This is a genomic window from Shewanella sp. YLB-07 (assembly GCF_009377275.1).
The window spans coordinates 288,358-346,028 of sequence record NZ_VOQB01000006.1 but is presented as its reverse complement, the minus strand read 5'-3'; the positions used below and the strand labels follow the sequence as shown (position 1 = coordinate 346,028).

The following is a 57,671-nucleotide window of genomic DNA, read 5'->3' as shown; positions in this document are numbered from 1 at the left end:
TGTAGCGATTACATTTGGGGTTTGCCTGAGGTGGGACGCCGTTCCTGGCAAAATATCAGTAAAGCTCATATGCAGAAGATTGCCGATACCTTAGGTGATGCGGGTGGCTTAGATAAAGGCAAACTGCAGGCGGTGAAATCTGCACTGGAATCTGTATCGAATCGAGCCTCAGATTTCGTCTCACAGTCACAGCTGCAGCTGCAAAAAATCATGCAAACCTACAATGTGACAGTCAGCTTGCTAAACAGTATGCAGACCATGTTAGCCGAAATGAATAAGTCGATAGCCCAGAACATACGCTAAGGAGCCTAAGATGAAACAACAAGAATTTGAAGTACTTGAGCATTTTCTTCAGCGAGGCGGTTCCTTACGTATGTTGGCCGATGTGGAGCAGACTGATCTCAATATCTTATATCAATATGCATTGCAGCTGATGGCTTGCCGGGATCAACAAGGGGCAAAACGACTCTTCTATCTCCTGATGCGTATCGACCAGTGGAACTATGACTACTGTTTCTCACTGGGGATATGTTGCCAGCAGTTAGATGAACATGAAGAGGCCATCTTTTGTTTGGGACGAGCAGGCATGATCAAGGTCGATAATCCTTTGCCAGCCTACCATGCGGGATTGAGTTACCTCGCGCTAGGGAACAAAGGTTATGCCGTAAAAAGTTTCAATGCCAGTTTACGTTGGTGTCAGGGCCACCCAGAAAGTGGCGATATTGCCGCCAGTGCGCAGCAAGGTTTAGCGTCGATCACTGAGGAGAGTTCCCATGTCAATTAATAGTGTTGTCGAGCGAGGAAGCGAAAACCTTAACGGGAGTTACGGCGCGGCGCGAGCCCGGGATGTGGCAAAAGCCAGTTTACCCGATTGGTCCAGGCCTGTGATCTTAAATCAGACCGAACACACAGACTATCACCAAGGTCCAGTGACCATGAAAGAGGCGGAGAAAGCACTGCAACGTATCTTAACGCCTTTCTTCGACGGGAAAAAAAGTGAAGTGAGTGGCAATCACGGAACGGGGGGCTCCTTAGCTTCATTAGAAAAAGCCTCTATGGATGCCATGGTTCTGATGGCGGCGAATCTGAGCATATCTACTTTTGCCGATACGGCTAATTCAGCCATGAAAGCCAGCAAGATAATGACAGATACCCAAGAGTTTCTTCGTGATAAAAAAGTGAAGGAGTATCAGGAGCAGCTGGCGAAAGCGATAGAACAATCCGATAAGGCTCAGAAAGGCGGTGTTTTTGGTGCCATCTTCGATTGGATTGTGGGCGCTGTCGAAGCCATCTATGGAGCAATCAAATTAGTCGAAGGGGCATTGCGCTGCGCCGTGGGGGATGTTGCGGGTGGTGCTTTGGAAATAGCTGGCGGCGCCGCATACCTGGCTGCTGGGGTGGCGGGCATGGTTAAGGCCGCGGCGGAAACCGCCATCCTGTGCGGTGCGGACAAGGAGAAGTGCCAAAGTGTTATCGATGTTGCGGGTAAGGTGCAATTGGGCTGCGAAATGGTCGGTATGGCCTTAGACATCTTCCAGGCGGGTCGGGCTATTTCGGCAACACGTTCCATCGCCAAAGGAACCGAAACTGTGATGAAAGAGGCGGCACCTAAACTCGTGGAGGGCATAAGTAAAGGCTCATCTGAGGCCGTGACAAGTGTTGCAAAAGAGGTCGGTAAGCAGGTCGCCGAACAGGTAACAGATCAAGTGATAGCTAATTTAGGCAAGGGGCTTAAGGAAGCGGCCGAACAAGGAGGGCGTCAACTCGCTAGCGGGCTGATGGATGCCTTTAGTAAGCAGGCCATCGAGGAGCTGGTGACACGCTCAGTCGAAGCGGTGGGCAAACAAGCGATTAAGAAGGGTATCGCGGTGACCGCCGAAGAGATCACTAAACAGGTGGTTAAAGAGGTCAGTCACGAAGTGATAAAGACGGCTATCAAGGCCTGTATGTTCACCAGTCTCGATGTTATACGTGCGACGGCTGGAGCCGGAAAGGCCATTACCGAGGGCAGTATAGCCCTAGAAAAAGCCAAGCTACAGAAGCAGATTGAGGAGCTGATTTTGAAGCAAAACTTTGTCGAATTTTGTTATGACTGGTACGACAAAGCCAAGGAACAGCAGATGAAATCTGTGAAAGATCTTATTGATAAACAAGGTGATAGTTTAGATGGTGCCAGTAAGGTGATCAGCCAGACCGGTGCTATACAGGCAAGAATCGCAGGCTCAACAGTATAAGTGAGGTTTACCATGACAGACATGACAACTATTTCAGGTCAGAGTCCCATTACAGCGCCTAACACCACAGATAAACTTGATGAACTCAATGACAATTGTGGCAGTGACGGTATGGATGCTATCTCTCAGATCAACGACCTTATGTTGAAGTTAGCGGAGATGTTTAAGAAGCTGCGCAACATATTACAGGACTACAACGTCAAGCAACAAGAGTTGGGGTGGAATGTGCAAATCGCCTCGATGGATGATAAGCGCGCCGCGATAGATAAGGCCTGCGAATCTGCGATGTGGACTGGCGCCCTCGAGATTGCCGGTGGCGTGATCGGTATGGCGGGTGTCGGACTATCGAGTAAGTTTGGTGATGCGGCAACTCATATGAGTAACGCGTTTGGCAAAGGTCTGGAGGGGACTGGAAAACTTGTCGGCGCGGGGATCAGTAAGGAAGCCGAGTTGGAGCGTACTATTTCCGAGTTTAAGGCCAGTAATGCCCAGAGCTATCTTAAGGGGGCCAATGAACTTAGTGATAAGGCTAAGCAGATTTCAGAGCAAATGCGCGCCTTGATCAAAGATCTGGTGGATCTTCACGGCCGCATCAGTTCGGCCGTGCATAACTAGGTCTGCTGAGGTCAGTCCCATCATATCTGGCCTCAACTTTCGCGGCTCAGTGTGGATATTGACTCTAAGTAGTGAGTTAGTGGTTATTGATTAGTGAAACAATTAAGGAGTTCATTATGGATCCGGTCACACAATATTTAGCTCATCAGGGTATAGAGGTGAGCCCAGCTTACTTTGAAACCAGTCAATTTGAGTGGGGAAAACGTTGGGACAGTCAGCACTGGTCACTGGTTTATCGTGTCGATGATAGCACCCTCACCATTTGTGATTTTTCCAGTAAAGGCAACAATACCGGCATCAGTAGCGCCGTATCTCAGTTGATTGAACAACTCAAGGTCATACGTCGTAAGGTTCCGCAAATTAAACAGATTCGAGGCATGGTTATTTATGATGCTGGCTTACCTGTCCAGCGACTGACACGTAAGGCCCTGCATGATGTGTTGGTGCAGCAAGGCGCAAAAGAGGTCAATCAAGACGGTAACACCTGGTTGGTGTATTAGCCGAATAATCTTGGTGTTGTAAAGACAGAGAGGTAAGCATTAATGAACTTACTTCATTTCAAGTTGGGTCAAACTTACTTCCTTGATGGTCAAAATGGAAAAGTTTATGACCTGCAAAATCATGCAGATGTGATTCAACTCGACAGTCAATATAGTGCATATGGCCGGGATGTTGCGCCAGTGACAATACATACAACAGGTGCCTTGCCCCATTACCAATAATATTCATTTCATGCTGATATCCATCTCTTGATGGCTTCCTGAGTGGTGAGCCATCAGGGAATCGATCCTTAAGGAGAACATATGAATGCGCAAGTGATTAAATCAAATATAGATTTTGACAAGTTAGAGGCGAATCTACAATTGGCATTGGTGGACCAAATAACCTTAGCTGAAATGGCAGGACTCACCAGCCAAGATTTAGAAGCGATATATGACTCGGGCCAGAATAAATATCAAGCCGGTTTTCCAGCTCAAGCCATAGTGGATTTTACCTATTTAGTGATGCATCAGCCCTGGGATCGACGCTTCCACATGGCATTGGCATCGACATTACACTGGTTAGGCGAGTTTCAACATGCACTGACTTTCTATGGCTATGCCTTAGTCATGGATGCCTGTGATCCCGGTGCGTCTTTTCGGATCGCCCAATGCTTATTGAGTTTAGATGAGGAGTCGGCGGCAATAGAAGCACTACAAACCGCGATCACACAAAGTTTTAGCCATCCTGAACACCATGAGATAGGTGTACTGGCGCAGGAATTATTGACCAAGCTTAACCACTGATCTGGTCTCGGTGCCAGCATCACTCAATTTATTGTAATCAATGAGGTTTGTTATGAATGAGCTAGCTCAAGTATCCCTGTCTTCTTCTAGTTTAAGGGGGTTAGATCTCGTCAGCTCCTCTAAGGCTTTACCTAAGGGTGAACTTTCCAGATTTAATCCTCGCCAAGTGCCGTTACCTTCGGCTAATTCAGGGCTGACAGGAGACATTAGCACCAAGGCGCAACAGACTCGGGACGAGGCAACACTCGCCGACACCGAGGCTAAAAAGCTAGGTGTGGATATCGCCAAGTCTGGTTTTTTTGCAAAATTGGGCTCATTAGCCTTAACTGGGGTCGCTTTAGGGGTGTCGATTGCGGCGACCGTACTGACAGGCGGTGCAGGATTACCTCTGCTTATCGCCTCCGGTGTGGCATTTACCTTGGCAGTGGCGGACGCTGGCTGTGCATTTGCTGATTGGCGAAGTAAGGCGGGGGGCGGAGAAGGGCTAGCCATGGGGGGCGATGCTGTTGCCAATGGTGTCAATGCTCTCTTGGGTAAAATGGGGGTCGCCGATGACAAGGCGCAGTGGTGGGGCAAGGCCGTCTCTATCACCTCCCGTGTTGCGTTAACCGTAGGCACCCTGTGGAGTGCGATTATCACGCCTGCATCACTACCTGGAAGTATCGCCGGCACGGTTAGCATGGTAAACATGGCCCGTAAAAGTGCTGGGCCAGTGGTTACCGGTATCGCCGATTTAGCCAAAGAGGCACCGACGAACAAAGCCGCTAAGTTGAAATCTGAGTCACAGGAGAAAATCTTGTCGGCTAAGGGACTCGAGGCTAATGAACATCAATTTCAGGTCCAGCAAGGCAGGCAGGAGATAAGTGAACTGGGGTCACGCTTGAAAGAGAGTGAGGCCAATATCAAAGCCGCGCTGTTCGATGCCGAAATGCGGACCAAACAGAGTGAACAGCGACAAAGAAATAATAATGATCTCAGGAGTCAATTGGATAACAAAGACAACAAGATCACCGATATGGAAGCGCAACTTATGCAATTAACTGAACACTTCAGTCGTTCAAAGTCTGAGTTAAGCGATGTTATGCAGCAACTTAAAGCATTACAGCAGATATTACTTTATTAAAATAATTGTGATCTTAAATTTTAAATATAAGGAATAATATGATGAGACGTTTTAATTTATTAGTTCAAGAACTTAATAATGCTTATGGTATTGAAAATATGATCCATGATGAAGAAAATACCTGTTGGTTGACTTTTAATAGAAATATAACAATTAGATTACAATATGTTGATGAAGGTGAACAAGTAACCCTATTAGGGATAGTTGGGGAGTTGCCTGAAGAGTGTAATGAAAAAATAGCTCTTAATTTGTTACATGAAAATTTTAATTGGATGGGAACAGGTGGCGGTACCTTATCTGTTTCGCCAGATAACAGAAAAATATATTTTGGCTATATCGAAAATATTCAAACAATGGATTTTGTTCGTTTGCAAAGTTTACTTATAAATTTTGTCGGCAATTGTGAAAAATGGCAAAAGCATATCATGGAGATGATGAATGACGGCTATGCAGAGGTTGCAAATAAACAGTCAACTGAACAATTTATCACTTTGAGGGGCTAACATCATGTTTGGTATAGGTAATATAGGAAGTAGCAGTACAATAGGCCTAGCAGCTACACAGACAGCTGACAAGCACTCCCCAGCAATAAACACGGTGAGAAATGATCTTCTGCAATCGTCTTCATTGTTAACTGGAGTGGCAATGCTTGCTGGTGGTGTGATTGGTTTAGGTTTGTGTAGTGCCTTTAATGTCGAATCATCGAAGCTTACTGCTGTTGTGGCTGGCGGTGGGGCCATAATAGGAGCTGCATTAGGCAGTTTATACACAGGCGGTAGCGAAAATGAAAATACACATGTAGATCCGGCCACTCGTTCTAGAACTGATTCAAATACTAAAAATCTTGCACTGGAGCAAACATCGGCAGCAAGGGCGCTTTTAAGAGAGCCTGATTCAATAACTGAAAACCAGCTAAGTAAAACCGCCGAAGGTTTATACAATTTGGCAAATTCGTTGAATGTGGACGATAAGAGCGCTCTTTTCAACAGGCTTATTGGTGAAGAGGGGAGCTTGAAAGGCAAATCTTCAGATCAAGCTATGGAGGTGTTAAACAGAGTCAGGAGTAAATCACCAAATGTCACAGTAATGGATAGGACCGCAGTCATTGCACTTGCAGGTGACTTAGGCGCACTGTTTGCTGATACAGGTGCTACAACAGGGGTAGAAGGAAGAACAAGTGAGCAGGAAAAAACGATACGTAATGAAACATTAAAGCAGTTTCCAAACATGAAGACTGATATAGAGACAAGCAAGGCATTTGCTGACTCTAAGAATGTGGGACCTAATAAGAAACAAGAAAGATCACGTACAGATGCAAAACATGAAAGAACTGGTATACATGGTTATGGTAAAACTTCCGATAACAAAACGAAAATAAAAAATGCAAGTGAACCAGGGGAAAAGAATTATATCGCGCCTATGTCCCCTCAGAAAGCACTGATCTCAAACTCAAGGGTTAAAAATACCACAGAGCCGTTCATGGGACATATGTCTGGATCACCTCATGAAATTGTTACAACCATGAAGGTATTGAGCAAAGACGATAGTGCAGTGACGAGTAGAGCACAGGCGTCAAGGGTTGCATTATCCAATGCATTTTTGATCGGAAATGGCCTACATTCTGCGTTAGAAACACTCGAAGCAAGTATGAAATTGACAACGCCATTTTCTTACACAAAAGAGGGGCAGGAACAATATGATAAAGATAAATCTCAAGAAGGTCTTCAGCAAGGTAGTTTTTTTACCGACACCAGGAAAGGTATTAAACCTAATGATCCTCAGTCAGGTGATATGGGGGCGATAGCCTATGAAGATGCTGCGACAAAAATAGTGGTAGACGGCATGAAAGGCTTTACTAAAATCTAGCCAGTTTATTCATAGAAAATAGACTTTGGAATCCACAAGGTTGATGGGGGAGCTTATTAATTAGGTTATCTCCCTTCAACATTCCATCGAGTTTAAATTTGTCATCGATAATGATATAAGCCTGAATATAAGGTAAGTGACAACCAGTGTTTACTCTTCTTAAATAAAGCGAAAGAGCTTAGGAACTGTCTTGGTTGTATATCGACCAAATAATATCTGAATAAGACTCAGACATTGTCCATTAAGATTTATCCTCCCCTATTATCTAGTTGGAAAATAGACCCGTCGACAGAGCTAATAATACATAGAGACCTGAGTGTTTAATCCAGCTTTCATTATTGAGTTGTTAGTCTTCTAGGCGATCTCAGGTTAACACCTGATGCCAATGGACTTAGGCATGTTTCACAATGAATCATAGTTTGCAGTAAAAGGGTTATCCACATGAGTGAGATACAGATTGTTTTGTTTAGACAAGCAGGCAACATTAATTATCAAGGCAATACCTTAGCCATCGCAAGCGACCAACTTGTGGTGACCACAGGCGAAGCCAGAGTGTCTAAGGCTGATCGTGGCACTAGGCTCAATCTGTTTTGTTATCCCGGCGAATTACATGCTTTATATCACGAGGTGGTGGACTTGATCTGTCCCTGTGATGATACCAAGCCATTTAACATCATTCCCATCAAGGTTATGCCGGTATTTGCTGAGTTAAGTAATGTGATCGAGCAGCTTAACGGTAATCGCAGTCTCTTGATGAAGTTTATTTTTATCTATTGCCTGGGCATGGAAAACCAGTATTTTTCCGGGCTATTACGTTACTTCTTGGCTCATAACAACAAGATGCTCAGTTATCTGGAGAAGAATTTTATGCAGCCCTGGTCGGTGACCCGCTTCGCCGAAGACTTAGAGATTGAGGTGCGCAAACTTAATTTCTTTTTTTACAAGAATTACGGTGTTTCAGCTAAACAGTGGTTGTTGGAGCGGCGCTTGAATTATGCCCGTCAGCAGCTTTTAGAGACTGGGAAAAAAGTCATCGATATCGCCGTGGACAGTGGTTTCAGTAGTCATTCTCATTTTACCGAGTCATTCAAGAAGCGTTATCTGTGTAGCCCCAAGATAATGCGTTCTACATTGGCTTAAGGAGGTTGTTATGGACTTAAGCGCTATCGTCAATCAGCTATCTCAGCTATCAACACGTTCGGCTCAAGAGGTACAGGCCAAGATGTCTGCAGGAGATCTTAGCGATCCGGACAAGATGATAAAGGCACAATTTGCTATGCAGCAGTATTCCAATTTTGTGTCCTATGAGAGTGCGATGATCAAGGCTGTCAAGGACATGATCCAGGGCATAATTTCCAAAATTTAGCTCAATTTATACCCGGGAGAGCATCATGAAAAGTGAAGATAAGCAGTTACTCGTAGAGGCCGCTATTGCCGCATCTAACCATGGTCTGAATAAACAAGCCTATGCCTTGTTGGCCATCTTTCCACAATTAATTCAAGACGAAGAGGACAGGCGGATCTGTACTAGCGTGATCTATTTTGCCCTCAAGGAGCAAGCTAAGGCACTGCGTGAGCTTAAATCATGTCACAGCGAAGCGGCGCAAGGCTTGCGATTCTTATTCTCGGGTGCGGGACCTATCGATGGACGCAGTGAACTGATCTGCCAAATGTTAACCGGAGGCCAAGATGGACATTCAAAGTGTTAGTCAGCTCGCTAAGGCAGCTGCAGAGCAAGCCAGTAAGCCTGATGCGGTAGAAACCGATGCAGGCTTAGTCGATAAATTTTCTCAGTTGATGCAGCTTGGTACGCCGGCCATCAGCCAGGCGGCTAATCTAGTGACTCAAGTGGGCACGAGTGACCCTTTGATGAAGGCGGCGAATATGATGCACCAGACAGGGAAATCTCAGCCCTTAACTGGCGCTACAGACATGGGCGCAGCTCAGGGCATTAACCCCTCACCGGAGGCCATGCTTGCCAGTCAGATGTTGATGGGCAAAGCCATTGTTGAGGTAGATCTGGCGGCGAAAACCGCTGGTGCCTTGTCCCAATCCATTAATAAATTGGTGAATATGCAATGAAATATCTTAAGTGGTCTCTGTTATTGCTAGTGCTTATGCTCAGTGGGTGTCGGGTTGATCTGTTTCGGGATATTCCCCAGGATGAGGCTAATCAGATGGTGGCGCTCTTGATGCTAAATCATATAGATGCCGGTGCAGAAGCCGATCAAAAAACCGGTAATATCACCTTGAGGATAGAGAAAGATCAGTTTATCAACGCGGTGGAGTTGCTTCGGCAGAACGGTTTTCCTAAGCCACACTATTCCAATATTGAGGATCTGTTTCCTTCGGGCCAGTTAGTAACTTCACCGGCTCAAGAGGAGGCCAAAATGGGTTACCTCAAGGAGCAGCAACTCGAGCGAACGCTGTCGAGTATGGATGGGGTGATCAGTGCCCGAGTGTCTATAGCCGAACCTACGCCGGATACTAACAGGCAAGCACCTCAGGAAAAGTCGGCGTCGGTTTACATTAAATATTCGCCTCAGGCTAACTTATCTAATTCGGAAAATCAGATTAAGAGTCTGATCCAAAATTCGGTTCCGGGTTTAAGTTTCGAACATATTAGTGTCTATCTTCAGGCATCGAGTTATCGTTATCAGCCTATTGTTCAGCCAGCGAAACACGCAGGTTTAAGCCAGTTTTCGACCCAGCTAGAGCAGTATAAGTTACCCATAGTGATCAGTTTGTCAGGGATTTTTCTTATGAGCCTGGGCGGCATGTGGTGGATGAGGCGGAAATAACAGAGGCTGGCACAATGAGGAGTAAGCACTATGAGTCATCAGGTATCGACAATGAATGTGCCGCCGGAAACATCGATCACAGATAGGGTGAACGGCGGAATGATGAGCCAAGAGCTTAAGGCATTTAATCGACTCGTTTGGCAGCCGGTATCGAGCATGCACCCGAGTTGGTGGCAGACATTGTCTTTGAAGGGCTGGCAGGAAAAATATCAAGCCAATACAGAGCTGGCTAGGCGCATAGAGACCTTAGTCGTAAGGCGTTATGGATTGGCTGATAGGGTGTTGCCCACTCATTTGGATGTTCAGCAGCAAGCTGTGCTTGGAATGAGATTTAAAATCGAGGCCATAGTGACTGTTTTAGGTCTGTTTTATCTTAATGCTCCCGAGTATTTGTCGTTACGGATTTATCGTGATGTGCTCGCTTATGTGTTAACACCCGCTCAAATTCAACAGGCTTGGACCATCTGGCCTCAAAGGCCAACTCGGGAAATGAGGCTGCAGTCGTCTGCTATCTCCCCGGATAAGTTACTGGAACGAGCTCAAGCAGTCGGGGTGACTCTTATTGCGAAGCAATGGCAAGAGGATCCCCTCTGGTTAGCTTTGGCATTGATGTTGCCTTCTGCTCGTGTAGAGCTTTCAGACTTACAGGTCTATCAGCCAACTGGAGAGGTCGACATACCCAGATGGTTATCCAGATTGGAGCGATTATTATGAATCCATTTTTAATAAAAGTACAAACCTGCGGGCTTTCGAGGAAGGGTTCCAACTGGGTCAGTGACGCTGAGCTTGTTCGTGCCGCCTCGGTCACGACTCTGGAACAAGATGCACGACGCAGAATAGCTCAAATAATAAAAAAGGCCAGAAAACAAAGAGATGACGCACAAGAACGTGCAAAAGAGATACTAGAACAAGCCAGTGAACAGGCTGAGATGTTACGAGCTCAGTGGCAAAAAGAGGCCAAAGAGCAGGCCATAGCTGAAGCCATTGATTGGCATTTTGATGAGGCACAATTGACTCAAGCCGTGATGGATAAACTAAAAGCGAGTATAGCGGGACAGATTAAATCAGTGCTTAAAGCCTGGACTTTAGAGCAAGAGGCATCTCCCTTCTTGATCAAACGACTCTCAGATCAGGTCAGTGAACGGGTGGGACTGGAAGCGGTTTCCCTGCTGGTGGCAGCTGATGACTATGAGGCCATGGCGCAGGCCTTTGAGGGACGCATGAATGTGGAGGTATCTCCTGACTTATTGTCAGGGCAAGCCGAATTAAGCTCCACTTCCCTTACTGCCAGAGTCGATCTGGCTGAACACCTTGATCTCCTACTGGAGACATTTGTAGCCGAGTCCCGAATAAAGAGTGTCGGGACGTGAGTAAATACAGAGGATTGAGTCGATAAAAACAGGTTCTGATGAATGTTAGGAGTGAGATATGGTTAGAGTCGATGGTGCCAGCTCTGTGGATTTCCATCAACCACAGGAGTCCCATGGGATCCGTGCTCAGGTGAGCCCGGCGACGAATGTTATGGCGATGGCGGCGGCAGAGTTAGCCGAAGTTCGCGCCGAAGCGCTAGAGGAGACAATGGAAGGCTTGAGTCTGGGTCTGAGCAGCCACCTGAAAAAAATTAATCAGGGAAAAGAGCCGGAAGATCTAAGATTTGCCGCATTAGCTAACTTGATGCAGCAACTCGGTGATGAGCAATCCACCACAGTGAACAAATTAGTGGAGCAATTTGCCAGTCTGGGAGATGGTGAACGGATTTTATCGCAGCTGAAGCAATCCGGAATGGATAGCGGCAGTGTGATGTTACTCATGATGGCCTTAGTCATGTCGGGGAAACTCGGCGAGGCGGCACTCAAAAAACTTAAGCAAGCCCTGAAAGAGCTGCTGGCTCAAGAGGGGGCCGAAATTGCGTTATTTGCAGCCATGGAGGGCCTACCCCTAGATCATGCTGGTCTGAATGCCCTGACACAGATGTATCAGCAAGCTGCAAGAGGCAATGCAGGCCTGGCTAAGTGGTTTGATATGTTGAGACATCTGCCCGATCGTCGTCGAAAGATCCGTGTGTTATTGCGCGCCTTGTCGGAGCCTCTCAATGACCAGACAGCGGCTAGAAACATGGTCAAACTGGTTGCTGTGGTCGATGATCTGCGCCGTTTACTCATTTTTCTTACCTTAGAGGAACATTGCAATCTGTTGGGGCGAGCGACCCAGCTCGATGGTGATGAGGTGCTGAACATCAGCTTACAGCTTATCGAGCAAGCCTGGGTTTATCCTCAATGGCTCGAAGAGCGGATCCACCACTTACCTCTATTACCCGCCAGACGATTAGGATTTTTACGTAGATGGCGCGAATTATTGACCATAGTGCCGTTGGATTGCTTTAGGGATCCGGAACAGAAAGAGCATGTCGAAGAAGCCATGATGGGCCTGTTGGATAAGTGGTGCGATCAGGAATAGAGCAAAAAAAGCTCAGTTAAGGTGTATACCTGATATTCATTGAAGCCTAGAGGGAGCAAAATTCATACAAGTTTACCATGAACAGAGTGGGAGATAATGATGAATCAAGATGAACTGTTATTGAACCAAGTCGGTCAGTCCTTAGGCCTGCCTCTAACCTTTGACACCAACGAGCAATGCTTGTTGATGTTAGATAACAAATTAATGATTTCAATTCATTACCAGGATGAACTGTGGACCTTTTACTGCATGTTAGCCCAAGTTTCCAACCACGAGACGGCGCAATATTGGCGTTTGTGTCTGCAGCTCAACTTGGTTTTAGCGGAGCAGGGAATGGGGCGCATCAGCTATGACACAGATTCAGGATCCTTGTTGTATCTCATGAGTTTGCCCATGCCAGCAACGTCAGATTCGGTGACTGAGTTTATAGAACGCCTGGTTGATAGCTATGAAAGTGTGCAGGCAAGACTCAGTGAGTGAGCTCTTCGGTTAACATTGTGTAGGGGGAATAGAGTATGGCAATTGAAATGAATGCGTTTAACGAGGCGGCCAAATTAAATGGCCGTCTGGCACTTGCCGATAACTTAGGTGGTGCGCCGACGATTATATCCGCCAGAGAGGGGTTTAAGGAGAAGCTGCTTAGCATGCTTAATCATGTTCCTTTACTAAAAGATACCCGGGCGGTGAAAGAATATGTAAGTGGGCTATCTATCGACAACCGGCAATTGTTGGGTGTTTTTCTCCATGCGTTGGCGAGCCGTTATGGCAATGAAGTGGCGATGAATGTATCGGACAACTTAGACTTATCCGGTCATAGTCCACTGAATGCCAGGACCATTGAACGGGCCACCACAGAGGCGGATGGGCTACACTCTCTGATCAATGCTCGCCAAGCTAATCTGAGTGAGGAGTCGGGTGAATTAAGGGCGCTCGATGGCACAGATGCGTTGGTTCGTCGGCAAGTTAACTCTGGCGCTCGCACACTCTCTCATCTGGGAGAAGTGAGTCGGCCTTCAGTCATTGAACTGGATACAAACTCAGACATTCCCAAGCCTAATGTTTCGGCCTATAAACATGAATTTAGTGAGCCAGTATTAGCTGTATCCAAAGTGAATCAGTCCTTTAAATTTTTACAAACCAAAGAACTTGTAGAGCCACTTAAGCTGCCCAAGGGGCAAACTTGGTTAGCTTCTTGGGTGTACTCGGAAGCTGAGCCGATAAAGACGCTACAGCAAGAGGTGAAGGATTTTAATCGCCTTGTGAGCCGGATTAACCTGTCTGCGAGAGTCGATGAACTCAGCTTAGCTAAAGATATTCTCGCTGATCCAGTAGAGCTGTCTGTGCGTCAAAAAAGACTCGAAACTGACTTGAGTACATTGAATCAAACCTTAGTAGTTTTAAAGCAGTCGGGGTTAAATATGCCCCAGGAGTATCGGGAGCTGGTGGCCCCATTATTGGACTCAATTGACAAACAGAAGCAGGTTTGTGACGGACTGTTGGCAGCGACTAAAGCATTTTCAACAGCCTTATCGGACACGGCGGCGCTGCGTCAAGATATCGCTAAGTTTAATGCTCAGTTACCCATGAAGTTACAGGCTAAATTATCCTCATCTCAACAGCTTAGTTGTTATCAGATGTTCGCTCCTTTCATGGCTGATTCAGCCAAAGTTGGGGGAGAAAGCGACTCCCAGGTACTGGAGCTCTCTGCTGCCATGGGCAATCACCTGACTCTGTTTCTGTCCCAAGGGGGGGCAAAGCAAAGTGAAAGCTTGCCCGATGTAAAAACGTTAGTGCAATGCGTATTACTGATCCAGACACAATCGGCAACCTTATCCGCTTCTCTGACGACTTCTGAACAAGCTCATCAAGAGCTAAGCGATCTAGAGTCGGCGCAACAATTTGTTAGTAAGGTGTTAGTCGAAGCGAAGAGCCTAGATGACGCTAAGATGGGGAGTCTGGCACAAGAGCTTCAACTGGAACAAAAATCCCGAGATATGAATCAAAGTGCCGTTCAGTTCACCCGCTTGCTGCGTGAAGTTCAACTGATGGATCCTCAAATCGCCGAGGCCGAGGACAACACCTATGCTTCCCTGTTGTATTTGGGGGGCCTGGAGGTGTTAGCTAAAGGTAATGCTCTGGTTTTTGATGAGCCAGTGCTGATAGACGATCTGAATCTGGCCGAAGGCATAACAGCCGAAATTATCCAGAGTGCCAATCTCCCCCATGCATCTCAGCTTGCTATAGATGTGTTACAGGCCCAGCACAAGCTAGCGTGGCATAGAGGCATGAGCTCGGTGAGTCACAGCCCGAATAATCAACAAAATATCGATTTAGACCAAGATATTGCTCGTCTAAGATTGGCGTCAGAAATAACCCAAAACAAGGCTGCCTATCTGAGTTTTTTCGCTGAACGTCAACCTATGTGTGAGGCTTATCAAACAGCCTTAGTGAGTTTGATCTCATCACTACCAGAGGGTCAGGTGAGTGAGCAGTTAGTAGTGCAGTTAGCCACTGTTAAGCTGGAGCGGGATGCAAATGGCGCTCTATTCACAGCGATAGAGGCACAGCAAAAGGTGGAAGATACCTTAGTCATTGCTGGCAATCAAAACAAACGGCTATTAGCCATGAGCCAAGATCTCACGGTTTATGTTCAAGAGATGAAAGCTGAGAGGGCCAGGATAAATTTACAGGAGTATTTAGCTTTCCTACCAGATCTGCAATCGAATAATGCACAGGTTCGTGAGTTAACCGAGCAGAAACAGATACTGACTGAACGAGTTTCCACTCGTGAGAGCTATCTTAAGGATCTATACGGATCTGATTGGAAGACAGAATTAACCGATCCACAATTGAGCTCCCCTGAATTACGAGCCTATCTCAATGAGTCTGCTCAGTTAACTCAGGTGCAGAGCAAATTGTCCACATGTGATGAGAAGTATGAGGCCTGCTTACTCCAGCTTAAGCAGAGTGCTTTGCAAGCACAAAAGCAGGGCGGCTATCCGGATCAGGGGGTCTCGACCAGTGCCGAGGCTTGGCAGAGCTGGATTGTGCAAAAATTTGTAGGCTCTTGGTCGGGCCAATATCGCCCCAGCATGGAAGCGCTGATCCTCGAACGCCAATTGGCGAAGAATAACATGAGTAATATGGGGGAAGCCTATCTTGCATTAGCCAAAACGGTAAAAGGGTCTAGTCACTCGCTTAATCCTATGTCGGCCGTGGCATCTTTGGCTTCGCCTAAGGGAATGGCATCGGCCTTTGGCGATTTGCATAACTGGTCTATGTCACATCCCATTGAAGCCAGGGAATTGGCGGGAAACCTGACCCATGCTTATCACATTATCACGGCTAATCCCGGCACTTTCGGCCAGGAGCTAGTCAATACAGTGAAAACGGTATGGCAAACGGGAACAGTTAAAAGTCAGGTCCATGATATTTTAAATGGAACGCGTGAGGAGCTGCCTGATAAGGCTAATTTCTCCATGACTCCTGAGATGATAGCCCTATTACATATGGCTCAAATGGCACCTTATGTTGCTGGAGGAGCCAAAGGTGCGGCAAATGCCGGTATAGGCGGACCCGTATTAACCCGTGTATTTAGCATGATGCTCCCGGGTGCGGGCATCGCGGCGCCGGTTGTCGGCTTAGTGGGAGGCTTACTACAGACCTGGTCTGAGGGGCAATTAGCCAAGCAGATGAGTGGTTATCGCAGCACCGAAGTCATGGTTAACGCGCTGATAAAAGGGATGCAGGCCGATGGTGGGCTCGCTGCGCGGGGTAAAGCTGTGGCCGGTTATATGGTTCAGCGTCAGGCTTTGCTGGAGGTTGGCACATTAGCCCGTGATAGTTTTGAAGTGGGTAAACTGGGGGCCATGAAACGCTTCATCTCCGATGGACTCAATTGGTGGAAACATGCGACCCCGGGGGCGAAAGTCTTCGCTGTGGTCACTACCCTTGTGGCAACTGTGGGCCTATCTGCGGCGGCCGTAGCGGCGACGCTGTTGACCCTAGGTACTGGTGGGCTGGGCATAGTGGCCGCTGTGGGCCTGGGGACTTGCGGTGCTGCCCTAGGAGGGCTCTTAGCCAGAGGTTTTCGCTCAAGCCTATTGGACAGCAACTTCCTCGGGATGGGAGATACGGCGCGCCAAGTGGAGAGAGATATGACGAGTCAGAGGATAGAGCTGGCCTTGGCACGTCTGGGGAGAAATGCTCTAACGGACGATGCCGGCAGCAGCAAGACACTAGGCGACTTGCTGTCTCTAGAGTCATCAGAGCAACAAGCCCTCTTGCGTGAGCGCATAACCGACCAGCTTGTCGCGCTTGAACCTGCGGAGCAAGCCGAAATGTTCTCTCATCTGATGACAAATCATGCCCGGATAAAAGGGGCTGATTTGGACAATATACACACTCACCAGCGTGAAAATGTGATTGAAGCAGCGCAAACACACTTGCAAGGCTTGGGCGTATCTAAGGAGGAGTTGTTGTTGTGTATGGCTGAGGTCGATAATGCCTTAGGGTCTTAATATGGTGCAATTGAAGAAGGGGATTCAGGTGTTTACCTGATCCCATTTTTGGCTTTACTGGGCGATGATGATCCTGAGAGTTAATCGAGGGAGTCTGGTATGGATCTACAAGTTACGCGTAATCTTGAGCAATTTTTCAGGCTGCTGAATCGTTGGCCGGTTCATCTCGAAGATCGTATCGAATGTCATTGGACTCCCTATGGCATCTTGCTGGAATCCGTGGATGATCGCTTATTAATGACCTCTTGGCTGTTGGAAGCTAAGGTGACACAGCTGCAACCTTGGCTCTCACGTTGGCATCCTGAGGCCTTTATGGGATTACCCCAAAGGGTGTTTATGGTTAAAAGTCGTTTGATGATCAGCTGTCTGTGTCCATCGTTTAGTCAGGCACATGATTGGTATCACCTTTGTCAGATGCAGCAAAAATTCCTGAGTAAAGTCATCACAGGAGGTCAATTATGAACCTCATCGGTCGCTGGTTAAGTAAAGCCGCAGGCAGACACGATATCATTCTCAGTGCCATGTTGATGGTGGCTGTATTTATGATGATCTTGCCACTTCCCACCGCCTTAATCGATGTACTCATCGCCTTTAATTTATGCTTATCGATCGTGTTATTGATGATCGCCATCTATATCCGTGATCCCTTAGAGTTCTCTGTTTTCCCTTCATTATTGTTAATCACGACCTTGTATCGTTTGGCACTGACCATCAGCACCAGTAGGTTGATCTTATTGCAACATGACGCAGGAGATATCGTTTACACCTTCGGTAATTTTGTGGTTGGGGGGAACCTAGCGGTAGGGATAATCATATTTGCCATCATCACCATAGTGCAATTTATCGTGATCACCAAAGGCTCAGAACGGGTCGCCGAAGTGAGTGCCCGTTTCTCTCTCGATGCCATGCCGGGTAAACAGATGAGCATAGATGGCGACATGCGCGCCGGGATTATCGACGCTAAAGAAGCTAAACGTCAACGTGCACAGGTGCAAAAAGAGAGTCAGCTCTATGGTGCCATGGACGGGGCGATGAAGTTTGTTAAGGGAGATGCCATTGCCAGCATCATAGTCATCCTCACTAATATCTTAGGGGGGATAGCCGTGGGGGTGATGCAGCATAATATGTCGGCCTCGGAAGCCGTGAATACCTATGCGGTGTTATCGGTAGGTGATGGCCTGATTGCGCAAATACCTTCGCTGCTTATCTCTATTACTGCAGGGCTTATTGTCACTCGAGTGCCGGGTGAACAACGTCAAAATTTGGCTAACGAATTGGTCGCGCAGGTGGGACGCCAGCCTTCATCTTTGCAGATGGCCGGGGTGGTGATGTTTATCTTTGCGTTTATTCCCGGTTTTCCAATGCTGGTGTTTGGCCTGTTAGGCGCGGTCACCTTAGCTGCCTCCTGGTGGTTAGTTCGCAAGCAAAAGCAAGAAGGTGAGCAGGCTGAACATGCGCATTTCTCTGATAGTGCCAGTGTCAATGAGGGGGGGGATGACAATATGGCGCCGGGAGCCGTGCCCTTAATGCTCTATCTGGGGGCGGATGTACCCAGTCAAGGAGTGAAAGATGCATTGCAACGTCTGCGTTGGCAGCTGTTCGAACAGCTGGGGGTGCCTCTTCCTGAGATACAGCTGCAAATCGCGAAGAAGGGTCACTCAGCGCAGTGTGACGTACTCCTGTATCAGGAGCCGGTATTGCAGCTACAGCTCGACTTGGAAGAATCTCTCTTGGTCGAGCCCATAGTGACCTTGCCCAGTAGATCCGAGACTCTCCCTTTTAGTGGTGAAGAACTTCATTGGATTAAAGGCAATGTACTCGAGCAGGCCCGCGATCAAGGCTTATCTGTCTATGGCGCCGAACAGATCCCAGCTTACATAGTCGGTAAGGTGATCGGCAGATATGCAGGTGAGTTTATTGGGGTACAGGAGACCCGTTATCTGATGGATGCCATGGAAGGCAGATATGGCGAGTTGGTTAAAGAGCTACAACGCATGCTGTCGGTGGGCAAGGTGGCTGAGATCCTTCAGCGTCTGGTGGAGGAGGGGATCTCCATTCGCGATCTGCGTACCATCTTCGAAACCTTAGTGGAATGGGTGTCGAAAGAGAAAGACATCATCATGCTGACAGAATATGTGCGTATCGCATTGCGTCGCCATATTCGTCGTAAGTTTGCCACACCGCAGGGCTGGATCTCGGTGTTGATGGTGGGAGAAGGGATCGAAAATTTGATCCGTGAGTCGATACGCCAATCCACAGCGGGATCATATTCGGCATTGGATATGGAGCAAAGTAATTTGATTCTAACTACCTTAAAGGCCCAGCTGCCTCCTCAGCAAGCTTGCGTGTTACTCACTTCGCTTGATGTACGCCGCTACCTGCGAAAAATTATAGAGCGTGAATTGTTTACCACTCCCGTGTTGTCATTTCAGGAGCTGGGTGATGACGCCGAGATTAAGGTGCTAGCCCATGTCGATCTGGTGGGTGAAGCGTTAGACGAGGCTATGGCTAGTTAGCATAAAGACAAGATATGAGTTCATTTTTGGACATTAAGCACATATAGCCTCGGTGGGTGAAGCGCTAGACGTGGATATAGCCAGTTAGCATAAAGACAAAGTATGAGTTCATTTTTAGACATTAAGAACATATAGCCTCGGTGGGTGAAGCGCTAGACGTGGATATAGCCAGTTAGCATAAAGACAAAGTATGAGTTCATTTTTAGACATTAAGCACATATAGCCTCGGTGGGTGAAGCGCTAGACGTGGATATAGCCAGTTAGCATAAAGACAAGATATGAGTTCATTTTTGGACATTAAGCACATATAGCCTCGGTGGGTGAAGTATTACACGAGGCCATGGCCAGCTAGGAGGAATACACGATGAATCTACCCGATATCCAAGCCATGAGTTCGTTTTTAGAAACCAGCTTGTTCTCGCACGTGGAGTCGAGGCCCGTTGCCCCGGTGCGTTATTTCGGCAAGGTACAGGAGGTGGGGGCCACGGTTGTACGTGCCACTCTGCCCGGTGCTCACCAGGGAGAGTTGTGTCTTATCGGCGATGAGCTCAAAGCCGAAGTGGTGGCGGTAAAAGGCGATGAGGTGGTGCTTTCACCTTTCGATGTCACTAGCTGGTTGCAAACGGGAGCGTTAGTCGAGCCACTCGGTCACGGTCATCAAGTGTTTCTGGGCCAGAGCTTGCTGGGACGAGTGGTGGATGGCTTCGGCGCTGTGATGGATGGGTATCCATTGAGTTTAACTGAGATTCGGCCTAACTATGCCAGCGCCCCGGATCCTCTGAGCCGCAATTTGATCCATGACGTCATGCCCCTGGGGATCCGGGCTATCGATAGTATTCTCACTTGTGGTGTCGGTCAGAGGATCGGCATTTTTGCCGCAGCGGGTGGTGGTAAGAGCACCTTGCTCGGCATGATAGCGTCCCACTGCCAAGCCGATGTGATTGTGTTAGCGCTTGTGGGAGAGCGAGGACGTGAAGTGCGGGAGTTTATTGAATATAACTTATCCCCGGAAGCGAGGGCGCGAACTGTGATGGTGGTTGCCACCTCCGACAGGCCACCACTGGAGCGGATGAAGGCGACATTAACGGCGACAACCATAGCCGAATACTTTCGTGATCAAGGTAAGAATGTGCTCTTAATGGTGGATTCATTGACACGTTTTGCCCGCAGTGCTCGAGAGATCAGTTTAGCGGCTGGGGAAGCCGCGGTGTCGAATGGCTTTCCACCGAGTGTTTTTGTCAATCTGTCGGCGTTAGTTGAGCGGGCAGGACCTGCGGCAAAAGGCAGCATTACCGGAATATACACCGTATTGGTGGAGGGAGACAATATGAATGAACCCATTGCCGATGAAGTGCGCTCCTTGCTCGATGGCCATATCGTGCTATCGCGTAAATTGGCAGGAGCAGGACATTATCCCGCCATAGATATCAATGCAAGCGTCAGCCGTGTCATGGATCAGATAGTGACACAAGAGCAAACAGAGCATGCCGCCAGAGTGAGGCAACTCTTGTCATTGTATGACGAAGTTCAATTATTGATCAGAGTTGGTGAGTATGTTGAGGGCCAAGATGAAGAAACCGATGAGGCGGTGAAACGCCATAGAGACATCACTCGGTTTTTACGTCAATCCGTGAACGAATTTAGCCCCTATGAGCAGACTCAAATGGGACTCTCAGCCCTGTTAGAATCTTGAGTAAGGGGAAAAATGATGGCATCGAGTCTAGTCACTAGTGACATTGAGATGCTGAAGCGCCTACTGGTGATCCGGCAGGTTAAGCAAGATAAGCTGCGGCGGCAATTGGCACAATGTCGGCAAGTCAGCAAGCAGCAGGTCCATAAATCCTTACAGATGCAAGCCGAGCGGCATGAGTTAGTGGTTAAACTAGAGCAGCAAGTCCTGCCGCTACAAGCCCTGAGCCCTGGTGAGTTAGTGCAGTTTAAACTCATGTTGGCAAAAGGCTATCAGCAAGAACGAGCACTGGCTGAGGGGCTCGTTACGCTTAAGCACGAGGCCGATGAGTTGGCCTTAACCATGGAAACCTTGATCAAAGACATTCAACAGTTAAGCAAAGATCAGGAAAAGCTAAAGGCGGTGTTCGATGAATAATCAAATAGACATCAATAGAGTGCGAAGGATGAGCGTAACCAGTGTCGAAGCGCGTCACGAGTCCGATCCGGATATTCGTCGTCGTTTCGAATCCTGCTTGACTGGGGGCAGTAAAGGCAAAGAGAAAAATGCCTCTGGGTCGATTTCAGAGCTGACTAAGTCTCTGTTGAGCCACAATGGCGGCATCTATCGTCATGGTAGCGCCGAAGTCGTGCGCCAAGGAGAGATGCTGAGTTATAGACTGCTTAACGGGCCTATGATGGGACTGGTTATTCAAGCCAGTTATCACAGCTTGGGGATCCGATTACAGATATACCCCAAGAATCAACGTCAGTCTCGGGTGTTGACCGCTGTGTTACCTAAGCTCTCTCTGGCCCTTAAGGGGAGGCGATTTGAGATCGGTTTAGAACTGATGCCAGTCAAGAAGTGAAGCTAGATGACTAGATAGATAAATTAATGAGTGAGTGGGGGTGATATTAATGAACACTTTGATTAAAGCCGGACAAATACTGGGTCGAGGGCTAGAGCAAGCGGCTTGTCGAATCGAACTCAAGCGGGTTGGAGGAGACGGGATGTTTTGGCAGCGGCAAGGCGGTCCCCTGAATACGGGGCTTTGGTGTCCTAAACAGGACTGGAAAAAGCTTGTCCTTGCCATGACGGATATTCCGGATCCTGTTAATTTGTCGAGTGAGCTCTTGCCCTGCGTGAGTGCCGCCATGTTGGAAGGGGAGGCGTCGTGGTTGCTGGATGCTGTGGAGCCGATGCCGAGTGCGTGTGGACTTTTACCTGAAATCTATCCGGTACTCACCTTGACTCATGCCGAGGTGGGAGATATCACCTGCGTACTGATCAATTGGCCTCAGGATCAGTGGCAGAGCATAGTGACCGACTGGTCTCCATTTGCTGGGTCGTCTGCGAACTTGAGCTTAAGTTTAGTCGCGGGATTTGCGTTACAAACATCGTCTAGCCCCCAACTGCCAGCGGTGGGGGGAGGTGTTTGGTTAGATGGGGATATTCGTCTCGAACGTGGTGAGGCCTTGCTCTGGTGCAATGGTCCGTTAGCAAGAGTGACGTTAGCTCAGGGAGAGCAAGGAGGCAAGTTCAGCCTGATGATAGATGAAATTATGGTGGATATGGATCTCCTTCATACGCCTGTGATTGCCGAAATAGCCAGAGTGACTCTGCCTATTTCACATCTAGGTGCCATGATGATGGGGGATAAGTTACAGGCTGAGGTGAGCCTTAACGCTGAAGTGAGACTCTGCTATCAAGACGAGGAGGAGAATATCTTGTTGGGAACAGCCAGTTTACTGCGAAGCGGAGATGATCTCTTGGCTCAAGTTGAGATTCTAGCTTAGTTACTTATTAGGTTTCAGGTCTTCACCTGATATCGAAGTGTGCCGAATCGCGCCATGATGGAACTCTAGTCATAAAGGAGGTTTCCATGGCCTTACTCGATAACCCTATTCAATTGATCATCATGTTATTTTGCCTGTCACTCTTGCCTTTGTTTGCGGTGATGGGCAGCTCATTTCTTAAATTAGCCATCGTATTTTCCATGTTACGAAATGCCCTGGGTATTCAGCAGATCCCACCAAATATGGCAATATACGGTCTGGCTCTCATCTTAACCCTGTTCACCATGGCGCCGGTGGGGATGCAGATCAACGATAATTTAAAGGCGACTCCCATTGTGTTTGATTCGCCCAATGTTCTCGAACAGATAAATACTCAAGCCATCGCACCCTATCGTGACTTCTTACAGAGGAACACCAGTAAAACTCAATTGGAGTTTTTCGCTAATATCGGCCATAAGACCTGGCCTGACAAATACCAGGATGAATTGTCGAAAGATTCACTTTTCGTGATGGTTCCGGCATTCACCATGAGTCAACTTATCGAGGCGTTTAAGATTGGTCTGCTGATCTACCTGCCGTTCGTGGCGATTGATCTCATTGTGTCCAATATCTTACTGGCTATGGGCATGATGATGGTATCACCCATGACCATAGCGCTACCTTTTAAATTGTTGATATTTATCTTGATGGGGGGTTGGGAAAAGCTGATTGGCCAACTTATGGTGTCCTTCTCATGAGTGAAACTATCATAATACATTTCACCTCCGAGCTATTATGGATGGTGCTCTTGTTATCACTGCCTGTGGTGATTGTCGCCTCTGTGGTCGGGGTCATCGTGAGTCTGGTTCAGGCACTGACTCAGATCCAGGATCAAACTTTACAGTTTTTGATCAAGCTGGTCGCGGTCTGCATTACCTTGGTAGTGAGTTACCACTGGATGGGCGGCTCTTTACTTAACTATGCCAACATGACCTTCGATCAAATAAGTCATATGGGGGGCTGATTATGTTGAATCCACTGCCCATTGAAATCACTGCGCAACTGCCGGTATTGGCCCTGTGTATGATGCGTCCATTAGGAATGATGTTATTGCTGCCTCTTTTTAAAGGTGGGGCAATGGGCAGTGCGCTTATCCGTAATAGTTTGATCTTGTTGTTTGCGCTGCCCACTGTGCCGGCAATGGATGATATGCAACAGGTGATCTTACAGGCTGATACCTGGAGTTTGTTTAGCTTATATGGCAAGGAGGTGGTTGTGGGCTTCTTGTTAGGTTTTTGCGCTGCGATCCCTTTTTGGGCCATAGATATGGCGGGGTTTGTGATCGATACCATGCGCGGCGCCTCAATGTCGACGGTACTCAATCCCTTGATGGGTCTGCAATCTTCAATCTATGGTATGTTGTTTACCCAAGTATTAACTGTGCTGTTTCTTGTCTCCGGTGGTTTTAACCATCTCTTGAGCGCCATGTATCAGTCCTATAATCAACTCCCACCAGGATTCGATCTGAGTTTAACTCAGCCCTTACTGGTTTTTATTGGTCATGAATGGCAACTGATGTGCCAGTTATGCCTGAGCTTTGCAATGCCCGCCATGGTGATCATGATCTTGGTCGATGTGGCTTTGGGGTTAGTGAACCGCTCGGCCCAGCAACTCAACGTCTTCTTCCTCTCTATGCCGATCAAGAGTGCCTTAGTGCTATTACTGCTCATCTATAGTTTGCAATTTGCATTGGCTCATTATCTTGAACGTATTACCGGCGTCGAGCAACAGACAGGCATACTGTTTGGCCTCTTGTCTGGTCACTAGTTTAATGGGTGATATATGAGTGAAAAAACGGAAAAGCCCACAGAGAAGCGTCTGCGGGAAGCGAGAAATCGTGGTCAGGTGATCAAGAGTGCTGAAGTTGTCACAGGCCTGCAGATGGCCATTATTTTGGGTTACTTCCTGTTTGAAGGCCAGGGTTTAATGCAGTCATTTATCTACTTAATTAATACCACTATCAATAGCATTAACTTGCCATTGGAGACTGCTGCGGAGCAGATTGTCGGCACGTTCGTCATGATAGCCTTGCGCTTTTTAGGTGGGCTGACCTTAGTGCTGCTGTTTACCATCATCCTAGGCAATGTGGTTCAAACCGGGCCAGTATGGGCATCGGAAGCCTTGAAGCCCAGCATGAATAAGTTAAATGTGATCAATAATGCTAAGCAGCTGATCTCATGGAAAAGTGTGTTTGAGCTTGGTAAAAATCTGGTTAAGGTAATAGTGCTCAGTCTGGTGTTCTATTACCTGCTGCATCGTTATGTCAACTCCTTTCAATATCTTCCCTTGTGTGGAGAGGCGTGTGGCCTTGGCGTAATTTCGACGTTAATCACTTGGCTCTGGGGCTGCTTCTTAGGCTGTTATGTTATTTTTGGTATCGCTGATTATGCCTTTCAACGTTATAGCTTGATGAAAGAGCTGAAAATGTCGAAAGAGGACACAAAACAAGAATATAAGGACTCAGAGGGTAATCCTGAGGTTAAACAGAAACGACGTGAAACCCAAAGGGAAGTGGCATCGGGCAGTTTAGCAGCTAATGTGCAGAAGGCCACTGTGGTGGTACGTAACCCGACTCACCTGGCTATCTGTCTCTATTATCAATCTGGTGAAACGCCTTTGCCAACTGTGCTGGAAAAAGCCAAAGGCCATATGGCGTTGCATATCGTGGCATTGGCGGAAAAAGCTGGTGTGCCTATTGTCGAGAACATCCCTCTGGCCCGGGCCATCTATGGTCAAGTTGAAGCGGGAGAGCCTATTCCAGAGAGCCTGTTTGAACCCGTCGCGGAACTGCTACGGGTAGTGATGGCTATACCCTATGATGATTGTGACTAAGTAATGTTGCTCAGTCGCTTTATGGGGGAGGGGAGAAAAAATGGCTGATGTAAACTACATTTATTGATGTCGATGCGCTTTATCATTGAGCTCCAACAACTGAAGGAGGCGGTGCCATGAAATTTATTCACATGCTGGTGGCATTGACTTTGTATTTTTTTATTCCGCTACATGCATCTGCTGAAGATATTGAGGTCACCCTCTATGCCGATGCCAACTACCCACCTTACTCCTATGTGGAGGATGGAGAGTTGAAGGGGATTTATGCCAACATCATCAAGCTTGCCGTGTCCCGGATGAAAGGTTACAAGGTGACTCTGGTCGGCGTGCCATGGAAGCGTGGGTTACGCTTGATAGAAAGCGGTAAAGGTTTCGCCATCTATCCGCCATACTTTCATGTGGAGAAGAGACCCTATATCTGGCCTTATTCGCTACCTATATTGGATGAGAGAGTCATGGTCATATGCCGGGAGGACCTCTTTTTCAGGGCGCTGAGGTTGAACTGGGTCGAAGATTATTATGGGTTAGTGATAGGCATTAATTCGGGGTTCCATTTAGGTGGGGAAGCATTTTGGCAAGCAGTTAAGGATGGGAAAATCACCGTGAGCGAGGCGAAAGGGAATAGAGAGAATCTGCTTCAGCTTGGTTTGAAGCGGATAGATTGTTACCTCAACGATCGCATCTCTATTTTGTGGGGGCTCAAAAAACTTAAGCAGAGCGGCGAATATGACGAGGGAGGCAAACATACGATGTTGATGGAGGGAGCAACAGTCAGCATAGAGCAAGGCTTCTTAGGCTTTACCGATATGGATGAAGGTCGGTTTGCATTTAAAGAGGATTTCAAGAAGCAGTTCGACATCATCATCTACGACATGCGAAGAAGCGGTGAGATGCAAAAGATAATCAATGATTTCCTCCGTTAGGCCTCATCTGTTCCTATCAAATACTTTCAATACTACTGCAATTGTCATCGACAGAGTGGACATTCTTGAACCTTGTACCTTAAGCCTGCGCTGCATTTTGGGTATAAATGCAGCGCAGGCTTACTTACTTGTCAGTTAATGTTTTTCAAACGGGATGAATTTGGTAGAATAAACGGTAATTAAAGGAGAGTTATCAATGTCAGTTTATGTAGTGGGCCATAAGATCCCAGATTCAGATTCAATTTGCGGTGCAATTGCACTCGCTAACCTGAAAAATGCAATCGATGAGCCAGCCATTGCTGCTCGTTTAGGTGACCTATCACCTGAAACCGCATTCATCTTAGAAAAGTTTGGTTTCGAGGCCCCTGAATTCAAGACGAGCTATGCCGGTGAAGAGGTATTTATCGTCGATCATTCTGAGCTGACTCAGGCCCCGGATGATATCGCCGAAGCGACGATTGTCGGTATTGTCGATCACCATAAGTTGGGTGACTTGACCACATCGACCCCGCTCGAGTGTTGGATCCGCCCCGTAGGCTGTAGCAACACCATCATCAAGATGATGTATGACTTCCATGGTGTACCTATTCCAAAAGACATCGCTGGTATCATGATGTGTGCGATTCTCAGCGACACGGTCATCTTCAAGTCTCCTACCTGTACCACGGCCGATATCAGATGTGTCGAAGCCTTGGCTGAAATCGCCGGTATCGAAGACTTCAAAGAGCTGGGCATGGAGATGTTCAAGGTGAAATCAGCCGTCCAAGGCACACCGGTACGTGACCTTGTTATGCGTGATTTTAAAGATTTCAATATGAATGGTCATATGGTGGGTATCGGTCAACTCGAGGTCATCGACCTGTCTGTGTTTGACGACATTAAGGCCGAATTGGAAACCGATATCGCCGCTCTTAAAGCCGAAGGCGGACGTCACAGCATGTTGTTGCTATTGACCGATATCATGAAAGAAGGCTCTGAGCTGTTGATCGTCAGTGATGATGCGACTCTGACTGAACGTGCCTACGGTAAGACTACCGAGAACGGCCGCGTCTGGCTCGATGGTGTATTGAGCCGTAAGAAGCAGATTGTGCCTCAGTTACAGGAAGCACTGGCTTAAACTGATCTTTATAGACAGTTAACCGTCGTTAAGTAAACAGAATTAAAAGGCCGAAACAGCAATGTTTCGGCCTTTTATTTTTCTGTAAGAATGCCAGGTTTTAAGTAATCATCTCTAAGCCGTTATCCTAGGGTTGAGGCACAAGATGCCCGGGATCCAGCTCTGTTTAAGATACATGGATCCCGTACAAGTTCGTTGCTAACTTTACGGAATGACACGTTTAAGGGGTTTGAAGTCCAGTGGTACGGAAACGTATGCTAAGGAATTTTAATCATCGTCGTTTAGTTGATTAATTGGTCTAAGATGGCCTTTCGTTGCTTGTTTTGCCAGCGTAAAAATAGTGACCTAGTACATTTATATGTCCGTACCCTAATGGTGATAACCTCGCTTCATCTTCTTCTTTTATTTCAATGGTTACCTCCAAATGCTCCAACGCCAGTTGCATGTAAATGGTATTCCATAAAACTACAGCATTGGTAACCAAACCTAGTGCACCAAGTTGATCTTCCTGTCCTTCTCGATACCGTTTACGGATCTCTCCTCGTTGTCCATGGCAAATTACACGAGCTACAGAGTGTCGTCCTTATCCACGATTAAGTTGGGTTAAAATCCTTCGCCGGTAGTCTTCTTCATCATCAATGTAGTTCAGTAAGTAAATGGTTTTGTTTATTCGTCCAGCTACTCTCATCATATCATCCCACTCCTGATAAACTTTTTCAGGATTAGTACTATTTTCTCTTCATTTTTTTTATAAGCCTATCGGTTTCCATATCGTTGAAAACCGACACTGTATCCATGGGTTCAGGCGTGGTTAATTTATAGGCAGAACGGGTGTTTGCGTGCTTATATTGAAGCAACATTTTCTCAACGATGATAGATTGAATTCTCGATTTATCTTTTCCTAGTCTATCCGAAATGAAGTCGGCAAGAGTTCCAATGGTCACGAAATGCTCTTTCTGGCTAACTTCCTCGCCCACATAATTTTTCTCGCTAGCATTCACGCCACTTTTAACCTGAATAACGATATCCTTTTCTTCCTCTGATAATTTTTTCAGAAGGTCATCCACTAATTGGATATAATCACGTGATGTTGCACTCAGCGGGACCTTGAGAATTTTGGGATATGCCCCAGTATTTTTATCCTGTAACTTTAGGTAACTAGAAGAGATGAGCTCTTCCTGATTGAGGCTATTAAAAAACAGCATGTCCTTTGTGAGGTCCATATCTTCCGAGGATGCAATAAATGCAGGGTCAAACTGCACTTTATCATTTAACATGGTCAATTGTTCTATTGGACGGCCTATGATTTTTTTAGTTAGGTGAGCCTTGACAGGTCTAGCTGACAAAGTAGAACTTGATGCACCAAGTCCAATATAGAGGGCGCTTCCATCACCGATCTCTGACGTAGCATCCTCTGCCATAGATATTAGATCATATTGAGAATCTGCAACATTGTGATCCATCATTATCACTTTGTTGAAGCCCTTATCTGCGCTATAGTCAACCGCTGCCTTACGCGTAGCGCCGAAACCAACCTGTCCTGACGGGTATTCCCAGCTGACTAAACCAATGCCTTTCTTACGTAATATCTCTCCCATTGTTACCTCATATAAATTAACTTCAGACTTATGTACAAAGAGATAAACAGGTCTCGAATCACTTTGGTTATACCAATACAGTTTCTCTAGGCCTCTATCGTTTTTAAACTCTTTCGGCATACCGACTGATGCTACTATTAATGGTGTTCCGGCTTGCTTATTTGGGGATATTTTCATGATGCATTTTGTAAGAGCTTCAGGTTGCTTACTTCTAGTTCGATCCGCTATTGTGCTCGTATTCGAATCATGTACCTGACGGCCATAGTACACATCTTCTAACTTATCGCTGTTATATTCATTTGCTAAAAGCTTATCAACAATAGCAGGATCATACTTCAGGCCTCCGGTGTTGTTACTTGTGACATAGCGATAACTGAAGCGTACACTCGCCTCTGGAGGTATAACACGAACATCGACGTTTTTTCCCTCTACATAGTTTTGCCAGTCTCGTTGAAACTCACTCCACTTTTTATTAACCACCTTGGGTTTATCAGCACTTTGTGCAGCCTGAGAATCCATTACATTTTGACTACGGTAATATTCAGGGTCCTCGGGAACGGTCACTTCACCACGTTTACGATTAACGAATGCCTCGTGTTGCATCTCCTTTTTACCTTGTTCATATTCAGCATCACTCATTCGGGAGGTGGACGCCGAACCAGGCGCTTTAATGACCTTTCGCTCACCATCTTTAGTCACTAACCCGATCGGCTGTGGCACTGACTGGAAACTGGTATCCCACCCCTTATCTCTTGGCATTGATTATTCCCTTTATTAACAATAAATTAACGAAAGTTAAATGTGTCCGCTCGCAAATAGCGCAAACAACATGCCAATTAGGTAAGCTTTTGATTTCATGACTGACACAAAAAACGAAAACTTGAGCTGGGCAAAAAATGGCCCAGACTCGAGCAAGATCTTGCCCAGTTGGGCAATAAATGGCCTGAAATTAAGGCAGATGCTTGAACCTAGTCGTAAAAAAGAAAGGAGTTGTGACCAATGTGTAACTTATTTAAGCTGCGGCAATTGGGCGCAATTTTTAACCTAGTGGTACTAGAGCGTTACAGAGGAGCGTGGTGATAAAGCATTCTTTTAGTCAGATAATTCTCTTAAGCTGCCATCCCGGGAGCGAGGCTCGAGATGCCCAGGATCCAGCTCATCATTGTCAACGCATTCTTAAGAGGGCAGTAGGTTTGCCGCAACTTGCGCTTTGCCAAAAAATGCCTGGTCGCCTCCGCAGCCCGAGAGTTCCTTTGCCAAGACATCATTGGCCAAGCTCTTCACCTCCGCAGGTTTGGTTTTTCCAGCATTTTTATTGGTTTGGTCGCTGGCCCTTTTAAAGACACGAAACGGGCCATGACCCGGGATTCCGGGTTCACTTACACTGAATTCATTGGTCGTCGCTGCCTTTCCGGACGGTATTTTAGTGGCTACATCTAGCCATGTCTTTATTTGTTTATAGGATCGACCATGATAACCGGTGATCTGATTGAACCAGGCTTCCTCTGGGCTCTCCTCGGCGAGTCCTCTCACTTTATTATTGAAGCGTTGTGCATAGCATTTCCGTAGATCTTCAGTTTCCTGCATCGTCCCGATGCATTGGTTTTCCGGGAGCTCTCCAGATGTATTCCCACCTCGTGTGTAGCTGACTAGCTTGCTGTCGAAACTTGCTGCATAGTCTTGAAGGTGAATACTCGGACCGACCTTCATGTCCAATACAATCCCACGTTGCGTGCCACCCAGGTATGACTTGGTAAGATCAACCATATTGAATATATGTTCTATTAAGGGTCTTTCCTCTTTAGGTATTGCTTCAAGCCAACGCTGTAGTATCGAGCGCGCATCACCGAGGTGCACCTTGGGATTGTCCGCGCCTACTTCCGTATCGTCGGCGGCAAGGATATTACTCAGAGAGATGACCCTTGCATCGCCCATTTCTAACCCCAAAGTGACTTCGGTATGCTCAGAGGCACCAGCGAAGGGATGAGTGTAGATATTGACCTTGTGGCCCAGAGTTCTCCAGGAGTAAATGTTGAATTTTTCCAGGGCCCCCAAAGGATTACTGCCCAACCAAACGTAATTTATGCTCAATTGCCGACCTCCCTTTGAGACTGGGATGTGCATTTTGGCCTGCTTACCCGGTGGCTTAGGCTTAGATACGTCCTTAGCGCGTACAGCCTCACTGGATGCCGCCTGTGTGGCCTGCGAATCAATGACATTTTGATTACGGTAATATTCTGGCTTGTCAGGAACGGCCACTTCAGCACGTTTGCGATTAACGAATGCCTTGCGTTCCATCTCCTTTTGGCCTTGTTCAAACTCTGCATCACTCATTCGGGAAGTGGACGCTGGTTCAAGCGCTTTAACGGTCTTTCGCTCGCCATCTTTAGTCACTAACCCGATCGGCTGTGGCACTGACTGGAAACTGGTATCCGAACCCTTATCTCTTGGCATTGATTATTCCTTTATTAACAATAAATTAACGAAAGTTAAATATGGCCGCTCGCTGATATCGCAAACAACATGCCAACTAGGTAAGCTTTTGATTTTATAACTGACACAAAAAATGAACACTTGAGCTGGGCAAAAAATGGCCCAGACTCGAGCAAGATCTTGCCCAGTTGGGCAATAAATGGCCTGACATTAAGACAGATGCTCGAACCTAGTCGTAAAAAAGAAAGGAGTTGTGACCAATGTGTACTTATTTAAGCAGTGAGCGGCTTCGACAATTGGGCGCAATCTTTAACCTATTGGTATACCACTCAAGATTATCAAAACTCATTAAATAGGACTTAAATGAGAAATCAGTTTAAAGGTGGGGTCGTGAGAAGATGGAAGCCAGAAAAGTCTGGCTTCCATCTATTTTTTGGCTGCAGCCTAGTGTTGCTTAAGGGTTACAGAGGAGCCTGGTTAAATGACAATCCTTGAGTCGACATCCCGGGAGCGAGGCACGAGATGCCCGGGATCCAGCTCTGCTTAAGAGGCGTGGATCCCGTACAAGTTCGTTGCTCACTTTACGGAATGACCTGTTTTAAGCGAGTATTTCATTTCACGAATGACCCGCTTTAAAATGATCAGAGGCTCATTCTACGCTCGAAGCTGGAGATGTCTTCCTAAGCTCACCCAAGCGTGCCTGGGCCAGACCTAATACCGAATCTGCTGGATGCTCATCCTGCTGGTTCGACTTAGTGTCTAGATTAATTCCGGACTCGATGCCTGTCAGCAACTCGATGGCCTGACTGACATGGTCAATGGCCCAGATATTAAATTTGCCTTTCTTGACCGCCTCGACAATATCACTACGCAGCATCAGATTCTGCACGTTGGTCTTAGGAATGATCACCCCTTGAGTGTTAGTGCGTCCCATGATGGTACAGACATCGAAGAAGCCTTCAATCTTCTCGTTAACGCCGCCGATTGGCTGGGCTTCACCGAACTGATTCATCGAGCCTGTGATGGCCACATCTTGTCTGATTGCCTGATTAGAAAACGAAGACACTATGGCACACAGTTCGGCCATGGTGGCGCTATCACCATCGACACCACCGTAAGATTGCTCGAAGGTGATATGGGTGGTGAGGGGGATCTTGGCGGTCTTACCCAGCAAGGACGCCAGGTAGGCCGATAGGATCATCACGCCCTTGGAGTGTAAGCTACCGCCTAAGTCCACTTTTCTTTCTATGTCGAACACCCTGCCTTCACCGAAGGCTGTGGTTGCCGTGATGCGGTTCGGTGCACCGAACTGATGATCGGAGGTCGCGATAACAGACAGTGCATTGACCTGTCCGACGACATGATCTTCAGTGCTGATAAGTGTGGTGCCTGTGATGAAACTTTCCATCACATTGTCTTTGAGTCGGCATACGCGCATCTCATGATTGTGCAGGGCCTGTTCGACATGGCTGGCGCGGATCATGTTGGCATTGACGGCGCGAGCGCAGTAATTAGACTCTCGTAGCAGGTTGGCAATGTCGGCTGAGTGCAGGGAGAGTTTGTTCTGATCGTCGGCCTGACGAGAACTGAATTCTATGATGCGTTTTATGGCATTGCGATCACAATGCAGCATCTTGTTGCCATGGACGATACTGGAGATAAACTTGGCGTATAGGGCCTCAGATTTTTCGGTACGTGGCATCACATCTTCAAAATCTGCGGTCACCCTAAACAGTTCACTGAATTCGGGATCATAGTGCTGCAGTAACTGATAAGTCTGATAATCACCGAATAAGATGATTTTTACATCCAGAGGAATAGCCTCAGGATCCAATGAGATGGTGCCAGATAGGGTGACTTCACGTTCGAGGGAGCTAAGGCTGAGTTTGCGTGATCGAAGGGCACGTTTAAGACCGTCCCACACATAGGGTTGTTCCAATACCTTGGCCGCATCTATCATCAGCACGCCGCCGTTGGCCTTGTGCAGACTGCCGGAGCGGATCAGTGAGAAGTCGGAAAAAATGGTGCCCTTGAAGGTCGCATTCTCAATATAACCGAAGATGGAGTGATAGTTGGGCGACTCCTCGACTATGATCGGCATCTTACCGTCATCCTGATTGACCAGCACATTGACCTGATAGCGGCGGGGCATCTTTTTGTCTAAAGAAGCATAAGAAAGTGCCAGCTGCTCCTCATTGTCTTCGAGAAACAGATCTAAATTGTCAAGAATGTCCTTATGCATAGCCCCAAGATAGCTTTTAACGGCCGGAATGCCGCTGTATTTCTCCTTGAGCTTGGTCATCAGGTGGCTGAGAACATCCTGAGCCACCTGCTCATCTTGCTTCTGTTGCTTATCAGAGTATTCCTCTTCCCACACAGTAAATTGACGGATTATGACTCTGAGCTTAGATTCGAGTTCGACGATAGAGGTTTCTAAGACATCTTGCTGTTTCTTGCTGAGTGCCTTAAATGTCTCGTCGGTATGGGCTTCCTCACCGTTCATGGCCACGAGCTCATAACTGCCCTGGGCCGTGATGGTTAGGCTGATACTCGTGTCTTTGGCTTCCTTAGTGAGGCCTGTAAGTGCAGATTCCTGTCTGTTCGACAGCTGACTCTTGAGTTTCTCGGCGCTGGAGTAATACATCTCATTGTCGAACGCCAAAGGCAAGGATTTGGTTAGCTTGATGATGAACTTCTCGACATCTTTCTTGAACTCGATACCCGAGCCAGCTGACATCTTCAGCACTTTAGGCACACGGGCTTCATCGAAGTTAATTACATAACACCAGTCATGGAGACTATGACCGCGGCCGTTGGGCTCATAACGATCGAGATAACGCATCACCATGGTGCGCTTACCCAGACCATTACGGCCGATGGCGTAGATGTTATAGCCCTTGTCTGGCATGGACATGGCAAACTCGACGGCCTGTTGGGCGCGTTCCTGTCCGACAATTTCATCCAGGGGAGTTAAGTGTTTAGTAGATTTACAATCGGCCTCCAGGCCTGATAGCTCTGAACTGCGGTAAAGCTGGTCACTGCTTAGAGGGGATAACGGAGATATTGGCATAGGCAACCTCGTATATGACTCTTGATGATTTCAGTGTAGGCATGAAGATTTAAAAATTCAGTAGTTAATTTCGGCAGTTAGCGTTTTTTAGCCAATAAAGCGTTCAAGCGCTTAAATTATAGTCAGACAGTGGATTTAAACGTCTAAAACTTACTCAAGAAAGAGGAAAAGCTATCAGTCAAAAGGCTGAAACTTGTTTATAGGGATATGTTTATGGGGCCTGTCACCTTCTTGAGGCGCTAACTGGGTAAAGAAAATCTGAGATAAAAAAAGCGAGGGACAAGCCCCCCGCCATTAACTCACTAAAACTAAAAACTCATATTTATTAAATGTAGTTTAAGGATGAATTTACCCATTCACTTCCTTAGCTCTTGCTTTGAAGCGATACACCAGCAAATAGAGCACGGGTAAGATAACCAGAGTCAGCAGGGTCGATGACACTATGCCGCCTATCACTACGGTTGCCAGCGGGCGCTGCACCTCGGCGCCGGTACCGACATTAAGGGCCATGGGCACAAATCCAAGACTCGCGACTAAGGCTGTCATCAATACCGGCCGCAGTCGCTGACTCGCGCCTTGTTTAATGGCCTCAAAAAGCGCCAGTCCTTGTACCCTAAGCTCCTTGATGAAGCTCAACATTACCACGCCATTGAGCACGGCTATGCCTGAGAGGGCGATAAAGCCCACCGCCGCCGAGATAGACAGAGGCATATCCCTGAGCACCAGAGCCAGTACGCCTCCGGTCAGTGCCAGCGGCACGCCGCTGAAGATGATCATCGAATCTCTGATTGAGCCAAAGGCGCTGTATAACAGACCGAAGATGAGCAGCAAGGTCAGTGGCACGATTATCATCAAGCGATCGGACGCCGATTCGAGCTGCTCGAAGGTGCCACCATACTCGCTCCAGTAACCACTGGGTAGATTAAGCTCATCACCCATGAGACGCTTAGTGTCCTTAATGAAAGAGCCCAAGTCTCGTCCCTCGACATTGGCTGTCACCACCACATGACGCTTGCCGCTCTGACGATTGATCTGATTAGGGCCGACCTTGAACTTAATGTCGGCGACTTCACCCAGAGGCACATAGCTAAGATCCGGATTGAGATCTAGGGGCAGCGCAATAGGTAAGTTTTCCAGTGCCCTCAGATCTTGGCTGATGTTGCCATCCATACGCACTATGAGTTTAAACCGTCTGTCTCCTTCATAGATAAGGCCAACTTGCACGCCGGACACCGCGACCTGCAGCGCTTGCTGCACATCGACTATGGTGAGACCCAGCAGGGCTAAGTGGTCCCTGTTTGGCTCGATAGAGAGGGTTGGCAGGCCTGACATCTGCTCGACACGGACATCCTTGGCGCCATCGAGTTGCTGAAACAAGCTCAGGGCGCGATCGCCGGCCTGTTTGAGGATATCGAGATCGTCACCGTAGATCCTCAGGGCTACATCGGCGCGCACGCCGGCAATCAGCTCGTTGAAGCGCATCTCGATAGGCTGGGTAAATTCATAGTTATTCCCCGGTACCTGCTCGATATGATGACGCAGCTCATCGATGAACGCCTCCTTGGTCTTACTGGGGTTGGCCCATTCGGATCTGGGTTTGATGATCAAGATGGTATCGGCAACACTTGGCGGCATAGGATCTGTGGCGACTTCAGGTGTGCCAATTTTCGAAAACACCCGCTCCACCTCATCGAGCTCACCGATGATCAGCTCAAGCTTCTTCTGCATCTCGATAGATTGCTCGAGACCTGTGCCGGTAATGCGCATAGCATGAAGGGCAATGTCCCCTTCATCCAGCTTAGGCAAAAACTCAGAGCCTAAGCGGGTCAGCTGATAAGAGGTGACCGCCATCAAGCCTATTGCAGCAAGGACTATGATGGCCGGGCGCTTGAGGGAGAAGAACAACACGGGCTCATAGACACTACGGGCCTTAGACATGAGCCAGTTCTCTTTCTCATTGACCTTGCCTTTGACGAATATCGCGATGGCGGCCGGTACGAAGGTGACCGAGAAGATAAGCGCACCAATCAGTGCAGCTACAACAGTGAAGGCCATGGGGTGGAACATCTTACCTTCGACGCCGCTAAGGGCGAAGATGGGCAGATAAACCAGCATGATGATCAGCACACCAAACACGGCAGGGCGGAACACCTCCTTGGTTGCGTCGAACACCACCTCCATCCTCTCTTCGAGAGAGAGCAGGCGACCGTATGTTTTCTGAGCCATGCCGAGACGACGCAGGGCGTTCTCGACGATGATCACCGCGCCATCGACTATGATGCCAAAATCGATGGCGCCCAGACTCATCAGATTACCGGATACGCGGTTAGTCGTCATGCCTGTGATGGCGAACAACATACTCAGCGGGATCACTAAGGCGGCAATCAGCGCGGCGCGAAAGTTACCCAGCAGGGCAAACAGGACGATGATCACCAGCACGGCACCCTCGAACAGGTTCTTCTGCACCGTGGCTATGGCCTTATCGACCAGACCTGTTCTGTCATACACAGCCTCGGCGATAATGCCTTGGGGTAAGCTGGCATTGATGAGTTTGAGTCTGTCACCGACCTCTTTGGCGACCACGCGGCTGTTTTCCCCCATAAGCATGAAGGCAGTACCCAGTACAGTTTCCTGACCATCTTGTGTGGCGGCGCCGGTTCTGAGCTGTTTACCGTAGAAGACCTCGGCCACATCGTCGATACGCACCGGCGCATCGTCACGCTTGGTGATCACGACTTTGCGGATCTGTTCGAGATCTTTAAGTTGTCCGGGTGAGCGGACTAACCATTGCTCGCCGTTTCTCTCTATATAACCTGCGCCCGCGTTGCGGTTGTTGCGCTCCAGGGCGGTGATCACATCATCGATGGTGATCTTAAAGGCCAACATTTTGCCGGGATCCGGCGCGACCTGATATTCACGCTCGAAGCCGCCCAAGCTATTGATTTCGGTGACTCCAGCCACTTTTACCAACTGAGGGCGAATTATCCAGTCCTGAATGGTACGCAGATCTTCGGCGTTATAGGGCGTGCCGTCTTCCTTCGTTGCGCCGTCTTGAGCACGAATGGAGTAGGTGAACACCTCTCCAAGACCACTGCTCACCGGGCCGAGAGCCGGCTTGGCCTCCAGGGGAAGCTCGCCGCGTATGCCTTGCAGGCGCTCGGAGATCTGTTGCCTGGCCCAGTAGATGTCAGTACCTTCATCGAAGATCACCGTTACCTGAGACAGGCCATAGCGTGAGATGGAACGGGTATACTCCAGGCTAGGAATACCCGCCATGGCGTTTTCTATCACATAGGTCAGACGTTGTTCAGACTCAAGTGGTGAGTAGCCAGGTACGGCCGTATTTATCTGCACCTGGACATTGGTGATGTCGGGCACCGCATCGATAGGTAATTTTAAGGTGTTGTAGACACCCAGCAGGGCGATGAGCAGGGTCATCGCCAGTACCAATAACCGTCGCTTTAAGGCGAAGGAGATGATTGTATCCATGATTATCTTCTCCTAGTGTACGTGTTTAGCGGCATCTTTCATGATGTCCGCCTTCAATAAGTAGCTGTTCTCGGTGACATACTCGACGTCACTATCCAGACCCGCCAACACCTCGACATACACGCCATCGCTTTCACCTAAACTCAGCATGCGCACCTCGAAGGTATTGCCATGTTTGACGAAGACGGCGGGCTTATCCATGAAGTTCTGCAGGGCATCGACACGCACAGCCAGAGGAACCTGCTTGATGCGGGTCTCTATGTCAGCCTGAATGTGCATACCCGGACGCCAATGGCCGTGACGGTTATCGATAACCGCACGCACCCGAGCGATATGACCACCCGTCATCGTCGGGGCGATATAACTGATGGTGCTGCTGGCAGATGCACTGGAGTGTGCGTCGTTTGCGTTACTCTCAGCGCCATGAGCATTGCCATGGTCATCACCTATGGTGACCCTCTGACCCAGAGCTAGCTTGCCTATGCTCTTAGGAAAGGCTGACAGGTCGATCCACACACTGGATAGGTCGCTGATGCGGATTAACGCGCGGTTATAGGTGTTGTCGCCCAGACTCAATAGCTGCTCGGTGACCTGACCATTAGCCGGGCTCTTGACCGCATAAGATTGCAAGGTGCTGGAGTTGCGCACTGTGGCGATGACTTGGCCCTTTACCACTGAGTCGCCGATACTGACGTGTAGCTGCTCAATCACGCCAGAATAGGGGGCATTAACGCTAAACTGTTTGTCGGCAATCGGCGCGACGATACCAAACAGGGTGTCGATGAAGGTGAGTTGTGTCGCCTTGGCAAGCTGAGTCTGTACGCCAGATAGCTTGAGCAAGCGGTCATTGATCTCGGTGCGGCCCATGAAGTTGTCGTAATGCCAATCGAAGCTTTTACCGTTAAAATCGGCATTAACCTCGACCTCGAATGAGTGAGGCTCGGCCACACTGACCTCGCTGACCAGATAATCATCTTCGGCGATGAAACTGACCTTGTCGGTTTTACCACCGAGACGTTTGAGTAAGATCTCGAGCTGTACATCACCGGGCGCGACTGGCTCCCCCTTATGGTAACCATAGACCCGCATTTCAGGCGGAATACCCGATTCGACCATAGTGATCTCGATGGCGAATGCTCCGCTTTGGAGTAATCTGCCTCCGTGTGGGCCTTCGGGAGCATGCTCCTCTTTTTCTTTCTCTTCATGGCCGTGATCGCTACTGGCCCAGGCTGAGTGAGTCGGCAGCAGACTCGATAAGCTAAATACCGATAAGGTGATGGCCGCAGCCATGAGTGCCGATGAAAGATGATTGAGTTTAAATTTCATTATCTGTGTTCCTGTGCCACTAATGGCTTGATGTTATCGAGAGTGGCGGTCATAGATTGCCCTGTGATGCGCTCGAGTTCGAGTCTGCCTTGATAGACGCCGACTTTGGCCTCGATAAGCTCGCGTTGAAGGCTAAACAGCTCAGATTGAGCATCGGCCAGCAATAGCACATTGGCTTGACCTGCCTGGTAGGCAGTCTGTGTGTCTTTGAGCAGGCGATTGGCTAAGGGAAGCAGACGCTGCTGAAGTCGTTTCGCCTGTTTGGCGTTATTGACCATGGTCAGATGGATCTCAAGTAAGGACAGCCTGAGTTGACTCCGGGCCAGCCTCTGTTGCTCCATCGCCATCTCTTCCTTAGCGCGGGCAGCCATGATGTTGCCCTGATTCGGGTTCGATAACGCAATGGGCATAGAGAAGTTAAACATCAAGGCGCCGTCGTCGAAACCGTCATAGCTACGGACCCCTAATCCTAAGGTGATGTCAGATTGCGCCTTCGACTCCTCCATGCGCCGTTTGGCATACATGACCCGCTCGATACTGAGCAGTTGCAGGTATTGAGGCGCCGTCTCCATGGCATTGAGCACACTCGCAGCCGTAGGAAAGGCGTGTAATGGGACAAGCTCACCGGCGACCAGAGCAAAATGTGCTTCACTTGACCACATGGAGGCTAGACCGAGTCTGGCAAGCTGAGCCTCACCGTCGAGACCATATTGAATCGCTTCTGAGCGTGATAGACGCAGGGCCATCTTGCTCACGTCAGCCTGAGTGACAGCGCCTGCCTTGGCCCGTGACTCTATCGCGCTTAAGGCTTCTTGCTCGACGAGAATACGCTTGGCATTCCAATCTTGTAGGGCCTGAAGACGCAGAACTTGATAATATCTTTGGGTTGTTTCAGCCAATATATCCAAACGTAACAGCTCATACTCGCTGAGCCTTTGACGTTCTTCGGCTTGAGCGAAATCGATTCGATGCTGGCGTTTATCACCAAGTTCGATGATTTGGCTTAAGCCTAAGGTGATTTCGGCGTTATCGACTCCCTGCATTTCGCCTGTACCCAGAATGTTTTCGACTTCCACCGAAAACTCAGGATTAGGGGTGAGCCCAGCCTGTAGAGTGAGGGCTTCATTGATCCTAAGCTCATAGGGATAGCGTTGCAGTTGGGGGTTGTGTAATAAGGTTTGTTCGAGCACCCAAGGCAGAGTAATTTCTCCTTGGGCTTGGTTTAAATCTGTTTGCGCCAGGCCTTGGTGTGAAAATAGGCCTGCAAACAGTGAAAACGCACACAGACTCACAGTGACTAGGCCACGACGGCAGGCCACGAGAGTGATCTCTTGGTATCTCTTCACGAGAGTGAACTCCAGTTATCTCAGCCAACGTAGCGCTATCGCTAGCAATACAAGCTGAGGTGACTTAAGTCTTCGTTTCATTCCGGGGGCCACAAGGCACTTAGCCTGTTGAGACATAGCGATATGCCCCTTAAGGATGAATTTCTGACTTATAAATAAGGTGAAATTATATTTCTAATATTGAAAGGAGTTCAGGCGTGGGGAGGCGGAATAGGCGGTGCGTAACTTCTATTTTGGTAGCTGACAATAAAAGGGCTTTCACCTTGGACCCGATTGAAATCGGAGACGAAGTTGTATTCTATGGGGGGATGGCAAGAGGTGTGATAATCGCCATCTTGATCTGATTGGTCACTGGCCGCTCTCGTATGGGAACAAGCATGACCCGGAAGGTGACAGCAAGATTCTTGTTGCTCGATAGGCAGACTAGACACTGCGGCGGCACTTTGATCATTGTGATGAATATCAGATGCCACGCAGGTAGGGAATAATTGAGACACGAAAACCACCAGTAAGAGTACCAGTGTCAACTTAGATTGTAGGATCTGGGTTGAGGTTTTCATATCGAACAAGTATCTCTTCCTATTTTTAGCGAATAAACAAAAGGCATAGAGCAGCCGAATTAAGGCGGTATTAAAGCAGACAAAGATTTTAATATCTAGCGGCTAATCATTAAAAAAGACCGATTAAGCGTAATTAATCATGTTTGCGTGATGCAGGTCTAAAAACTAAATCAAATTGATGAATTAGCATACATCAATATTTAGTTGACGAGACTAACATTATTGAATTAAATCTGTGCAGTTAATATGCAATAAGTCAAGTGTAAACAAAGGTTAAGCTAGGGTACTTGCGGCCGATAAAGACGAGTAAGCTTACAAAAATGAAATGGTCTAATTACTTAGAAATATCGATTCTATCCTTAACTGTGTTATCAGAATGTGGTATTTGTTTGTATTGGGGTAACACCTGCACCTGCACAGAGAGTGGCTAGCGGTGTCGACGCGTTTTTCCAATAGATGTTTTAGCAGATCATGATAAGACCTGACCGTCAGCTAAATAAAAGTGAAATGGCATGATGAGAGCAAGGTGCCAAACGAGTAGACAGGGGATGGATAAATTGACCGAGATAAAAGCGCCCGATCTGTTATCGTTTCTATCGAATAACAGTCCTATGCTACAGCTGATGATAGACACCTTGCCAGTGCCTATCTTCTATAAAGATGTTGCCGGGGTTTATCTTGGTTGTAATAAGGCCTTCGAAGATTTTATCAAACTCACTAGGGAGCAGATGATAGGTCGCAGCGTTTACGAGCTGTTCGACAAAGAGCTAGCCGATGTTTACCAGCAAGCCGATCATGCCTTGTTCGATGAACCTGGCATTCAAGTCTATGAGAAACAAATTCGTTCCACAGAAGGTGACGAGTTGTTCGTTAAATTCCATAAGACCAGTTTTTTTGATCAGGATAACCAGGTTGCCGGCCTTATCGGGGTGATTTTTGACATCACCGAGCAAAAAAGGCTCGAAGCCGTATTAACTAAGCAAGCCAGCTTCGACGATCTCACCGGACTCTTTAATCGCCGTGAAGGACTGAAGCAGGGAGAGGTGATACATAAGATAGCCTCTCGCGGAGAGGGTCATTTAGCTGTGCTGATGTTAGATCTCGATCATTTTAAGCAAGTGAACGATAAACATGGTCATCAGGTAGGCGACCGCGCACTGCAGTTCGTTGCAAAAATCCTCAGAGATAACAGTCGTATGTCTGATGTGCTGATCCGCTATGGCGGCGAAGAGTTTATGATCATCATATCGGGGAGTAGCGAAGATGGTGCTGCGGCATTGGCCGAGTATTACCGGGTAAGTTTAGCCAACAGCCCCATGTTATTAGATGATGGAAAACCGCTTAGATTAACCGTTAGCATCGGCCTGTCTTACTTCCGCCATCAATCTTTAGGTCAATTGATCCATGAAGCGGATACCGCCCTATATGAAGCAAAACGTAGAAACAGAAATACTGTGTGTAGCTTCTAGTTTTTTACCTCCTGCCTATTTTAATCTCTTACGATAATACCCTGTTAGCTCTTGAGGAATGGTTAGCCTAAAGATCCCGAAAGTTGCTCGCTCAAAATGTTAGCAAATATACTAGCGGATCGCTTAGTGATCCTGTTTTGTGCCTGTAGCATGCCGACAACTCTGGGGGTGATGGCCGAACTCAAGTCAAATGACTGCAGCGGTTCTGTGCTTGATAGCGCCGCGAATGAACTCGGCAGTATGGTAAAGGAGCGACTGTTACGTACAAATGCCAGAATACGAATGATGGAGTTGAGCTCAGTGATGTTATTGACCGGGATATTATGCTCGAGAAAGTATTTATTCACTATCCTGCGGGTTTCGAAATGATTAGGTAGCAGTATGGCCTTAAGATCGTGTGCTTCACTGTTTAACAGACGTTTAGCCGAATCTGCATGGGACAGTGAACAGATGAGGCTCCATTTTTCTTTGAACAGCTCGGTAAAGGCCAGATTCTTGTAAACGGGTCCATGGGCGAAACCAATGCCGATATCCAGCTCTCCTTGTTCCACCTTAGTGGTGATCTCATCATTAGACAGCTCCTCTATGCAAAGGGAGACATTGGGACACATACTGTCGAAGGCCAGAGCCAGCTCTTGAGCATATAAGGCATTAACGGACTGGATCACCCCGACTCGCAGCGTTCCCGCCACACCTGATTTTATTTCGGCTACCGCATCTTTCATTCTATCTACGTCATTCAAAATATGGGTTATCGATGCCAGAACCAGGCTACCGGCTTCGGAAATTTCGACGCGTCTGCCCACTCGGTTAAATAATTTAGTACCGAGTTCATCTTCCAACTGTTTGATCTGATTCGACAGTGCCGGCTGTGAGATACACAAGGCGTCGGCGGCCTGATGAAAATGCTGTAGCTCAGCAACCACCTTGAAATAACGAAAATGTCTGAGTTCCATTCACGGCCTATTGATAGTTTTTAGTTATCAATATGGTAATAATTAAAAGTTATTTCTGCAATCTATTATCTGCGAGGATGCTTCCAACGAAACAAGAGTCACACCAGACTAAGGAAATATCTATGACAACTAAAAAATTCAGCTCAGCAGATTTCGGTGAAACCAAGTCGAGTTTAAAAGCGCATCTGCCGCAAGTATTAGCCCATAAAGCGGTTGAGAATGACGATGTCAGCAACACTTTTTCTAAAGAGCGTAAGCATCCGGTGCATATCGTCAACTTGCCGAGTAACTCTATCAGCATGACCATCGGCGGTTTGTTGCCAGGTGATAGATCTAATCGCCACCGCCACAGCTATGAAACCTTGGCTTATATCCTCGAAGGAGAAGGTTACTCCATGATTGAAGATCAAAAAATCGAATGGCAGGCCGGTGATGTCATCTATATCCCTAACTGGGCCTGGCATCACCATGTGAATACCAACTCAACCTCCCCGGCTAAATACCTGGCCTGTGAAAATGCGCCCATGTTACAGAACCTTGGCCAACTGGCTATCAGAGAGGAAGCATGATGAATAGAACTCTCGAACTGACCGGGATCATAGGTTATCCCATCACCCCATTCTCAAACGTCACAGGCAAGGTTAATATTTTGCAGCTGCAAAGCATCATAGATGGATTAATCTCGTCGGGTTCGAGTGCCATTGCAGCATTGGGCAGTGCCGGAGAAGGGGCGTATCTGGATACTGCCGAATGGGAAGAAACGGCGTTAGCCACCATACATCATGTGGCGGATCGGGTGCCCGTCATCATAGGCATTTCTGAGCTGACCACGTCCGATGCCGTCGCTCGGGCAGTATTTGCCGATAAGGCGGGGGCGAAAACCGTCATGGTATCGCCTATGTCGTATTACAAGCTGAGTGAAGATGAGATATTTGATCATTACCAGGCCATATCGGATGCGATTTCGGTGCCTATCATGGTCTATAACAATCCGTCGACCAGTGGCATAGACATGTCGCCGGAATTTATGTGCAAGATGGTTAACAGCATAACTAATGTCACCATGGTTAAGGAAAGCAGTGGTGACATTCGCAGGATGCATCAACTCCATATGCTCTCTAATGGCACGCTACCGTTTTATAATGGCTGTAACTATCTTGCCCTAGAGGCGATTAATGCCGGGGCCAAAGGCTGGTGCAGTGCGGCACCGATACTAATAGGCGATCTGCCTAAGCAATTGTTCGACAGCATCAAGAGTGGCGACAATGACATGGCAAGAAAGCTCTTCTACCAACAGATCACTTTTCTGGAGTTTATCGTTAAGCAAGGCTTGGCCGCGAGTATCAAAGTTGGCTTGAAACTTCAGGGAACCGATGTGGGGTCGCCTAGATTACCGCTAAAGGACTTACCGGCGAGAGAACATGAGGTCTTAAGAAGAATTCTGGTAGACCTAAATCGATTCAATTAATTCATCGCAATGATGAATTAATTGTCTATAAAATAAGATATCAACTATTAATCGACAATGCATAGCCATATGGAGCCATCAAACTAATTGATGGCTTTGAATTTGTAATGCCTTAGGGCTTCATTAGTGGAGATAATTAGCCATGCAAGCCGATCTGTTATCGACAGCTAAACTCAAAATAATCAAACAACTGCAACAGCCGGATAAGCCTAAATCTTTGCGCTATGGTACGGGCCTGTCACCATGGGTATTTCTGGTCGCATCTGAATCCTTATGGCGACATGGTGAGTTATGTGGCGTGGTCGATGATGGCTGTTGTCAGAATGCCTGCGGCCAGGCTTGTGTGTCATATATGGATCAAGACAGAAAGTGGAGTAAAGTAAAACACAGGCGCTAAAGACAAGATGATGACGGTCTCTTATCTGTAATAGAAGCGTGAGATAAGAATGAAAATCATCAATAAAATGTTAGAGTAAATGCGCTAAATCAAAGAGGTTTTAACTATTCTACAGAGGCGATTTACCTGCTTTATACTCCCATGTTACCCTCGTCTGCGACTGATACATTTAGCTTAGAATCAGAGCTAAAACAGACCTCAAATACAAGCAGACCACAAATGACAGTAATGTACACAAGCTTCGCAGAAGGCACACGTTCAGAAACCGACCTATTAGGCTCTAAAGAGATCCCCAATGATGCTTACTACGGCATTCATACCCTAAGAGCGATAGAAAACTTTAACATTAGTAATGAGAAGATTGGCGATTGTGTCGAATTTGTCCGTGGCATGGTCAAAACCAAGAAAGCGGCGGCCATGGCCAATGCCGAACTCGGCACCATACCCAGTGACATCGCCGAGTCCATTATCAAGGCCTGTGACACCTTGCTGGCTACCGATGAGTATTACGCGCAATTTCCGGTAGATGCTTTTCAGGGCGGTGCGGGTACATCGGTCAACATGAACACCAATGAGGTCCTTGCCAATATTGCCCTGGAGCAACTTGGTCAGGCTAAAGGTGCCTACAGTCATATCAATCCCAACGATCATGTAAACAAGAGTCAAAGCACCAATGATGCGTATCCGACGGGGTTTCGGGTTGCTCTGTTTGAGCGCACCAACACAGTGCTTGAAGTGTTATCTCTACTGATCGATACCTTCCTCGCTAAGTCAGAAGAGTTTAGTGATGTGTTGAAGATGGGTCGTACTCAACTGCAAGACGCAGTACCCATGACCTTAGGGCAGGAGTTTCGCGCTTTTGGCATCACCCTTAAAGAAGAGATCAAAAGCATCAGGCGTTGTCAGGAGCTATTGCTAGAGATTAACTTAGGTGCGACGGCGATTGGTACCGGGCTCAACACCCCCGATGGATACTCGGCTTTGGCCATCGCTAAACTCGCCGAGATCACAGGTCATGCTTTTGTGCCCGCCGAAGACTTAGTCGAAGCAACATCAGACTGTGGCGCCTATGTAATGCTATCGAGCGCATTGAAGCGCTTCGCAATTAAGCTGTCTAAGATCTGTAACGATTTACGCTTGTTGTCATCGGGACCGCGTACCGGTTTTAATGAGATAAACTTGCCAGAGATGCAGGCGGGTTCGTCCATCATGCCGGCTAAAGTGAACCCTGTGATCCCGGAAGTGGTTAATCAGGTGGCCTTCAAGGTCTGTGGCAATGATCTGACCATCACAATGGCTGCAGAAGCGGGGCAGTTACAGCTGAACGTCATGGAGCCAGTGATAGGCCAATGTCTGTTCGAATCTCTGTCACTGCTGGAAAATGCCTGTTTATCTCTGAACGACAAGTGTATTAAAGGCATCACGGCAAATCGTGAAGTCTGTCAGGAATTTGTGCTTAACTCTATCGGTATCATTACCTACCTTAACCCTTTCATCGGTCATCATGAAGGCGACATCATAGGAAAAATTTGCGCTAAAACGGGTAAGAATGTCCGTGAAGTCGTCTTGGAAAGAGGTCTACTCAGCGAAGAACAAATCGATGAAATATTTTCAATCGAGAACCTGATGAATCCTAAATACAAGGCTCAACGTTTCACTAAATAACGCTAGAGTCTTTTATTTACGTGACTTTGGTTGGTTGTAGTCGATAAAAATTCCATCAATATTTTTGATGGGATTTTTTGTTGGTTGTCAGACTTGTTCCCACTAGGGACGCTCATGATCCCCATAACATGGCGTTGTTTCGTCCTGCTGATTTTGCCTGGTAGAGCGCTTGATCTGCATGCAGGAGTAATTCATCTACTGAGGTACACTCAAATTGAGTCGTGACTGCCGCGCCAAGGCTGATAGTCAAGTGGGAAGATACCGAGGACCCTGGGTGTGAGATGGCCAGATGTCTCACCGCGAGAAGTAGCCTGCTCATCATACTTTGCACATGAGAGATGTCTGTGTTGATTAATATGATCGCAAACTCTTCACCTCCGTATCTGGCGACCATATCATCATTACGGACCAGGTGTTGTGATAACGTGGTCGCCACCTGCTGAATCGCAGCATCTCCAGCTTGATGACCCAGGTTATCGTTATAGTGTTTAAAAAAATCGATATCAACCATCACTATGGCCAGAGGAAGTGCATTGCGCTGAGTCAGAGACCAGCTTAACGATAGGTGGTTCTCAAAAGCCCGTCTGTTAGCTATCCCAGTCAGCGCATCTTTAAGCGCTAAAACTTCAAGATCTTCTTTTTGCTGGTTAACAATATTAACGAGTTGGTTGAAACTGGTGATCAGTTTTTGAATCTCTAAAATATTAGACTCCCCTTTTAATGGGGTAAGTTCACCACGATATATCATGTTAACAATATTAGTGATGCCTATTGTTATTGGTCTAATAAACATTAAATTAACAATCCATTGAAGTATAAACGGTATCGTTATGAGCACTACTAATATGATCTGCAGCGTGTGATTAAAAAAAGGCGGGGGATCATTATTTATATGTCTTATATTCAATATGATTATTGCTTTTCCGGTGATATCTTTTATCACCCTCTGCCTGGTAAGGCTAAAGGCGGCATCGCCTATTGGTGCCGATATATCTGGAATGTGATCGATGTTTTGCTGTGCATTTATGTCTCCCTGAGTGATGCTCAGTTGAGAAAAATCCGCTAGTTGATGTATAAGTGACAGCCTGACTTTACGGATAAACAAGAGCATGCCGACCTGTTGACCGGAACGATCTGACTGCCTGAGTTGGCTTGAGGCAAACATAACCGGACCATAATTGGTGCTAATAAACCCCATTTTTTGCGGAACTGCGTCAGTTTGAGAGGACGTAGGATAGGTTATATTGACGATTTCAGCTGTCACCACATCCAAGGGTTCAACACTCAGGGCACGCTTTTCGACATAATCAAACCCGCGATCCCACTGTATTTTTTTGTTTTTCCCGACAAAAATAGCACCGTCAATTTTCAATGAGGTGAAGGTATCGTCCAGGAAGTTCTCAGTAATGAATGCACGGGTGGGGTATTGGATGAATTCATAGCTTTCATCCCAAACAGCATAGTCATAATTACTGATCGCCAGCTGTTGTAATTGTTGGTCGATCATGATGTCTACCGCGTGTAATTCCCGTGTTTGTAACATGACTATTCGTTGAAGTATTTGTGGGTACTCAAAATAGTAGCGATATCCGATGAGGAGCGCAGAGAATATGCACATCAGACAAATAGAATAAATAAACGAAAATCGTCGAAGAGTCATCAGTATTGAGCAAGTGTGATAGCCTAGTCCTAAGCATAGCCAATAGACAGGGCTAGAGGTACTTTGCTAATTTTTTATGGGCTCCATTTATAAGCTTTTAGTACAAGTATCATAGTTATCTGGTGTACAAAAATTCAAAGGAGTATGGATGACTTCCTCATATCTTTGTTTTTTCACAATTTTAAGAAGTGTTAAAATTGCTTGTCTGCCCATTTCATAGGGGCTTTGACCAACATTTGCATGAGCAAGATGGTCACGTAACATGACTAACTGAGAGGGAGACGCGTCAGACATAACAATTACCAGCTCCTTCCTATTAAGTTTCCCTTTGTACGGAACCATCATTTTACGATAGAGGGCTTCATCATTCTGAGACCAACCACCAACAGCAATAAAGGAGTCTGCCTGTATTGGCCTTCCTTTCAGCACTGACTCCATCTGTTTAACTGCCCGAGTAAGCTGGTCAAAATTAAAAAAAGGTTCTCGAACTTCAGTCCATCCATGATCGTTTATGAGTAATTTTCCTGGAGGCCTTGCATATCTTTTTCCTGAAAGTGCGCTACGTATGCCCATCATTCTCAGGTTCAAATTTGGAGAATCTGGTCGTCCGGATTGAATAATAAGTGTTCCTCCATTGGGCCGTAATGTTTTTAATTGTTCTCCTAAAGCCATACCAAGCTCAAAATTGTTTGTTCCTATATACGCTAAACGTAAATTCTTATACTTTTCCAGGGTAAGATCGTTAAAATCAGAGTCATAGGTAATAACAGGAATTCCTGCTTGTTTAGCTTTTTGTAGGCTGTTTTCTGCGAGAAATTTGGATTGTGTAACGGCTACTGCGATACCATCTATACCTTCATCGATCAGTTGCTCTATAATCTTGTCTTGTATTCTTACACTTGCTTTTTCAGGCCCAAGATAAACGCATTCTACTCCTTCTATTTGGCTGGCAGCGTCTTTACAACCCTTTTTACTTTGATCAAAAAAAACACCATAAAACTTTGGAACAACAGCAAACCTAAGGTCTTTTGCACTCGCTGAAAATAATGGCAAGATGGTTAATACGATAAACATTATGAGTAATCTCGCCACACTTCCTCCTAAAAATAATGAGACTGTTAGTTCAGTTTCAATTTCAAAACTGTAGAGCGCGGTGCTCACCAGTGAGTCATGCTTAAGCTGGCTGGTTCTGTTGCAAAGCGCGTAGATTCAGCAAAGCTCCTCTTTTATTTTAGGCCAGCTACCTCATAAAACGATGTCGATATAGACATTTTACTATGAAATTATAATTAGGCCAGTAAGTAACTAGTCAACTAACTTGGCTGGTTGACGGCGTGAAAAATTAACCTCCTTGAAGCGCCAGCCTGCCGCTATAGTCTAGTTTACTGACAAGAGTCGGCTATCCATGGAAAACTCGAGTTCTACTTTGGTATTCATTATGTTATCGAAAGCGGGATGGTCGACATTGAGCAGAAAATTACGTTCACGGGTCATGATGCTTGAAGGGATGCACAGAGCCAGACTGCTCTGACTGCTTAACCATTCATCCCCAAGATCGGCGGGGTATCCGCCGGCGCAGGATCTTCCTGCCAGTTATGGGGTAGGGAGTCATGGTCCAGTAACATGATATCTTTTTCATCCAGCTCGATGGCAAATAGCGAGTAATGATTGATTTGCCTGGTATTATCTAAGTGAACCAATATCTCTAAGATAGCCAAAGACTCGGAGCCCGCCAGATAAGCACAAGACTGGCCGCGGCTATTCCAGCGTCCGCCATAGAGTCTGGCAATCTCACCGTCGAAGGTATTGTCGGCCCATTTCTTCTTTACGATGCGGTAAGCGGTGATCATGCAAACAAAGGACTCGAGTGACTCGAGCTAAGATTTGGGTAAACTTCTCAAGACAAAGATTGAATATTGAAGACAAACTAATTAGGATCACTGCCATCTGATTTTGACCAAGACTCACGCGAATGACCCAAGAACTGTTTACCGAGCTGCCTATCTCTGATCCTGAGACTCCTTTTTCTGAGAACTCTAGCAAGGATCTGTATTTTATCTTCGATTCTCATTGTCCATGGAGCTACGGGGCCACACCTTTGGTCAACGCACTTCATGAAGCTTACCCTGAGATGAATATCCACCTGCTGCATAGCGCACATTACAATGGCACAGACAGCGCGGGCGAAGAGCAGATGGAAGAAGTGGCGAAACTTACTGGGCTTAAGTTTGGCAGAGATCACATTCGTTACGTTAACAGCCCTAAGAGTTCGCTCAAAACGGCAAACTTGATGGGATGGATGCAGAGCAAGCAGCCTAAGAAAGTATTGGCAGTGCTCAATGCTTTACAAAGGGCGCACTTCATCGAAGGTAACCCGCTAGATACTAAGCATGACTTCAATGACGTGGTTGAAAAGTTCAAGTTGTCGCCCTCAAATAAAGTCTTCAAAGATGAATTGAGCAGCGAAGCCGAATACGTATTATCGGATATCGCCGAGATCCAGGAGATGATAGGCACGAAATCATTCCCTGCACTGGTCATCACTATCGGTGATCATGGTATCTTTGTCGATCACTCTAAGTACCTGAGCAATCCACAAGGTGTGGTTACAGCGGTAGAGGAAGAGATCGCCGCGCTTAAATAGCAGCCTGTGATGACCATACTCTCGAGTCTGGAATAAATCACGATTTAAGAGAAAACCACGGTAAATACCGTGGTTTTTTATGAGTGTACATTGTGCGTTTTTTACACGCCGGCCTGAAAATCATCCAGTTTTGTTACAAAATCGTTCATCCTTTCTACGAATAGTCAGGTTCGCTTGCCATGATCTGTTAGAATACCGCGCATAATAATTTTAATAAGCAACTTATTAGGGATCCATGAAAGAATTTATCATTATTGGCGCAGGGCAGTCTGGACTGTCTATGGCATATAATTTATCGAAAAATAATAAAGATTACCTAATTTTAGACGCCAATGAGCACATTGGTGCGCCTTGGTTAAAACGCTGGGATTCGTTAAAGTTGTTTACCCCTACAGAATATAACCATCTTCCGGGGATGTTATTTCCATTTCCTAAAGGGTATTACCCCAATAAATATGAAGTGGCAGACTATTTAAAAAGTTATGTTGAAAAATTTTCTATACCCATTGAATTTAATCAAAGAATCACCTCAGTCAAAAAAGTTAATGGTATTTTTGAAATAATCAGTGCAACGGGTCGTTATCAGGCCAAACAGATCATTATTGCCACGGGTCCCTTCCATACGCCATACACCCCCCCTTGCCACGCCGATATCGCTGATAATATTATTCAATTACACAGTGAACACTACAAAAACCCCGAACAGCTGCAAGATGGCGACTGTTTAGTCGTCGGAGCCGGAGATTCAGGGGTACAAATTTTATCAGAAATTGCAGAGACTGGACGTACCGTGCATTTCTCTGGAACCGATAAAATCACGGCGATACCACAATCATTCTTAGGCAAAACCTTATGGTGGTGGTTCACAAAAATAGGCTTTTTATCGGTGACACGTTTTAGCAAAATTGGTCAATGGTTGAGTAAAGGTGTGCAACCGGTTATAGGTACCGACGTGAAGACACTGCTGGCCAAAAAGAATGTGATCCATATGGGGAGAACATTATCGGCCGACCAGACAAGTATAAAGTTTCAAAAAGGCAGCATCAGCAGTATCAAAAATATTATCTGGGCGACAGGGTTTAAACCCAACTTTTTCTGGATTGAAAATATCACTTTTGATGAGATGAACTACCCAAGTAATTATCGTGGGATCAGTGATGATGTCGATGGATTGTACTTTATTGGACTTCCTTGGTTATATACCCGAGGCTCAGCAACCTTAGGTGGGGTGTGGAGAGATGCAGAATATTTGATGATGCGTATCCTGAAAAACCAGAAAGATGATCGCGACCTTGTCACCGAAGCCTCACCATATCGACCAAATACTCCATGTGTTGTTGATGCCGTTGTTGAAGGTGTAAGAAAAGAGGTTGCAACGCTGAAATAGTGCCTATTAGCATAGTTTCAACATCGAGGCAGCTGTTAACATCGGCTGCTTTTTATATTGAGTTGTCCAACAAGGTTTGTTTGCCCTTAACATTGAACCTAATATCAAATCTGGTCCCCTGATTAAACTTACTGCTGACTTCTATCGAGCCTTTTAACCCTTGTAAAACCTGATTGTAGATGACGTGTGCGCCTAGGCCGACCCTGCCACAGTTGCGGCTAGTGGTATAGAAAGGATTGAATATTTTCTGTTTCTGCTCATCAGTTAATCCTATGCCGTTGTCCCGATATATTAAGTGAACCTCGTTATCACAGCATTCTATTGAGATATTGATAAGCCCTTTGCTAATGGCGTCCTTTGAACTGTCATCATTGCCGTCAAAGTTAAATGCGTGATGGACTGAATTGAGAATAAGATTTCTGATTATTTTCGATAGCGTACAAGGCTTACTCATTATGACTAAATTGGGGTCGCAATCTAAGATGACGCTATAGCGCTGATCTTTAACCGAATCATTGATTGAAAAAATTATCCCATCGAGATATTCCTTAACCTTAAACTCTCTCATTTTCACATCTGAAGGCTCTACGGCAACGAGTTTGAAACTGCTGACCAGCAAGGCTGCCCGGCGCAGATTTGAGGTGAGTAACTCGCAAGTCTGCTCAGTGGTGTCGATAAAGCTTTCCAGCTCTTCAGATGACAGCTCATTAGCCTTATAGGCTCGACTGATCCTTTGGACATTTTGCTCAAGAAAAGAGGTTGAGGTGACGCCGACACCTATGGGGGTATTGATCTCGTGGGCAACGCCTGCAACTAACTCACCAAGGGATGCCATTTTCTCCCGCTGGATCAGTTGATCTTGGGTGGCTGTTAGCTCTATCAATGCGCGATTTAAATTCTGATTAGCATTTTCAAGATCCTGAGTTCTATCGAGCACGGTGGCTTCTAAATTGCGCTGATAGTGTTTCAGCTCTTTTAATATCACCAGACCTTCTAAGATTAAAAAAATGACGGCAACAAGGTATGCCATCAATCTGAGCAAGTGCCAGCCCCACCATGCAAGATCCCATAATGCCGATTGCTCAAACATGATCGCAGCGGCGCCAAATAACAAACAGTGCATGCTAAAGAGCAGGTCATTAATATTATTGGTTTTTTGGTTAGTTTTTATCAGTTTAAACGCAGCAATAAAGAATCCAATGCCGCCAACAATATTGAGCCCCATAGCGGCTAGAGTAAACTTCCCATCAATAACCATGATAGGAATTAACGGCGAATATACAAGGCTAAGTAGGCCAACTAAGATAGAAAGTGCCAGTGTTATCCAAGGTGCCTTGAAATTATTTGATAAGCCACCCTTAGTCAGTAAAAACGAGGAGAATAACAGGCCGCCAGCCAGAGTGGCTAAACTGTGTAGCCAAACAAATTGTTGGCCAACTTCGACGATTGCGTGAAACCCATCCAGTGTCCCCATGGCTATCATAGCGCAGGCAATTTCAATATTGTGGCTGGTTCCCCGGCCGCTTTTCTCAAAGACGATGAGTAAGAGCGCAAGAAATAGGGCGATAGCAGAGCCGAACATCTCGATAGATGAATGAGCCTCCGGCAGCGGCCAGACATAGAGTTCTAGAATTGTGTTGCTAATAATCAGTGCGGCAGCGTGAACAAATAGACTAATGCCTATGGTTAACCAAATAAACAGATGCGTTTTAGATTTATCCAATATCAAAACCAATTGCTATTAACTCATGCTTTGTCAGAAAGCCGATACCAAGCTTTATCAAGTTCACCGAGTAAATAAGAGTGACAGGTCTAGCTGAAAGTGTAGTTCAGAACCTTTGATAGTAGGCTAGCGGCTAATAAAAAAGCGAAGTCAATGACTTCGCTTTGAGGCTAGAACGCGGTAATACTCCTAAGTGTAGAGCCGATTAAAAATCGTAGTTCATGCCTATCATAAAACTACGTCCCATCAGTGGGGAGTATTCTTTCAGTAATGAGGTATGTGGCCTCGCATCTTGATTGAGTAGATTGTTGCCTTTTACATAGAACATCAAGTCGCCATCTTCCGTTCCAAGGTGATAGGTAACCGCTGTATCGACCAGGGCATAACCCGCAGTTTCTGTCTCATTTTCGGCAGTGTCTGTCTGTTTTGCATAAGCCATCACACCAAGCTCTGCATGCCAGTCCTGAAGATCAAAGTTAAGGGTTGAGCCAAAACGCATAGGTGACATAAGGGGTAAATTGCCACCATCGACCAATTTTCCACGGGTGTAATCACTGAGTAAATCCAGTGACCAGGTATCATCAAAGGGAATATTAGCCTGGGCTTCTACCGAGTAGAGGTCGGCATCGCCTTGGGTGAATTGGTACACCGGCAGATCGCCTTCTGCACCAATATCGGAGGCGTTAAGCCCAGTATCTCTTTCATAGTAGAAATCATTGATCCTGTTATAGGCCACACTCAAAGACCCGGTCCATGCTCCCTCTAATTTCCGCAAGGTTAGATCGATATTATTGGCGATCTCCTTATCGCTAGCGTCACTGTTGGGAATGACGTTACCGTTTTCAATCTTAAATTGAGAGCCCACTTCGAAGCTTTGGGTCGCATCATGTGCGCCAAAACTGTAAAGCTCTTCGGCGGTGGCTGAACGCTCGGCTCTTTCGATTGATAAGCCTAAGTTGTAGGCCGGATCGAAATCCCAGACTACACCGGCTGAAAGCGTCATATTGTTATCACTCACGCCTTCGGGCTGATAGTCTTGTACGCCAGTTTGTAGATCCATGGTGTTAGGGTCTAAACGATAATGCTCGATGCGACCCCCAAGCTCGATACGAAAATTATCAATTTTACGCTCTTGTACGATAAACGCCGCGATGGTGTCAGTTTTGCTGTCTGGGGTCAGTGCTTCTTCCCCTTGAACTGAAAAATCTCTGTGAATGGCGTGTAGGCCCATAACGCCTTGCCATTCGCCCCAAGGCGTATTGTTAATGCTTAAGCGGGCTTCACTTTGCTTGTTAAAAAAGAAGGTATCGGCATCGCCATTTTCCTCCTCGGCATGCTGATAATCGGTATAACCTGCGTCGAAACGCAGTTTACTCACACCAGAGAATGGATCTAACAGGCCAGAGTGAAGTTGCCAGGCCGTTTTTTGCAAATCTATGGTGATGTCGGGATCACCTTCCACACCTCGGCCCGGAATACCGTAGTTAGACTCAGTGCGAGCCCCGGATATACTGATAAAGCTGTCATCCCCCGTGTATCCGACACCGGCGGCATAATCATCGAGTTTTAGCTGACTATTGGCCAAGCTACCTTGGGTGTCGCTTTGACCCTCAATGGCGTTGCCGGCAATATCGAAATCATCTGTATTGCGATGAGTGCCGTCTAGATGCCAATTGAATTGTCCGTTGCCGCCGTTTAACTCACCATTGACCGTGCGGCCATTATTGCCTGTCACATAGTGAGTGCCGAAGTTACCGGATAATTCATCGACTGATTCTTCATGAACTCGATTATTGACCACATTGACGACGCCACCAATCGCACCGTTGCCATAGAGTAGAGAGCCTGGTCCCCGCAGAATCTCGATTTGCTGCGCCGTTCCAGCTTCAGTGGTCACCGCATGATCCGCCGATACAGTCGAGGCATCGCCCACCGAAAGGCCATTTTCTAGCACTAACACTCGAGGGCCACTCATTCCGCGGATAATCGGGCGACTGGCACCGGCACCAAAATGAGAGGCTTGCACACCGGGCAGCTTCTCGAGTGTATCGCCTAAGCTAGGTTCGATATTCAGTTTCAGCTGATCTGCCGTCATCACGCTGATTGGCGTTGTGCTTTCCATGGCCGAGCGCAGAAAAGGCGATGCGGTAACGACAATGTTTTCCATCATGGCCTGCTCGAGTGACACATCTTGCGTCACAGTGCCTGTGGCTATCTGTAAATCATGATCTGCATGTCTGTAGTTGTCATCACTCACATGCAGATGCACATGACTGTTGTCGGTAAGCGTTAATTGATATTGACCTTGAGAGTCACTGGTTGTCTTGTTACCACCGTCGATACTCACATGTGCGCCAGCGATAGGCGCCCCATTAATATCGGTAATTTGACCTTGTAGCTGAGCCGCCATTACAGGTGTACAACCGCCAGCAACCGCTAGCGCTATATATGATAGAGCGTGTTTCATTGTGCCTGTCCTTATAGATAAGCAAAAAACTTTTTAGATAATTTTTAGATTAATTTTGGGTTTGCTTAAGGACTAAAAGGGAGGGGCACGTACGTTTAGGCTGCGCAGCCAAGGTAATGAAGGCTGAAGATACTGTGGAGGAGCAATAATTTCAGCTTGCTGCTGACACATTGCTGGCATGATGACCGTTGTCGGGCCAGCACTGTGATCATGATAAAT

General features: G+C 47.0%; 53 protein-coding genes and 1 pseudogene (2 of these 54 only partly in view). 39 read left to right on the top strand and 15 right to left on the bottom strand.

Going from position 1 to position 57,671, the window contains the following annotated elements:
- From FS373_RS15655 to FS373_RS15500, 32 genes are all read left to right on the top strand, one after another.
- Window positions 1-303, top strand: the final stretch of a protein-coding gene (locus FS373_RS15655; protein WP_144046612.1) for a secretion protein EspA. The gene continues 498 nt to the left of window position 1, outside the view; the window shows 303 of its 801 coding nt (coding positions 499-801); the start codon falls outside the window, past its left edge; it ends in the stop codon at window positions 301-303.
- A gap of 10 nt (window positions 304-313) precedes the next feature.
- Window positions 314-784, top strand: coding sequence for a SycD/LcrH family type III secretion system chaperone (locus FS373_RS15650; RefSeq protein ID WP_144046611.1), 471 nt, complete (start codon window positions 314-316; stop codon window positions 782-784).
- Window positions 774-2,234 (top strand): type III secretion system translocon protein, encoded by a 1,461-nt coding sequence (locus tag FS373_RS15645; protein ID WP_152829824.1) that lies wholly within the window; start codon window positions 774-776, stop codon window positions 2,232-2,234. Before FS373_RS15650 ends, FS373_RS15645 begins: the two co-directional genes overlap by 11 nt.
- Before the next feature lie 12 nt (window positions 2,235-2,246).
- On the top strand, window positions 2,247-2,849 hold the full coding sequence (locus FS373_RS15640; protein WP_144046609.1) for a pathogenicity island effector protein: 603 nt from the start codon (window positions 2,247-2,249) through the stop codon (window positions 2,847-2,849).
- A gap of 116 nt (window positions 2,850-2,965) precedes the next feature.
- Complete coding sequence (locus tag FS373_RS15635) at window positions 2,966-3,349, top strand: secretion protein (RefSeq protein ID WP_152829823.1); 384 nt, start codon at window positions 2,966-2,968, stop codon at window positions 3,347-3,349.
- Between the two features lie 42 nt (window positions 3,350-3,391).
- The gene (locus tag FS373_RS15630; protein ID WP_152829822.1) at window positions 3,392-3,571 is read left to right on the top strand and encodes a hypothetical protein; all 180 of its coding nucleotides are present in this window, start codon (window positions 3,392-3,394) and stop codon (window positions 3,569-3,571) included.
- Between the two features lie 81 nt (window positions 3,572-3,652).
- On the top strand, window positions 3,653-4,135 hold the full coding sequence (locus tag FS373_RS15625; protein ID WP_152829821.1) for a CesD/SycD/LcrH family type III secretion system chaperone: 483 nt from the start codon (window positions 3,653-3,655) through the stop codon (window positions 4,133-4,135).
- A 52-nt stretch (window positions 4,136-4,187) separates the two neighbouring features.
- The gene (locus FS373_RS15620; RefSeq protein WP_152829820.1) at window positions 4,188-5,258 is read left to right on the top strand and encodes a hypothetical protein; all 1,071 of its coding nucleotides are present in this window, start codon (window positions 4,188-4,190) and stop codon (window positions 5,256-5,258) included.
- A gap of 38 nt (window positions 5,259-5,296) precedes the next feature.
- Entirely contained in the window at window positions 5,297-5,761 is a 465-nt protein-coding gene (locus FS373_RS15615) for a type III secretion system chaperone (RefSeq protein ID WP_152829819.1), read from the top strand.
- A 4-nt stretch (window positions 5,762-5,765) separates the two neighbouring features.
- Window positions 5,766-7,124, top strand: coding sequence for a hypothetical protein (locus tag FS373_RS15610; RefSeq protein WP_144046605.1), 1,359 nt, complete (start codon window positions 5,766-5,768; stop codon window positions 7,122-7,124).
- Between the two features lie 441 nt (window positions 7,125-7,565).
- Window positions 7,566-8,264 (top strand): helix-turn-helix transcriptional regulator, encoded by a 699-nt coding sequence (locus FS373_RS15605; RefSeq protein ID WP_152829818.1) that lies wholly within the window; start codon window positions 7,566-7,568, stop codon window positions 8,262-8,264.
- A 10-nt stretch (window positions 8,265-8,274) separates the two neighbouring features.
- Window positions 8,275-8,490, top strand: a complete 216-nt coding sequence (gene sctF, locus FS373_RS15600; RefSeq protein WP_144046603.1) for a type III secretion system needle filament subunit SctF — start codon at window positions 8,275-8,277, stop codon at window positions 8,488-8,490.
- A gap of 25 nt (window positions 8,491-8,515) precedes the next feature.
- Window positions 8,516-8,833, top strand: coding sequence for an EscG/YscG/SsaH family type III secretion system needle protein co-chaperone (locus FS373_RS15595; RefSeq protein WP_152829817.1), 318 nt, complete (start codon window positions 8,516-8,518; stop codon window positions 8,831-8,833).
- The gene (gene sctI / locus FS373_RS15590; RefSeq protein ID WP_152829816.1) at window positions 8,814-9,206 is read left to right on the top strand and encodes a type III secretion system inner rod subunit SctI; all 393 of its coding nucleotides are present in this window, start codon (window positions 8,814-8,816) and stop codon (window positions 9,204-9,206) included. Before FS373_RS15595 ends, sctI begins: the two co-directional genes overlap by 20 nt.
- On the top strand, window positions 9,203-9,925 hold the full coding sequence (sctJ, locus tag FS373_RS15585; protein ID WP_152829815.1) for a type III secretion system inner membrane ring lipoprotein SctJ: 723 nt from the start codon (window positions 9,203-9,205) through the stop codon (window positions 9,923-9,925). Before sctI ends, sctJ begins: the two co-directional genes overlap by 4 nt.
- Window positions 9,926-9,955: 30 nt before the next feature.
- Entirely contained in the window at window positions 9,956-10,639 is a 684-nt protein-coding gene (locus FS373_RS15580) for a type III secretion system domain-containing protein (RefSeq protein ID WP_152829814.1), read from the top strand.
- Complete coding sequence (locus tag FS373_RS15575; protein WP_152829813.1) at window positions 10,636-11,295, top strand: type III secretion protein; 660 nt, start codon at window positions 10,636-10,638, stop codon at window positions 11,293-11,295. Before FS373_RS15580 ends, FS373_RS15575 begins: the two co-directional genes overlap by 4 nt.
- Window positions 11,296-11,353: 58 nt before the next feature.
- Window positions 11,354-12,382: a TyeA family type III secretion system gatekeeper subunit gene (locus FS373_RS15570; protein ID WP_152829812.1), complete on the top strand. Its 1,029-nt coding sequence runs from the start codon at window positions 11,354-11,356 to the stop codon at window positions 12,380-12,382.
- 96 nt (window positions 12,383-12,478) lie between these two features.
- A complete protein-coding gene (sicP, locus tag FS373_RS15565) occupies window positions 12,479-12,862 on the top strand; it encodes a chaperone SicP (RefSeq protein WP_227992822.1) in 384 nt (127 codons plus the stop codon).
- A 35-nt stretch (window positions 12,863-12,897) separates the two neighbouring features.
- Entirely contained in the window at window positions 12,898-16,902 is a 4,005-nt protein-coding gene (locus FS373_RS15560; RefSeq protein WP_152829811.1) for a type III secretion system effector BopA family protein, read from the top strand.
- Window positions 16,903-17,001: 99 nt separating this feature from the next.
- The gene (locus tag FS373_RS15555; protein ID WP_144046594.1) at window positions 17,002-17,364 is read left to right on the top strand and encodes a type III secretion apparatus; all 363 of its coding nucleotides are present in this window, start codon (window positions 17,002-17,004) and stop codon (window positions 17,362-17,364) included.
- A complete protein-coding gene (locus FS373_RS15550; protein ID WP_152829810.1) occupies window positions 17,361-19,418 on the top strand; it encodes an EscV/YscV/HrcV family type III secretion system export apparatus protein in 2,058 nt (685 codons plus the stop codon). Before FS373_RS15555 ends, FS373_RS15550 begins: the two co-directional genes overlap by 4 nt.
- Before the next feature lie 364 nt (window positions 19,419-19,782).
- Window positions 19,783-21,111, top strand: coding sequence for an EscN/YscN/HrcN family type III secretion system ATPase (locus tag FS373_RS15545; protein WP_152829809.1), 1,329 nt, complete (start codon window positions 19,783-19,785; stop codon window positions 21,109-21,111).
- A 12-nt stretch (window positions 21,112-21,123) separates the two neighbouring features.
- A complete protein-coding gene (locus FS373_RS15540) occupies window positions 21,124-21,525 on the top strand; it encodes a hypothetical protein (protein ID WP_144046592.1) in 402 nt (133 codons plus the stop codon).
- Window positions 21,518-21,955 (top strand): hypothetical protein, encoded by a 438-nt coding sequence (locus tag FS373_RS15535; RefSeq protein WP_144046591.1) that lies wholly within the window; start codon window positions 21,518-21,520, stop codon window positions 21,953-21,955. The genes FS373_RS15540 and FS373_RS15535 overlap by 8 nt, the downstream gene beginning before the upstream one ends.
- Window positions 21,956-22,004: 49 nt before the next feature.
- Window positions 22,005-22,883, top strand: a complete 879-nt coding sequence (locus FS373_RS15530; protein WP_152829808.1) for a hypothetical protein — start codon at window positions 22,005-22,007, stop codon at window positions 22,881-22,883.
- A gap of 86 nt (window positions 22,884-22,969) precedes the next feature.
- Entirely contained in the window at window positions 22,970-23,620 is a 651-nt protein-coding gene (gene sctR, locus FS373_RS15525; protein WP_152829807.1) for a type III secretion system export apparatus subunit SctR, read from the top strand.
- The gene (locus FS373_RS15520) at window positions 23,617-23,886 is read left to right on the top strand and encodes an EscS/YscS/HrcS family type III secretion system export apparatus protein (RefSeq protein WP_144046589.1); all 270 of its coding nucleotides are present in this window, start codon (window positions 23,617-23,619) and stop codon (window positions 23,884-23,886) included. Before sctR ends, FS373_RS15520 begins: the two co-directional genes overlap by 4 nt.
- 2 nt (window positions 23,887-23,888) lie before the next feature.
- Window positions 23,889-24,689: a type III secretion system export apparatus subunit SctT gene (gene sctT, locus FS373_RS15515; RefSeq protein ID WP_144046588.1), complete on the top strand. Its 801-nt coding sequence runs from the start codon at window positions 23,889-23,891 to the stop codon at window positions 24,687-24,689.
- A gap of 15 nt (window positions 24,690-24,704) precedes the next feature.
- A complete protein-coding gene (locus FS373_RS15510; RefSeq protein WP_152829806.1) occupies window positions 24,705-25,754 on the top strand; it encodes an EscU/YscU/HrcU family type III secretion system export apparatus switch protein in 1,050 nt (349 codons plus the stop codon).
- Between the two features lie 116 nt (window positions 25,755-25,870).
- Window positions 25,871-26,677 carry a substrate-binding periplasmic protein gene (locus tag FS373_RS15505; protein ID WP_227992820.1) on the top strand — a complete coding sequence of 269 codons (807 nt, stop codon included), beginning with the start codon at window positions 25,871-25,873 and terminating at the stop codon, window positions 26,675-26,677.
- Between the two features lie 196 nt (window positions 26,678-26,873).
- Window positions 26,874-27,794 carry a manganese-dependent inorganic pyrophosphatase gene (locus FS373_RS15500; RefSeq protein ID WP_144046586.1) on the top strand — a complete coding sequence of 307 codons (921 nt, stop codon included), beginning with the start codon at window positions 26,874-26,876 and terminating at the stop codon, window positions 27,792-27,794.
- Between the two features lie 267 nt (window positions 27,795-28,061).
- Here the strand turns inward: FS373_RS15500 and FS373_RS15495 are convergent.
- The 8 genes and pseudogenes from FS373_RS15495 to FS373_RS15460 form a co-directional block, all read right to left on the bottom strand.
- Window positions 28,062-28,470: pseudogene (locus FS373_RS15495) on the bottom strand (Tn3 family transposase); the annotation flags it as partial.
- A gap of 52 nt (window positions 28,471-28,522) precedes the next feature.
- A complete protein-coding gene (locus FS373_RS15490; RefSeq protein WP_152829805.1) occupies window positions 28,523-30,151 on the bottom strand; it encodes a hypothetical protein in 1,629 nt (542 codons plus the stop codon).
- Between the two features lie 417 nt (window positions 30,152-30,568).
- Window positions 30,569-31,846, bottom strand: coding sequence for a hypothetical protein (locus FS373_RS15485; RefSeq protein ID WP_152829804.1), 1,278 nt, complete (start codon window positions 31,844-31,846; stop codon window positions 30,569-30,571).
- Between the two features lie 628 nt (window positions 31,847-32,474).
- Window positions 32,475-34,895 (bottom strand): Lon protease family protein, encoded by a 2,421-nt coding sequence (locus FS373_RS15480; RefSeq protein ID WP_152829803.1) that lies wholly within the window; start codon window positions 34,893-34,895, stop codon window positions 32,475-32,477.
- Window positions 34,896-35,243: 348 nt separating this feature from the next.
- Window positions 35,244-38,384, bottom strand: a complete 3,141-nt coding sequence (locus FS373_RS15475) for an efflux RND transporter permease subunit (protein WP_152829802.1) — start codon at window positions 38,382-38,384, stop codon at window positions 35,244-35,246.
- A 12-nt stretch (window positions 38,385-38,396) separates the two neighbouring features.
- Window positions 38,397-39,710 (bottom strand): efflux RND transporter periplasmic adaptor subunit, encoded by a 1,314-nt coding sequence (locus FS373_RS15470; RefSeq protein ID WP_227992818.1) that lies wholly within the window; start codon window positions 39,708-39,710, stop codon window positions 38,397-38,399.
- A complete protein-coding gene (locus FS373_RS15465; protein ID WP_322619511.1) occupies window positions 39,710-41,056 on the bottom strand; it encodes a TolC family protein in 1,347 nt (448 codons plus the stop codon). The genes FS373_RS15470 and FS373_RS15465 overlap by 1 nt, the downstream gene beginning before the upstream one ends.
- 191 nt (window positions 41,057-41,247) lie before the next feature.
- The gene (locus FS373_RS15460) at window positions 41,248-41,616 is read right to left on the bottom strand and encodes a hypothetical protein (RefSeq protein ID WP_227992817.1); all 369 of its coding nucleotides are present in this window, start codon (window positions 41,614-41,616) and stop codon (window positions 41,248-41,250) included.
- Between the two features lie 548 nt (window positions 41,617-42,164).
- Between FS373_RS15460 and FS373_RS15455 the strand changes: the two genes are divergently transcribed.
- On the top strand, window positions 42,165-43,085 hold the full coding sequence (locus FS373_RS15455; protein ID WP_144046580.1) for a GGDEF domain-containing protein: 921 nt from the start codon (window positions 42,165-42,167) through the stop codon (window positions 43,083-43,085).
- A 62-nt stretch (window positions 43,086-43,147) separates the two neighbouring features.
- Here the strand turns inward: FS373_RS15455 and FS373_RS15450 are convergent, their stop codons facing one another.
- Complete coding sequence (locus FS373_RS15450; RefSeq protein ID WP_144046579.1) at window positions 43,148-44,041, bottom strand: LysR substrate-binding domain-containing protein; 894 nt, start codon at window positions 44,039-44,041, stop codon at window positions 43,148-43,150.
- 122 nt (window positions 44,042-44,163) lie between these two features.
- Here FS373_RS15450 and FS373_RS15445 point away from each other — a divergent pair, with 122 nt between their 5' ends.
- The 4 genes from FS373_RS15445 to aspA all read left to right on the top strand — a co-directional run bounded on the left by FS373_RS15445 (window position 44,164) and on the right by aspA (window position 47,571).
- A complete protein-coding gene (locus FS373_RS15445) occupies window positions 44,164-44,610 on the top strand; it encodes a cupin domain-containing protein (protein ID WP_144046578.1) in 447 nt (148 codons plus the stop codon).
- Window positions 44,607-45,509: a dihydrodipicolinate synthase family protein gene (locus FS373_RS15440; RefSeq protein WP_227992816.1), complete on the top strand. Its 903-nt coding sequence runs from the start codon at window positions 44,607-44,609 to the stop codon at window positions 45,507-45,509. Before FS373_RS15445 ends, FS373_RS15440 begins: the two co-directional genes overlap by 4 nt.
- 142 nt (window positions 45,510-45,651) lie before the next feature.
- Complete coding sequence (locus tag FS373_RS15435; protein WP_144046577.1) at window positions 45,652-45,906, top strand: hypothetical protein; 255 nt, start codon at window positions 45,652-45,654, stop codon at window positions 45,904-45,906.
- A gap of 219 nt (window positions 45,907-46,125) precedes the next feature.
- Window positions 46,126-47,571 carry an aspartate ammonia-lyase gene (gene aspA / locus FS373_RS15430; protein ID WP_152829800.1) on the top strand — a complete coding sequence of 482 codons (1,446 nt, stop codon included), beginning with the start codon at window positions 46,126-46,128 and terminating at the stop codon, window positions 47,569-47,571.
- Window positions 47,572-47,683: 112 nt separating this feature from the next.
- Here aspA and FS373_RS15425 read toward each other — a convergent pair whose 3' ends face one another.
- The 3 genes from FS373_RS15425 to FS373_RS15415 form a co-directional block, all read right to left on the bottom strand.
- Window positions 47,684-49,114 (bottom strand): diguanylate cyclase, encoded by a 1,431-nt coding sequence (locus FS373_RS15425; RefSeq protein WP_194165861.1) that lies wholly within the window; start codon window positions 49,112-49,114, stop codon window positions 47,684-47,686.
- A 204-nt stretch (window positions 49,115-49,318) separates the two neighbouring features.
- Entirely contained in the window at window positions 49,319-50,305 is a 987-nt protein-coding gene (locus tag FS373_RS15420; RefSeq protein WP_144048963.1) for a substrate-binding domain-containing protein, read from the bottom strand.
- A gap of 461 nt (window positions 50,306-50,766) precedes the next feature.
- Window positions 50,767-51,081, bottom strand: coding sequence for an RES family NAD+ phosphorylase (locus tag FS373_RS15415; RefSeq protein WP_227992815.1), 315 nt, complete (start codon window positions 51,079-51,081; stop codon window positions 50,767-50,769).
- Between the two features lie 122 nt (window positions 51,082-51,203).
- Between FS373_RS15415 and FS373_RS15410 the strand changes: the two genes are divergently transcribed.
- Window positions 51,204-51,875: a protein-disulfide isomerase gene (locus FS373_RS15410; protein ID WP_144046574.1), complete on the top strand. Its 672-nt coding sequence runs from the start codon at window positions 51,204-51,206 to the stop codon at window positions 51,873-51,875.
- Window positions 51,876-52,110: 235 nt separating this feature from the next.
- The gene (locus FS373_RS15405) at window positions 52,111-53,262 is read left to right on the top strand and encodes a flavin-containing monooxygenase (protein WP_144046573.1); all 1,152 of its coding nucleotides are present in this window, start codon (window positions 52,111-52,113) and stop codon (window positions 53,260-53,262) included.
- 52 nt (window positions 53,263-53,314) lie between these two features.
- Here FS373_RS15405 and FS373_RS15400 read toward each other — a convergent pair whose 3' ends face one another.
- From FS373_RS15400 to FS373_RS15390, 3 genes are all read right to left on the bottom strand, one after another.
- Window positions 53,315-54,985 carry a sensor histidine kinase gene (locus tag FS373_RS15400; RefSeq protein ID WP_152829798.1) on the bottom strand — a complete coding sequence of 557 codons (1,671 nt, stop codon included), beginning with the start codon at window positions 54,983-54,985 and terminating at the stop codon, window positions 53,315-53,317.
- Between the two features lie 205 nt (window positions 54,986-55,190).
- Entirely contained in the window at window positions 55,191-57,452 is a 2,262-nt protein-coding gene (locus FS373_RS15395) for a TonB-dependent receptor (protein ID WP_144046571.1), read from the bottom strand.
- Between the two features lie 72 nt (window positions 57,453-57,524).
- On the bottom strand, window positions 57,525-57,671 hold the 3' portion of the coding sequence (locus tag FS373_RS15390; protein ID WP_144046570.1) for a hypothetical protein. Its footprint extends 144 nt past the window's final position; 147 of the gene's 291 nt are visible here — the last part of the coding sequence; its start codon lies beyond the right edge, outside the window; the stop codon is at window positions 57,525-57,527.

Bases quoted from the DNA above. Each gene is read 5' to 3' on its own strand.
- FS373_RS15650 (WP_144046611.1), top strand. From the start codon at position 314: ATGAAACAACAAGAATTTGAAGTACTTGAGCATTTTCTTCAGCGAGGC.
- FS373_RS15645 (WP_152829824.1), top strand. From the start codon at position 774: ATGTCAATTAATAGTGTTGTCGAGCGAGGAAGCGAAAACCTTAACGGG.
- FS373_RS15640 (WP_144046609.1), top strand. From the start codon at position 2,247: ATGACAGACATGACAACTATTTCAGGTCAGAGTCCCATTACAGCGCCT.
- FS373_RS15635 (WP_152829823.1), top strand. From the start codon at position 2,966: ATGGATCCGGTCACACAATATTTAGCTCATCAGGGTATAGAGGTGAGC.
- FS373_RS15630 (WP_152829822.1), top strand. From the start codon at position 3,392: ATGAACTTACTTCATTTCAAGTTGGGTCAAACTTACTTCCTTGATGGT.
- FS373_RS15625 (WP_152829821.1), top strand. From the start codon at position 3,653: ATGAATGCGCAAGTGATTAAATCAAATATAGATTTTGACAAGTTAGAG.
- FS373_RS15620 (WP_152829820.1), top strand. From the start codon at position 4,188: ATGAATGAGCTAGCTCAAGTATCCCTGTCTTCTTCTAGTTTAAGGGGG.
- FS373_RS15615 (WP_152829819.1), top strand. From the start codon at position 5,297: ATGATGAGACGTTTTAATTTATTAGTTCAAGAACTTAATAATGCTTAT.
- FS373_RS15610 (WP_144046605.1), top strand. From the start codon at position 5,766: ATGTTTGGTATAGGTAATATAGGAAGTAGCAGTACAATAGGCCTAGCA.
- FS373_RS15605 (WP_152829818.1), top strand. From the start codon at position 7,566: ATGAGTGAGATACAGATTGTTTTGTTTAGACAAGCAGGCAACATTAAT.
- sctF (WP_144046603.1), top strand. From the start codon at position 8,275: ATGGACTTAAGCGCTATCGTCAATCAGCTATCTCAGCTATCAACACGT.
- FS373_RS15595 (WP_152829817.1), top strand. From the start codon at position 8,516: ATGAAAAGTGAAGATAAGCAGTTACTCGTAGAGGCCGCTATTGCCGCA.
- sctI (WP_152829816.1), top strand. From the start codon at position 8,814: ATGGACATTCAAAGTGTTAGTCAGCTCGCTAAGGCAGCTGCAGAGCAA.
- sctJ (WP_152829815.1), top strand. From the start codon at position 9,203: ATGAAATATCTTAAGTGGTCTCTGTTATTGCTAGTGCTTATGCTCAGT.
- FS373_RS15580 (WP_152829814.1), top strand. From the start codon at position 9,956: ATGAGTCATCAGGTATCGACAATGAATGTGCCGCCGGAAACATCGATC.
- FS373_RS15575 (WP_152829813.1), top strand. From the start codon at position 10,636: ATGAATCCATTTTTAATAAAAGTACAAACCTGCGGGCTTTCGAGGAAG.
- FS373_RS15570 (WP_152829812.1), top strand. From the start codon at position 11,354: ATGGTTAGAGTCGATGGTGCCAGCTCTGTGGATTTCCATCAACCACAG.
- sicP (WP_227992822.1), top strand. From the start codon at position 12,479: ATGATGAATCAAGATGAACTGTTATTGAACCAAGTCGGTCAGTCCTTA.
- FS373_RS15560 (WP_152829811.1), top strand. From the start codon at position 12,898: ATGGCAATTGAAATGAATGCGTTTAACGAGGCGGCCAAATTAAATGGC.
- FS373_RS15555 (WP_144046594.1), top strand. From the start codon at position 17,002: ATGGATCTACAAGTTACGCGTAATCTTGAGCAATTTTTCAGGCTGCTG.
- FS373_RS15550 (WP_152829810.1), top strand. From the start codon at position 17,361: ATGAACCTCATCGGTCGCTGGTTAAGTAAAGCCGCAGGCAGACACGAT.
- FS373_RS15545 (WP_152829809.1), top strand. From the start codon at position 19,783: ATGAATCTACCCGATATCCAAGCCATGAGTTCGTTTTTAGAAACCAGC.
- FS373_RS15540 (WP_144046592.1), top strand. From the start codon at position 21,124: ATGATGGCATCGAGTCTAGTCACTAGTGACATTGAGATGCTGAAGCGC.
- FS373_RS15535 (WP_144046591.1), top strand. From the start codon at position 21,518: ATGAATAATCAAATAGACATCAATAGAGTGCGAAGGATGAGCGTAACC.
- FS373_RS15530 (WP_152829808.1), top strand. From the start codon at position 22,005: ATGAACACTTTGATTAAAGCCGGACAAATACTGGGTCGAGGGCTAGAG.
- sctR (WP_152829807.1), top strand. From the start codon at position 22,970: ATGGCCTTACTCGATAACCCTATTCAATTGATCATCATGTTATTTTGC.
- FS373_RS15520 (WP_144046589.1), top strand. From the start codon at position 23,617: ATGAGTGAAACTATCATAATACATTTCACCTCCGAGCTATTATGGATG.
- sctT (WP_144046588.1), top strand. From the start codon at position 23,889: ATGTTGAATCCACTGCCCATTGAAATCACTGCGCAACTGCCGGTATTG.
- FS373_RS15510 (WP_152829806.1), top strand. From the start codon at position 24,705: ATGAGTGAAAAAACGGAAAAGCCCACAGAGAAGCGTCTGCGGGAAGCG.
- FS373_RS15505 (WP_227992820.1), top strand. From the start codon at position 25,871: ATGAAATTTATTCACATGCTGGTGGCATTGACTTTGTATTTTTTTATT.
- FS373_RS15500 (WP_144046586.1), top strand. From the start codon at position 26,874: ATGTCAGTTTATGTAGTGGGCCATAAGATCCCAGATTCAGATTCAATT.
- FS373_RS15490 (WP_152829805.1), bottom strand. From the start codon at position 30,151: ATGCCAAGAGATAAGGGGTGGGATACCAGTTTCCAGTCAGTGCCACAG.
- FS373_RS15485 (WP_152829804.1), bottom strand. From the start codon at position 31,846: ATGCCAAGAGATAAGGGTTCGGATACCAGTTTCCAGTCAGTGCCACAG.
- FS373_RS15480 (WP_152829803.1), bottom strand. From the start codon at position 34,895: ATGCCAATATCTCCGTTATCCCCTCTAAGCAGTGACCAGCTTTACCGC.
- FS373_RS15475 (WP_152829802.1), bottom strand. From the start codon at position 38,384: ATGGATACAATCATCTCCTTCGCCTTAAAGCGACGGTTATTGGTACTG.
- FS373_RS15470 (WP_227992818.1), bottom strand. From the start codon at position 39,710: ATGAAATTTAAACTCAATCATCTTTCATCGGCACTCATGGCTGCGGCC.
- FS373_RS15460 (WP_227992817.1), bottom strand. From the start codon at position 41,616: ATGAAAACCTCAACCCAGATCCTACAATCTAAGTTGACACTGGTACTC.
- FS373_RS15455 (WP_144046580.1), top strand. From the start codon at position 42,165: ATGGATAAATTGACCGAGATAAAAGCGCCCGATCTGTTATCGTTTCTA.
- FS373_RS15450 (WP_144046579.1), bottom strand. From the start codon at position 44,041: ATGGAACTCAGACATTTTCGTTATTTCAAGGTGGTTGCTGAGCTACAG.
- FS373_RS15445 (WP_144046578.1), top strand. From the start codon at position 44,164: ATGACAACTAAAAAATTCAGCTCAGCAGATTTCGGTGAAACCAAGTCG.
- FS373_RS15440 (WP_227992816.1), top strand. From the start codon at position 44,607: ATGATGAATAGAACTCTCGAACTGACCGGGATCATAGGTTATCCCATC.
- FS373_RS15435 (WP_144046577.1), top strand. From the start codon at position 45,652: ATGCAAGCCGATCTGTTATCGACAGCTAAACTCAAAATAATCAAACAA.
- aspA (WP_152829800.1), top strand. From the start codon at position 46,126: ATGACAGTAATGTACACAAGCTTCGCAGAAGGCACACGTTCAGAAACC.
- FS373_RS15425 (WP_194165861.1), bottom strand. From the start codon at position 49,114: ATGTTACAAACACGGGAATTACACGCGGTAGACATCATGATCGACCAA.
- FS373_RS15420 (WP_144048963.1), bottom strand. From the start codon at position 50,305: ATGTTTATCGTATTAACCATCTTGCCATTATTTTCAGCGAGTGCAAAA.
- FS373_RS15415 (WP_227992815.1), bottom strand. From the start codon at position 51,081: ATGATCACCGCTTACCGCATCGTAAAGAAGAAATGGGCCGACAATACC.
- FS373_RS15410 (WP_144046574.1), top strand. From the start codon at position 51,204: ATGACCCAAGAACTGTTTACCGAGCTGCCTATCTCTGATCCTGAGACT.
- FS373_RS15405 (WP_144046573.1), top strand. From the start codon at position 52,111: ATGAAAGAATTTATCATTATTGGCGCAGGGCAGTCTGGACTGTCTATG.
- FS373_RS15395 (WP_144046571.1), bottom strand. From the start codon at position 57,452: ATGAAACACGCTCTATCATATATAGCGCTAGCGGTTGCTGGCGGTTGT.